The following is a 56,704-nucleotide window of genomic DNA, read 5'->3' on the forward strand; positions in this document are numbered from 1 at the left end:
ATGGGCCCGCGCAAGGCCGCCTCGGCGACGGCGAGCCAGTGGCCCGCCGAGCGGGGCGCGCGGGCCAGCAGGACCGCGCCGCGCGCGAGGGTTTCGTCGGCGAACCGCCGGTAGCGGGCGGCCTGATCCTGGTCGGTGAGCGCGGATGCGGTGAGCAGGGCCTCGGCGAGAACCGAAGTGCCCGAAGGGGTTGCGCCGTCCAGGGGGTCGCGGGGGCGGGTCAGCAGGGTTTCGGCGTCGTCGGCGGTGTCGAACCAGCTGCCCGGGGTATCGGCGTCGGCGAAATGGGTGATGGCCGCGTCGAGTACGCGCCGCGCCTCGGCGAGCCAGTCCCCTCCGGTGGTCTGGTGCAGCGCGAGTAGTCCCAGTGCGAGCCAGGCGTAGTCCTCGAGCACGCCCGCCGCCGTGCCGGGCACGCCGCCCAGCGAGGCACGGCAGACGCGGCCGTCGGTCACGTGGGTGTCCAGCAGGTACCGGGCGCACCGCGCGGCGGCCGCGGTCCACTCCGGATGCCCGTGTGCGGCACCGGCTTCCGCGAGCGCGACGATCGCCATACCGTTCCAGGCGGTGACCACCTTGTCGTCGCGTTCGGGCTGTGGCCGCCGTTCCCGCGCCTCGGACATGGCCGCCCGGATCGTCTCGAACCGCTCATGGTCGACGGGCTCGGGATCGGTGTATCGCGTCAGCACCGAGGTGCCGTGCTCGAATGTCCCCGCAGTCGTGACACCGAAAATCTCTGCGGCCCACGCCCCGTCGAGTGCCCCGAGCACCCCGTTGAGTTCCGCTGGCGTCCAGACGTAGGTGGCCCCCTCGACCCCGGGCTGCCCCGGTTCGAGGTGGGTGTCGGCGTCCAGCGCGGAGGCGAAGCCCCCTTGTTCGGTCCCCAGATCGGTGATCAGGAACTGCACGGTCTCGCGAGTCACCCGCAGTGCCAGCGATTCTCCGCCGCGCTCGCCATCGGGCGTGTCGAGCCCACGCCGGGCCAGGTGCGCGTACACCCGCACCAGTTGCGCGTTGTCGTACAGCATCTTCTCGAAGTGCGGCACCACCCACGCCGCGTCCACCGAATACCGCGCGAATCCCCCGCGCAGCTGGTCGTAGATCCCGCCCCGCGCCATCGACTCACAGGTGAACGAAACGGTCTGCAGCACACCGAGATCCCCGGTCAGCTCATAATGGCGCAGCAACCCCTCCAGCAAGGCCGACGGCGGGAACTTCGGTGCGCCCCCGAATCCCCCGTGCTGCGCGTCGACGTCCTTCGATACCGCCCCGACCGCGTGCCGCACCAAGTCGGCGCTGATCCCCACCCCCGCGTCCGGCAATCCCGCCGTCTGCTGCCGCAGCGCCTCCCCCACCTGCGCCGCCGCCGTGTTCACCTCGTCCCGCCGATTCCGCCACGTCTCCCCCACCGCGGTCAGCACCTGCGCGAACGACGGCATCCCGTGCCGAGGCGTCTTCGGGTAGTACGTCCCGCAATAGAACGGCTCCCCCGTCGGCGTCAGGAAGCACGTCATCGGCCACCCGCCCTGCCCGGTCATGGCCACCGTCGCGTTCATGTACACCGCGTCCAGATCGGGCCGCTCCTCCCGATCCACCTTGACGCACACGAAGTTCTCGTTCATGAGCGCGGCCGTCTCCGCGTCCTCGAACGACTCGTGCGCCATCACATGGCACCAGTGGCAACTGGCGTATCCGATGGACAGCAGAATCGGCACATCCCGCTCGGCCGCCTCCGCCAGCGCCTCCTCTCCCCACTCCTGCCAAGCCACCGGGTTCCCGGCGTGCTGGCGCAGGTAGGGCGACGTGGCACCACCTAATCGGTTCATGTCCGCCAGCCTTCCACACCGGTCACCTTCGATCCAGGCAGTGCGGATCAGGCAGGATTGACTTCTCCCGCACTACAGGCTGTCCGGTCGCAAGGCTGCCCGCCTCACCCGTTACAGGTGAGATCGATACCGCGTCCCTGACGTCAGGGGCCGGACCCACCGACTCCTTCTGCTCGGCCGCATAGGCCAAGATGGGTACATCCGATCCCGGCCCGAAACCTTCGATCAGGCAGGTGCATATGCGATTTCTTCGTACCGAACGACATGACTCCGTTCAGACCATCTGGCTCGACAATCCGCCCTACAACTTCCTCACCGAGGAGGTGATGGGCGAGCTGCTCGATGAGCTCCGCGCGCTGGACGCCGATCCAGAGGTGCGGGCGGTCGTGCTCACCAGCGCGGTCGAGGGCGTTTTCGTCAGCCACTACTCGGTCGCGGAGATCCTGGCGGGGGTGCAAGCCGCCCCGGTCGGTCTCAACCCGCGCACCGCCGTGGCCGCGCTGGTGGCCAGCAGGATCGCCGATTCGGTGCCGGGCGCGGCCGCCGGGCTCGCGCGGGCCGGCGCCGGTGGTGTGGCGAATCTGCGCCGCTACCACGAGGTGTGCGCGATCATGCGGGAGTCGAGCACCGTCTTCGTCGCGGCGGTCAATGGCCGCGCGCTCGGCGGCGGCTGCGAACTGGCGCTGGCCTGTGACATCCGGTTGATGGCCGAGGGGCCGTTCGAAATCGGCCAGCCCGAGATTCTCGTCGGCATCATCCCCGGTGGCGGCGGCACCCAGATGCTGAGCCGGCTCCTCGGCCCCGCTCGCGCGCTGGAACTCTGCCTCGAGGGGGCGCCGATCACGCCGCGGGAAGCCCGGGACATCGGGCTGGTGCACCGGCTCGTGGCGCCGGAGGACCTGCTGTCGGAGGCCCGATCCACCGCGGCCCGACTGGCGAAGCGCTCACCGACGGCCGTCGCCGCCATCAAACACGCTGTCTACGAAGGCGGTTCGACCTCATTGGACAAGGGGCTGCGGATCGAACAGGCGCAATTCCTCACCGCCGCATCGACGCCGTCGGCCCAGCGCGCGATGGCCACCTACCTCGCGGACATCGAGGAGACCATTGCCGCGGGGGGCGATATGTCCGAGTTCGTCGCCACCAAACTCCCCGACTGGGTCGCCGGCACCAAGGCCGACTTCGCCGAATAACTCGACGACCTCAACCTCGTCTGAATCGACCAGCAGGTCAGCTGCCGCAATTCCGGAAGTTCGCGCGGATCCTGCGGGACAATTCCTGGGAAGCCGCGCCCGCGGAATCGCGATCGAGCGCGATCAGATCGGTGAAAGCCGGGGAACCATGCGCGTATTCGAGCACTACGGCACCGTCCGGCTGTCTCTGATCGCTCTCCTGACCGGCTTGGTGATCGCCACCGCGGCCCCGTCGACCGCCGTGCCCGACGATCCGGGCCGAATCGACACCGGTACCTACACCTCGGGTGCGCTGACCTACGCCTACGAGACGTTCATCCCCGGTGACCTGCCCGCGAACCCCGCGCTGGTGGTCATGATCCATGGGTGTAAGACCACCGCCGAGCAGCAGCGTCGCGCCAATCTCCTGGATCCGATCGCCCGCAGCGGCGGGTTCGTGGTCCTCTACGTCGACGGCAGCCCGTTCCATCTGCTGCAACAGCGATGCTGGTCGGGGCTGCTCGCACCCGCCGCCGAAAGCCGGACGTCCGGAGACGCCGCCGCGATCGCGGCCATGACCCGGCTCGCCATCGAGCGCTACCACGTCGATTCCGATCGGGTCTACGCGTTGGGGATGTCCTCCGGGGCCTATGAGACCACGCTGCTGGGCGCGTATTTCCCGGACCTGTTCGCCGCCATCGGCGTGCACTCGGGCGCGGCGTTCGATCATGGCGCGCTCGGCTGCGTGGGCCCTTACCTGCCGACCGTCACCACCGAACACCTTGCGGCACAGGCGTTCTCCGCCGAGGGCCGGTATCGCAGGGTGCTTCCGGTCATCGGATTCCACGGCGACGCCGATACCTCGGTGCCCTACGAATGCGGGCGCGGGGTCATCGAGCAGTGGCGGCAGACCGACAATATGGTGCTCGCCGCACAGGCCGACCCACACGGGATTTCGCCACAGCCGACCGGGCTTGCCGACGGTGTCGCCGACGTACCCGACGGTCGTTCCTACACCGTCGAGTCCTGGCGGCAGCACGAATCGGACTGTCCCACTCTGCGATTGTGGACGATCCACGGCATGGCGCACTACTGGTCGGGCGGTTCGGCCGAACCCGACGCCGCCGAGTTCACCGACGCGCGGGGCCCGAACGCCTCGCGGGCGGCGTGGGAGTTCTTCGCCCGCATCCACCGCACCGACACTGGCTTCCGCTGCGAATGACCTCACCGGATGGGGTCGGATAGCCGAAGCTGCGGCCCGCTACCTCCGGGGACTCAGGAATTCGGTCAAGGCCGCCGCGACCGCGTCCGGATTCTCCAATTGCGGATAGTGCCCGGTGACCGGTGGTTCGTCGAGCACGGTGATCGTCGCGTGCGGCAGGCGCTCGCGCAGCCGGGGCAGCACGTGGCCGCCGCTGACCGGGTCGGCGGGACCCCAGACGAACAGCATCGGCCCGGGATACCGCTCGAGCGCCGTGCGCCAGCGGTCCGCGTGCTCGCGGCGCTCGTCGATGTAGCGCAGCAGCCGATGCTGGACGCGTTTGCCCTCGCCCATGGTGGTGGCCAGCCACATGTCGTGCAGCAGTTCATCGCTCACCGGGCGACCGAGGATCTCCCGCAACGACTTCCGGTACATCCGCTCGCCGGCCAGATGCTGGGCCACGGCGCCGAGCGGACCGTGCAACAGCCGCTGGACGCGGGTGGGCCGGTGCAGGTCCGGATACAGCCCGCCATTGAGGAAGGCGGCCGCGGTGATCCGGTTCGCGTCGCGGTGCAACAGTTCCTGCGCGACCGAGACGCCGTAGTCGTGGGCCACCAGCGCGGTCGACTCGATGCCCAGCCGCTGCCACAGCGCCTCCACGATGGACGCCTGCTCGGTGAGCAGATATTCGTGGCGCGCCGGTTTCGCACTGGCCCCGAATCCGAGCAGGTCGAGTGTGGTGACCCGGCAACCGGATTCGACCAGCCGCGGCACGATCGGGGCCCAATCGTGCGACGAGGTCGGAAAGCCGTGCAGCAGCGTCACCGGACGCCCGTCGACCGGTCCGTCCTGTCGATGGAAGATGTCGTGACCGGTGATTCCACCGGCGATCCATTCCTCGAGTCTGGGGTGCACCGTCCCGGATCCTCCTGATCTCGGCCGCAAACACAGCGATCCCAGTGTGCCCGAAACACCCGCGCCGAGATCACCCAGCCGGCGGCGAACGCCACCCAGCTCCCGCGGTCCGGGGCGCGATGGAAGCCGAATCGATATCGCGAGCCGTCTTCATCCGCGGCTCGATCCATGAAAGTCTCGAATAGCTGGGAGATAGCTATAGGACTGGTGGCAGGGGTTCGCCCGCCCCGGTCTTCCCGCGGAGCACTGTCGATCACCGGGACTCCCGGTGGAACAGGAGGCATGCAGTGAGCACGTCGACCGACCCGAGTCAGTACATTCTCGACCAGCAAGAGCGGGCCGCCGCCGCCCTGCCCTTCGGTGACAACACCGACCAGCAGGACGCGGACCGCGGATTCATCGCCGCGCTCGAACCCGGCGTGGTCACCGATGCCGACGGGAAAGTGGTCTGGGACAACGACTCCTACGGGTTCCTCGACGGGGCGTGCCCGGCGTCGGTGCATCCCAGTCTGTGGCGGCAGTCCGGGCTGAACATCCGGCAGGGCCTGTACCAGGTGACCGAGGGGATCTATCAGATCCGCGGACTCGACCTGTCCAATATGACCCTGATCGAGGGCCGGACGGGCGTGATCGTGATCGACCCGCTCATCTCCGCCGAGACCGCGAAGGCGGGCCTCGACCTGTACCGCGCCCACCGCGGCGACAAGCCGGTGACCGGTTTGATCTACACCCACTCCCATGTCGACCATTTCGGCGGCGCGCTGGGTGTGACCACCCAGGAAGATGTGGACACGGACCGCTGCCCGGTCATCGCCCCCGCCGGATTCCTCGAACACGCGGTGGCCGAGAACGTCTACGCCGGAACCGCGATGGCCCGCCGCGCCGCCTACATGTACGGCGCGGCCCTGCCCCGCGGGCCGCGGGGCCAGGTGGGCGCGGGCCTCGGGCAGACGACCTCGACCGGCACCGTCACGCTGATCGCACCGACGCACGACATCACCGAGACCGGTCAGGAAATGACCGTCGACGGCGTCCGCATCGTCTTCCAGATCACGCCCGGCACCGAGGCGCCGTCGGAGATGAACTTCTACTTCCCCGACCACCGCGCACTGTGCATGGCGGAGAACGCGACTCACACCCTGCACAACCTGCTGACCCTGCGCGGCGCGCTGGTGCGCGACCCGCACGTGTGGTCGCAGTACCTGACCGAGTCGATCAACCTCTTCGGCTACGACTCCGATGTCGTCTTCGCCTCCCACCACTGGCCGACCTGGGACACCGAACGCCTGGTGGAATACCTCGCGCAGCAACGGGACCTGTACGCCTACCTGCACGACCAGACCCTGCGCCGGCTGAACCAGGGCTATGTCGGCAGTGAGATCGCCGAGACCATCGAACTGCCGCCCGCCATCGCCGGGGCCTGGCACTCGCACGGCTACTACGGTTCGGTCAGCCACAATGTGAAGGCCATCTACCAGCGCTACATGGGCTGGTTCGACGGCAATCCGGCGCACCTGTGGGAGCACCCGCCGGTCGAATCCGCCACCCGGCACGTGGAATTCATGGGCGGCGCCGACGAGGTGCTGCGCAAGGCCCGGGTGGCCTTCGACAACGGCGACTACCGCTGGGTGGCGCAGGTGGTCAACTACGTCATCTTCGCCGACCCGTCCAACGAGGCCGCGAAGACCTTGCTGGCCGGCACCTACGACCAGCTGGGCTATGGCGCGGAGAACGCCACCTGGCGCAACTTCTTCCTGATGGGCGCCTACGAGCTGCGCAACGGGAATATCGGCACGCCGACGCAGACCAACTCCGCGACCATCATGGCGGCCCTGAGCATCGACCAGGTCTTCGACGCGTTGTCGCTGCGCCTGGACGGCCCCAAGGCCTGGCATGAAAAGGCGGTCAGCGACTGGGTTTTCACCGATGAGAAACGCACCCACCGCCTCGAACTGCGCAACGGCGTGCTCATCCACTACGACCGCCGCGACGGCGACAAGCTCCCGCCCGCCGAAGTCACCTTCACCCTCACCCGTGCCACCTTGATCGGCGTCCTGCTCGCGGGTCAGGACCTGAGCGCCGCGCTACAGTCCGGCGCCCTCGCCATCGACGGCGACGCCCAGAGCTTCGTCAAACTCACCGCCCTGTTCGACCAGCCCAACCCGGACTTCGCCATCGTCACCCCCGACTAGCGCACGCGTCCCATCCCGGGGTGAGCAGCGCTCTCCCCGGGATGGCGGTGGCGGCTCGCCGAGCATCTCGGCGCGAGCGGAGGGGGCAGCGGCCGTGAGGCCGTAGGGTGGGGTGCGAAGTTGTCGGCCCGGGTCAGTCGGATTCCGGTGACCCGGCGCCACTGGCGGGATGTGTTCCGATGGGCCCTGCACGACAGACCACTGTCCGACACGAGCAGAGCGGGTTCAGCGCGGCACGGGAGGCGGAGCGGGCCGCCGAAGAGGAGCGGAACATCCTGGCCGCTCACACCGTCGCGGGTCACGCGCTCGATGCCGAAGACTGCGCGTTCCTCCTCCGGATGCTCGGTTTGTCCGTGACCGCCGCGGCCGACACGCTAGGATCTGGCGACCCGATACCGGACATAGCACGCTGACAGTACGAAATGCCGAGGACCATGAGCCGCTTTCTTTCCGCCGTCGCAATGGTCTTCGGAGGGGCGGCGCTATTGAGCGGCCTGACCGCGCCGGTCGCCGGGGCGGACGCCGATCCGGCGCGGGCCGAAGGCAAGTCGCTGGTGGTCATGGGCGATTCGAATACCGCGAATGCCACCTGGTCCACGATGCAGCCCCAGCCCACCGGGGTGGCGTGCCCGCATCTGCCCACCTCCTGGCCGACCCAGCTGGCGGACCGGATGGGATTGTCGGCGACCAAGGACGTCGAGGATGTCTCCTGTGTCGGCGCGTACATGTGGCGGCACGGTGAGGACCGGTTCTGGACGGCCCTGACCGAGGCGCGGCAGGCGGCCGCGAACGGCGCGTTCGGCCCGCGGACCAAGGCGGTACTGCTCCAGTTCGGTTTGAACGACGCCTGGGGCGCCGACCACGCGGCCCAGAACGAGCTGGTGCCGTGCCTGCTCGACGTGCTGCGCGGATGCAGCACGGCCGACGCGGCCGTCAACGCCAATCCGCCCGCGCTGCTCACCGGTCAGGACTACGTCGACCACCTGCGCGACATCATCACCTACATCCGCTACTACGCGCCGAACGCGCGCATCGTCCTGGTCGGGTACCAGGAACTGCACACCCCCGGCAGCGACGCGATCTGCATGGGCGTGCTGGGCGTCCCGGTCGGCCTGCCGCACGCGAGCGCGGTCACCGATGTCTTCGACAGCCTCCGCCAGGCCCCGCGCGACGCCGCCGCCGCGCTCGGCGTGGAGTACTTCGATGCCGCCGCGGTCACCGCGGGCCACGGCCTGTGCTCCCCCGACCCGTGGCTGAACGGAATCTTCACCCCGGGCCCCGACTGGTACGGGCAGCCCGGCCACCCGACCGTGCAGGGGGACGCCGCCGTCGCCCAGGGCCTGCACCAGTTCCTCTCCGAACCCGCCCCGGCCCCGGCTCGCTGAGCGGATATCCGGCCGTCCGACGGCCCCGATGACGAAGGCTCCCAGCCGAATACGGAATTCGGGTGGGAGCCGGTTCACGCGTGCGAGCTCCTAGGGCACGACGACGTCGATGTTGGCGGGGATATTGGCGCGGTCGGTGCGGATGGTCAGGTGGACCCGCCCGGCTCCGGTGTTGACCGGGAAGATCGCCGGACGAATGCTGCTCTGCCCCGCGGGGATGAAGCGGGTGACGCTGCCCTGCTGGCCGGTGTCGGCGTTGTTCCAGTCGACGATGGCGTTGACGTCGCAGGCCAGTAGCTGCGGGCCCCACTCACCCACCGGCGAGAAGCCCTGGCTGATGCGCAGGATCACCGAGTGCGAGGCGCCCGGCGCCTCGGAGTACTGGTAGAGCGGGCCGTCGAAAGCCGTACCGCCGGTGGTGAACATGCCCGCGCACACCCCATTGCCGAGGGTGAAGACCGGGCTCGTGTTGAAGCTGCTCTGCGCGCAGGAGCGCGGTTCCACATTCGACCAGCCCAGCTGACAGGGGCTGCCGTCGGAATCGGCGCCGGCCGGTGCGGCGGCGACGGCCACGCCCGCGCCGAGGATGGCAACGGCGGTCAAGCTATTGATCGTTCGTTTCATCATCGGCCAATCCTCACAGCCGACACCGGGTCGATGTCAACCATGTCCGGGGCGTGTCCCCGTTCGATTCTCGCGAAAGTTGCGGAGCCAAGACCGTTTTCGTGCAGGCCATCACCCTTGCCGATACCTATACCCCCAAAGGGTATGAGAAGTGTCACAGTGCTCGGGGCTGTATTCGCATACCCCATGGGGGTACCAATGGACGGGTTGGAACAGCCCGTGGCCGCCCCGGCCCGATACCTCTGTCAGGGAGTGATTCCTATGTCCACCCACACCTCCGCGCCACCCTCGTCGCGGCGCTGGATCGCCTTGGGGCTCATCGCCCTCGCCCAGTTCATCGTCATCATGGACACCTCGATCATCGGCGTCGCACTGCCGGAAATGCAGGACGCGCTGGGGTTCTCGCAGGAGAACCTGTCCTGGGTCTTCAATGCCTACGTGGTCGTCTTCGGCGGCCTGCTGCTGCTCGGCGGCAAGCTGTCCGACATCGTCGGCGCCCGGCGGATCTTCCAGACCGGCTGGGGCGTCCTCGCGGTCGGCTCGCTGGTCGCCGGGCTCGCCGGAAACGCCGCGGTGGAACTGATCGGGCGCGGCGTGCAGGGCGCGGGCGCGGCCCTCATCGCGCCGTCGGCACTGACCCTGCTGATGATGCTGTTCGGCGGCAACCCGGGCGAGCTGACCAAGGCCTTCGCCGTCTACGGCGCCGCCGCGCCCGCGGGCGGCACCGCCGGGGTGTTCCTCGGCGGCCTGATCACCCAATATGCCTCGTGGCCTTGGGTTTTCTACATCAATATCCCGATCGCCCTGGTAGCGCTGCTGGCCGCTCCGGCCCTGGTGCCCGATGGCGCGATGGCCCCGCACGCGTCGGTGGATCTGCTCGGCGCGGCGACCGCGACCCTCGGCCTCGGCGCGGCGGTCTTCGCCGTGGTGCGCGGCGACTGGTCCGCCACCTCCACCTGGGTGGTGCTGGCCGCGGCCGTCGCCCTGCTCGGCGCGTTCATCGCGATCCAGGCCCGCCGCCGCGAACCGCTCATGCCGCTGAGCATCTTCCGCGCACCCGACCTCGGCGCGGCCAACCTCGCCCAGGTGCTGCTGGGCGCGGCGTGGGTGCCGATGTGGTTCTTCCTGAACCTGTATCTGCAGCAGGTGCTGGGCTATTCGGCGTTCCCGTCGGGCGCGGCGCTGCTGCCCATGACCGCGCTGATCATGGTCGGCATGATCGCGATCTCGCCGAAACTGTTCGCCCGCTTCGGCGCTCGCACCATGACGGTCTCGGGCCTGGCCATCCTGGCGGCGGGACTGGCGTGGCTGTCGTTCATCCGGCCCGACGGCAACTTCTGGATCGATGTGCTGCCCGGTTCGCTGGTGGCGGCGCTGGGCATGTCGCTGGCCTTCATTCCCACACTGCAGACGGCCATTTCGGCCGCGCCGCCACAGGAGGGCGGTCTCGCCTCGGGCATCGTGAACACCGGCTACCAGATCGGTTCGGCCCTGGGCCTGGCCGCGGTCACCGCCATCGCGGCGAACGCGGGCGCGGACCGGCTCGGTGACACCGGCGCCCTGACCGACGGCTTCTCGGCCGCGTTCGTCACCGCCGGCATCATCGCCGTCGGCGCGGCGGCGCTCGCCCTGGCGACCTTCCGGTCCCCGGCCCGGCGTGACCAGGAGGTCTCGGCCGCTGCCTGACGTCCGAACAGCCGCGACCGAATCGGCGATGGCTCGGTGGGATTTCTCCCACCGAGCCATTGCCGAATATTTGCTATTTCGAGCGATAGGTTTCGGGTATGAAGCCCGGGGAACTACTGCTGCTCTATGTTCTAGGACTCAACGCCTATGCGCTGCTACTCATCTTCCTGCGATCACGGATCTATCGGGTACCGGTCTACAGGCCCATGCTCTGGAACTTCTTCCTCTCGATCGCGCCATTCGCCATCCTGCTGAGCCTGGTCGTCGTCACCGGGCTGGTCGATGTGGCCACCAACCGCGGGACCGCCGTCGCAGTGGGTGCCATGGGTTTGCTGTTCTGGCTACTCCTGCTCCCGAATTCGAGCTATCTGATCACCGAACTCAATCTGAACCACCGCTGGCCGAACGACCCGGTCCCGCTCTGGTACGACATCGTCGCGGTCCTGTCCTTCGCCCTGGCCGGCGTCGTCAATCTGGTCCTCAGCGTCCTGATCGTCCAAATGGGTTTGGTCATCGCGTTCTTCGGTGACGCGAACGACGGAGCCATGCACTCCGTCGCGGCCCGCATCCTGGTCGTGGTGATCGTTCTCGCCGTCTCGGTGGGCATCTATCTGGGTCGCTACCTGCGAGTGAACAGCTGGGACGTCCAAGCCCCGCGGCGGCTGCGGGCCACGCTGGCCGAGCACTTCGACTCGAAAGCCGCGGTGGGTCGTTTCGCGTTCTTCTGCGTGACCCACACGATCTTCCTGTGCCTGATGTACGGGCTGATGGTGGGGCCGCTCGTCGACTCGATCACGAACGGCTGACCACCGTGATCAGCGACCGTTGGCGCTGAGGCCGACCTCGCCGTTGGGCGACGCGGCCTCCGGGCCGAGCGCCGGCATCAAGGATTCCCGCGCCATGGAGGCGAGAGTCCCGGCCTGCTGGATGATCTCGGCCAGCGCCGAGGTCACCCCCTGCGCCCCGTTGAGCACCGTGAACTGCCCGACGTGCTCGAACGGCTTCGCCGCCGCGGCCACGATCTCCGGCAGGTGCTCGGCGATCTGCTGGGCGATCACCGCCTCCTGGTTCTTGCTCATGGCCTCGGCGCGCTGCTGGATGCCGGCCGCTTCGGCGGCCATCCGGGCGCGCACGGCGTCGGCCTCGGCGAGACCGCGCGCCTTGATCGCGTCCGCCTCGGCCTGACCGGTGAGCCGGGTCGCCTCGGCCTGCGCGGCCGCCCGCGCCTTGATCGACTCGGCCTCGGCGAGCGCCTGCAGCTTCGTCTGCGCCGCAGCGGCTTCCGCGCGCAGCCGGGTCTCCTCGGCGTCGGCCTCGGCCTGGCTGATGCGGGCGTCGCGGGCCGCGGTGGCCAGGGTGGTCTGCTTGTAGGCCTCGGCGTCGGCGGGCTTGCGCACCTCCACCTGCAGCTGCTGTTCCTTCTGCTGCGCCTCGAGCTGCGCGACCTTGGTCGCCACCTCGACCACCGCCTGCCGGGCGGTCGCCTCGGCCAGCGGGCCCTGCTGCTGGGCGTCCTTGGTGGCGCGATCCACCTCGGCCTGATACCCGGCCTTCTTGATCTGGGTGTCGCGCATCGACAGCGCGACCTGCGCCTGCGCCGCCTGCTCCTGCGCGATGGCCTCGCGTTCGGCATTGGCGCGCGCGATGCGGGCGTGCTGCTCCACCTCGGCCTGATGCGGAATGGCCAGGTTGGCGATGTAATTCGATTCGCTGGCGATGGACTGGATCTGGAACGAGTCGATCACCAGGCCGAAGGACTCCATCTCGTGCGCGCAGCGATCCCGCACCAGCTCGGAGAACTTGTCCTGATCACTGATCATGTCCTCCACGGTCATCGACCCCGCGATGGCGCGCAGATGACCGATGAACACGTTCTGCACCTTGGTCTCGAGCTCATCGGTCGGCCGGTCCAGGAACCGCCGCGCGGCATTGGCGATCGAGGTGTAATCGTCGCCGACCTTGTACATGACCACACCGATGAGGTGCAGCCCGATCTTCTGCCGGCTCACGCACGGCACCACGATCTGGGATTCGTGCGCCTCCAGCGAGATTCGGCGCACCTTGGTCAATCCCGGCGCGACCAGGCACCCGCGTCCGGTGACGATCCGGAACCCCATGCTCTCCCCCGACCCGCCCGGCCCCGTTCCGGCCCGGAAGCCCGAGATGATCAGCGCCTCATCGGGTTCGGCGACGCGCCACGCGAGCCGCAGCATTCCGATTCCGGCGAGCAGAACAACGAACACCAACCCGACCAATGCAATGACCAGGATGTCCACGATGCACCTTCATTTCACGGGAACGACTTCGACAGTCCGGCCACCCAGACTGCCGACCACGAGCACCTGAGCGTGCTTGGGAATCGTCGAATCGCTGTCGGCGGCGCGCGCCAGAAACCGTTCGGAACCGGCCCGCACCTCGATCAACACCTCGCCGAGATGGCCCGGGGTGATCGCGGCCGTCACCCGCGCGAACTTGCCGATCACGTCCGCCGCCATCAACCCCACCCCCCGGAACCGCAGCCGTTCGACCCCACAAACGCTAATCCCGCGCCGGACGCCCGGAAATTTCCTTTACGAAAAACTAACGGGTGCAACCGGTCAGCGAGCTCCGATACGCACCCTGCATGATGGGTTCATGCTTCCCACCGACCGTCTCGCTCAGGTAGACCGCCGTCCCGCCGTGATCGACACCCCGCTCGGGATCGTGGGGTTCGCCGTCACGGTCGGGTCGGAGCTGCTGCCCGCCGGTCCGAACACGTTGTGGCGCTTGCCGAACGGGTCGCATCTGCACCGCTGGCGGCACCGGGACGCCACCGTCGACCTGCTGGTCGGGAGCATCGAGATGCCCGCGTGGGACGGCGGCGCGCCGGTCGCGCTGTGGGCCGGGATCTGGCAGGTGAAGGCGCACAGCGCGGTACCGGGGCTGGTCTTCACAGCCGAATTGACCGATCTGCCCGCGGGGACCACCAGCGGCCCGGACACCGGCGAATGCCTCGCGGCGGTGAGCATCGAGAACGACCACTTCATGGTGTGCATCGGCGGCCCGGATTCCGAACTGCTGGCCATGCAGGCCGAGGACGCCCGCCTCATGCCCGGCAGCTGGGCGCACCAGATCCACGCCGACGACCACGACACCGAATACGGTGTCCGCTACCGGGATCCGGCCCGGATCGAATGGCACCTGCCCGGCCTGGCCACCGACGAGGCCGCCCGCCTGTGCGTGGCCACCGCCTGGTGCCCCCGCGACGACGACCGCCCCGCCGCCTGGTTCGCCGTCGACATCCCCCTCGACACCGCCTACCTCCACCTCACCGCCGACCCGGCGGTCTGACCCGGGCCGCGGAACGGCCGTCATGGCGCCAGTCCGGCGCTGTTCCACACCACAGCCGCCGGGAAGTGGCATCCTTGCGGGGTTCCCGCCCGACGACACCGCGCGCACCGAATCAGGAGCCACCATGGCCGGACTCGCCCGCATCCGCCACGTCAAACTGCCGGTCACCGACCTGGCACGCAGCGTCGCCTGGTACACCGACCTGCTGGACCTGCGCCTGGCCGGGGAATTCCGGGAGGAGGGCGAACTGCGCGGCGCGCAACTCATGCACCCCGGTGGATTCGGCGTCGCCCTGCGCGAGCGCGAATACTGCGCCGGGCAACCGGATCTCGCCGGCTTCGACGTCTTCGCCCTGGAAGTGGACTCCGTCGACGACCTGCACGCCTTCGCCGCCCGCGCCGACGAACTCGACTACACCCGCGGCGAGGTCTTCGACCGCGGCGAGCACGGCGCGGTCCTCGACCTCTTCGATCCCGACAACACGGTGGTGCGGCTGCTCGCCAACAATCCCTTCCACGCCGGACGCTTCCTCGGCGTGGACACCGACCGCAAGGGCGGATTCACCCTCTACGACCAGCCGACCCTGGGCTGAGACCGAGCGCCCGGATCAGCCCAGGCGCTTGCGCACGAAGGCCGCGATCTCCTCGGTCGCCGCGGCCGCCTCGGGGGTGTCCCGCATGATCACGTAGACGTGCGGGAGACCCTCCCCCAGCGTCAACGCCACCTCGACGCCCGCCTCCCGCGCCGCGGCCGCGAAACCCTCGGAATCACTGAGCAGCAACTCGGCCGTCCCGGCCTGGATCAGCAGCGGCGGCAATCCGGTCAGATCCCCGAAAAGCGGTGACGCCGAGGGGATCCGGGGATCCGCGCCATCCAGGTAGGCGGCGAAGATCGCGCGCAGCGGGCCCGGCGCGAAAATCGGGTCCTGCCCGTCGCGCTCGGTCATGGAGACCCCGGAACCGCTCATATCCAGCGCGGGCGAGAGCAGCACCGCCGCCGCGGGCAGCTCCGCCCCGGCGTCGCGCAACGACAGCAGCAGCCCCGCGATCAGATTGCCGCCCGACGAATCCCCGGCCAGCACAACCGAACTCGCGGCGAAGCCCTGATCCTCCCGAAGCCAGCGCCACAGCGCGCCGATGTCCTCGACCGGCGCCGGATACCGGTGTTCGGGCGTCAGCCGGTACTCCGGGAACAGCACCCGCGCGCCGGCCGCCCGGCCCAGCCGCGCCGCCAGCTCGCCGTGACTGTCCAGCGAACCCAGCGTGAAACCGCCCCCGTGCACGTACACCAGCACCCGGTCCGGTGCGGTGTGCGGCGCGTCCAGCCAGTACGCGGGTACCCCCGCCGCCGAAACCGCGCTCACCCGAACATCATCGGGAATCGCGTACTTCCGGCCGGCGGGCAGGAACCCGGCCCGGAGTTCTTCCAGGGACGGCGGCGTCGCGGGCCGCGCCGCCCGGCTCTGCTCGAACTGTTCGATGAACTCGCGCATCTCCGGGCTCGGCATCGCGATTTCCCTTTCCATTCCGGCGGTTTCGCTCTCCGGAGCGAAAACGGTGGCAGGACCGGAATTGTTCCGAGGGCCGGGAAAGGAAAACGCCCCCGGTCAGCCGACCGGGGGCGCTCCACATCGTCGATTCAGGCCGTGCCGTTGGTGGCTTCCGGCTTGGACTCGCCGCGCGGGGACGCCTCGTCCTCGGGCGCGGCGATCCCGTGCTCGGTGCCCTCGTCGGCTTCCTGATCCGCCTCCGGGTGCTCCGGGGAGAACTCGGCGGGCAGCTTCTTGATGTGCTTGTTCATGTTCCGGATGAGCAGGATGGTGCCGGCCAGCAGCACCAGCACGATGACCAGGCCCAGCGGGGACGCCTTGCCGAACTCCGGGCCGGTCGGCGAGTTGTTGGTCTGGGCGAGCAGCGTGAGCATCATCGGGCGGCGTCCTCGGTGTCGGCGTCGTCGATGCCCGTGAACAGGTCGGTCTCCGGGATCGCGGTCTTGACGCGGGTCTTGGCCAGCTCGAACTCCTCGGTCGGCCACAGCCGCTGCTGCATCTCCGTCGGCACCGCGAAGAAGGCGCCGTTGGGGTCGATCTGGGTGGCGTGGGCGCGCAGCGCGTCGTCCCGCGCCGGGAAGTATTTGGCGCACTCGACCTGGGTGGTCACCCGGGCCATGATGTCGCCGCGCTCGGCGGCGTACTTGCGCATCCGGTCCATCCACTCCTGCATGGGGAACGGTTCACCGATGCGCTCGTACTCGGCGGCGAAGACCTCCAGGCGGGCCAGGCTGAAGCCGTGGTCGTAGTACAGCTTGAGCGGGGTCCAGGGCTCGCCCGCGTCGGGGAACCGCTCCGGATCGCCGGCGGCCTCGAAGGCCGCGACCGACACCCGGTTGCACATGATGTGGTCCGGGTGCGGGTAGCCGCCCATCTCGTCGTAGGTGGTGATGACGTGCGGACGGAACTCGCGCACCACCCGCACCAGCGCCTCGGCGGCCTCCTCCAGGGGCACCAGCGCGAAGCAGCCCTCGGGCAGCGGCGGCAGCGGATCGCCTTCGGGCAGACCGGAATCCACGAAACCCAGCCAGGTCTGGCGGACGCCCAGCGCCTCCGCGGCGGCGGCCATCTCCTCGCGGCGGACCTCGGTGATGCGGTCCTTGATGCCGGGGGTGTCCATGGCGGGGTTCAGGATGTCGCCGCGTTCCCCGCCGGTGAGGGTGACGACCAGCACCTCGTTGCCTTCGGCGGCATAGCGCGCGGTGGTGGCCGCGCCCTTGCTGGATTCGTCGTCGGGATGGGCGTGCACCGCCATGAGGCGAAGACCACTCACTTCTCGTTCACCTCACCGATCACGTTTTCACCTCGTAGCGTCGCGCTGTATCAACTGGCACGTGCCGAGTCCGGACACAGGCATCGGATATCCATTCCCTATAGTTCCATCCGATCGTTGTTTGTTCCGACCTACCCCCCGGGAGCGTCCCCGACATGAGCGAAAGACCGGCCGACAGGTACGGGATAAAGCCGCGGAAGAACCGCCGCTGGCTGCCCTGGGCCCTCGGACCGATCGTTCTCGTCGGCGGACTCGTGGTCGCCTACCTGGGCTTCCGCACCTACGGACCGCAGGACATCGAACCGGAACGCCTCGGCTACACCGTCGTCGACGACTCCACCGTCACCATCGACTTCAAGGTGACCCGCAAGGACCCCGGCACCGCGGTCGCCTGCATCGTGCGCGCCATGGACGGCGACACCGACGAGGTCGGCCGCCGCGAGATCCTGGTTCCCGGCTCCGACGCCGGCACCGTCCGCATGGACACCACGATCAAGACCGCCCGCCGGGCCGGCGCGGCCAATGTCTACGGCTGCACCGAGCATGTGCCGGCCTATCTGCGCGCCGGGTGAAAAGTCGGGTATGCGACCCGCATTGCCGCTTCTACCTGCGCATTTTCAAATCGTGCTAAAATGACGCGATACACGGTTCCGGCGTTCGGAGCCGTGTTTGCTGCATTGACGGCCGGCGCTGTCGGGACTCTCCCCAGGGATCGCTCTGGCTGTCCACTGCTGCTGTGTGCCCATCTCCGGATGGGTTTCAGCAACGGGCATCAGGGAATCCCGGCTTGCCGGGGACAACTACTAGGGAGTGATCGAGATGACTGAGACCGTGACTTGGCTGACCCCGGAGTCGCACGAGAGGCTCACGAGCGAACTCGGCGCGCTCATCGCCAACCGTCCCGTCATCGCGGCCGAAATCAACGAGCGCCGTGAAGAGGGTGACCTCAAGGAGAACGGCGGTTATCACGCGGCGCGTGAAGAGCAGGGCCAGCAGGAGGCGCGTATCCGCCAGCTGCAGGAGCTGCTGAACAACGCCAAGGTCGGCGTCGCGCCCACCAAGTCCGGCGTCGCCCTGCCCGGCTCGGTCGTCAAGGTCTACTACGACGGCGACGAGTCCGACACCGAGACCTTCCTCATCGCCACCCGCGAAGAGGGCCTCGGTAGCGCCGACCTCGAGACCTACTCCCCCAACTCCCCGTTGGGCGGCGCCCTGATCGACGCCAAGGTCGGCGACACCCGCGAATACACCCTGCCCAACGGCAAGACCATGAAGGTGACCCTGGTCTCCGCGGAGCCGTACCACAGCTGAGCTCCCCCGCCTCCCCGCGACTTCAGCGGGCGGCAGAGAGCCGTTGACAACGAAGCGCCGCACCAAATCTTGGTGCGGCGCTTCTTTTGTGCTGGTGGTCGCTAGGCCAGAGCCTGCTCGATGTCGGAGAGCAGGTCGCTGATGTCCTCGATGCCGACCGAGAGGCGGACCAGGTCGGCCGGGACCTCGAGGGCGGAGCCCGCGGTCGAGGCGTGGGTCATGGCGCCCGGGTGCTCGATCAGCGATTCCACGCCGCCGAGGGACTCGGCCAGGGTGAAGATCTTGGTCTTGGAGCAGAAGTCCAGCGCCGCTTCCTTGCCGCCGTGCACGCGCACCGAGATCATGCCGCCGAAGCGGCGCATCTGCTTCTGCGCCACGGTGTGGCCCGGGTGCTCGGGCAGACCGGGGTAGATGACCTGCGCGATCTTGGGGTGGTTGGCGAGGAATTCGGCGATGGTCTCGGCGTTGTCGCAGTGCCGGTCCATGCGCAGGGCCAGGGTCTTGATGCCGCGCAGGGTGAGGAAGGCGTCGGTCGGGCCGGGGACCGCGCCCGCGCCGTTCTGCAGGAACGCGAACTTGGTGTCCAGCTCCTGGTCGTTGGTGATCAGCGCGCCGCCGACCACGTCGGAGTGACCGCCCAGGTACTTGGTGGTCGAGTGCAGCACGATGTCCGCGCCCAGCAGCAGCGGCTGCTGCAGGTACGGGGAGGCGAAGGTGTTGTCCACGACCAGCTTCGCGCCGCCGGCGTGGGCGACCTCGGCCAGCGCCGCGATGTCACCGACGTTCAGCAGCGGGTTGGTGGGGGTCTCCACCCAGACCAGCTTGGTGTTGGGGCGCATGGCCGCGGCCACCGCGTCCACATCCGAGACCGGCGCGACCGAGTACTCGATGCCCCACTGGGTGAACACCTTGTCGATGAGCCGGAAGGTGCCGCCGTAGGCGTCGTTCGGGATCACCATGTGGTCGCCGGGGCGCAGGTTGGCGCGGATCGCGCAGTCGGTGGCCGCCATGCCCGAGGCGAAAGCCCGCCCGTAGGTGCCGGATTCGAGCGCGGCCAGGTTGGCCTCCAGCGCGGTCCGGGTCGGATTGCCGGTGCGCGCGTACTCGTAGCCGCCGCGCATGCCGCCGACCCCGTCCTGGGCGAAGGTCGAACTCGCGTAGATCGGCACGTTCACCGCACCGGTCTGAGGGTCCGGATCGAACCCGGCGTGCACCGCCCGTGTGGAGAAACCCAGCTGATCGCTCATGCGAACAGCCTAAGGACGCGGCCGGTCCGCCCCGCCCCCGGGTCGGTATCGGCGCGGCGTTGTGGGTGTCGCGCGGGCGGTCCTATCGTGGGCGCATGGTCACCGTAGACGAGCTGTTCGCCATCGACTCCCTGCTCAGTGACGAGGAACGCGCCATCCGGGAGACGGTGCGCGCGTTCGCGGCGGAGCGGTTGCGGCCGCGGGTGACCGAATGGTTCGAGGAGGGGACCTTCCCGGCCCGGGAGCTGGCGCCGGAGCTGGGCAAGCTCGGGCTGCTGGGGATGCACCTGGAGGGTTACGGGTGCGCGGGCACCTCGGCGACGGCGTACGGGCTGGCCTGCCTGGAGCTGGAGGCCGTCGATTCCGGGGTGCGCAGCATGGTGTCGGTGCAGGGGTCGCTGGCCATGACCGCCATCCACAAGTACGGGTCCGAGGAGCAGAAGCTGCGGTGGCTGCCGGAGATGGCGGCCGGGCGGGTGATCGGCTGCTTCGGGCTCACCGAACCCGACTTCGGATCCAATCCGGGCGGTATGCGGACGCGGGCGCGGCGCGACGGGGACGACTGGATCCTCGACGGCTCGAAGATGTGGATCACCAACGGGTCGGTCGCCGATATCGCCATCGTGTGGGCGCAGTCGCGCGAGGGCGAACGGGATGTGATCCGCGGCTTCGTAGTGCCCACGGACACACCGGGATTCAGCGCCCGGGAAATGAAACACAAACTGTCCCTGCGGGCTTCGATCACCGCGGAACTCTCCCTCGACGGCGTCCGGCTGCCCGCCGAGGCCCAGCTGCCCGAGGCGCGGGGCTTGGCGGCGCCGCTGGGCTGCCTGTCGGAGGCGCGGTTCGGGATCATCTTCGGCGCGCTGGGCGCGGCCCGCGACTGCCTCTCCGCCGCGATCGAATACTCACGCACCCGCGAGGTGTTCGACAAGCCCCTCGCCGCCTACCAGCTCACCCAGGCCAAAATCGCCGACATGGCCCTGGAACTCGGCAAGGGCGAACTGCTGGCCGTGCACCTCGGGCGGCTCAAGGACCGGCACCAGATCTCCAACGAGCAGATCAGCGCGGGCAAACTGAACAGCACCCGCGAAGCCATCCGGATCGCGCGCGAATGCCGGACCATCCTGGGCGCGAACGGCATCACCCTCGAGTACCCGGTGCTGCGGCACGCCAACAACCTGGAATCCGTGCTCACCTACGAGGGCACCGCGGAGGTGCACCAGCTGGTGCTGGGCGAGGCGCTGACCGGCTCGAAAGCCTTCCGCTGAGCGGGACCCCGGACGAATGCGTGATATATCACACTCGATCCGCGGGCCGCGGGCGGGTTGCTAGCATCGCCGGGTGTTTGTGCCCGGCTCCGCTCTGCTCGTCGTCTCGGCGCGTAAAACCCTGAATCGACTGCAGCGCACCCACGGAGCCCCCGCCCTGGAAGCCGCGGCTGTCTTCCCCGGCCTCGGCGCGGTCATCGACCAGCACGCCGCCGCCATCCGCGACATCCTCGACCTGGGCGTGGAGAACTCCAGCCTGGTCCCGGCCAGCGTGCTGCTCGCCGGCTACGCCCGCGGCATCCTCGAGGACCTCCGCGAAGCCGAACCCGCCGCCCTCCCCCGCTCCCCGCTGGACTGGCAGGACGCCGACTGGCTCCATCTCCGCCTGGCCGCCGTCTGCTCCCTGGCCCGCGCCTCCTGAACCTCACTACGAGATCAGGGAGCACCCGGTGCGGGGAATCGGACGCGATTCCGCGCTGAGCGCTCCCTGATCCCGGCAGACCCGCCGGCTACATGTCGCCGCGATCCTGGTCGCCGTGCCGCGGTAGCTGGCCGCCACGAGTGGGCCGCTGCGGCGGCATCGGCTGTTCGCCCTGGGGCGCCTGGCCGGATTGCGGTGGCATCTGGCCGCTCTGCGGAGATGGCGTCCGGCCCGATTGCGGTGCAGGCATCTGACCGGGCTGCTGGGTCATCTGGCCGGGCTGCGGCGGCGGCATCGGACCGGACTGTTGCGGCGGCATCTGACCGGGCTGCTGCGGCGGCAGCTGGCCGCCACCCTGTTCATACCCGCCCGGCTGCTGGTACCCCTGCTGTCCGTAACCCATTGCGCCACTGCCGGGTTCGGCCCATTTGCCCGGAGGCATCTGCCCCATGCCCTGCCCCGCCATGGTCGGTTGTTGCGCCATGGCGGCCCGTTGCGCGGCCATGGCCTCCTGGGCCTGACGCTGACGCGCCGCGTCCTCGCGGCCGCGCTGATACGCCTGCGCGTGCCCCTTCACCTCGGGCATCTCGCCCTCGATGGCGTCCAGCCAGCCCGACCAGCGCTGCTGCATGGGCCGGATCAGGCCGCCGCCGACCCCGACGACGAGGATGCCGCCGACGGTGGCCAGGACGGTGATGAGGATCGGCATGGTGACCGAGGTGGCGACGCCGATCTGATCGAGCGCGGCGATGATGCCGATACCCCAGATGAACACGGCCGCAATGCGTCCCAGCATGCGGCCGTAGTCGAGGCCGCTCAGCATGTTCGAGACCATGTCCTGGACGACGCGGGCGATGGCGCCCGCGATGCAGACGATGATGATGCCGACCGCCAGTCGCGGCAGCCAGGCCACGACCGAATTCAGCATGGTGCTCACCGGATTCGGGCCGAAGACGCCGAAGCCGAGTTGCAGGGTGATCAACAGGACCGCGTAGTAGGCCAGCTTGGCGATGATGCCGGTGGCGTCGTAGCGGCCGCGGGCGAGCATCTCCTTGATGCCGCCGCGTTCGACCAGGCGATCGAAGCCGACGCGGTGCAGAATCCGGGTCACCAGCCGGGCCACGAGTTTCGCGACGAACCAGCCGATGAGCAGAATGACCAGGAACCCGACGAATTTGGGCACCCAGGTGGCGATGGAACTCCACGCGTCGGAGAGCCCTCGCCCGATCTGGATATCGATAGCCGAACTCGAGGTGTGCATGACCCCGTCCCTTCGCTATCTGTTCCGGCCGGGTGCCGGAACTGCTCCACGGGGCCGTTATACGCCGAGTCGATCGTCGGATCCGGCCGTTTGCGAAAGTGTTGCCCAATCGGATCGGATACCCACTCGAATACGACGAATGGCCCGCCCCTCATCGGGCGGGCCATCGTATTTCGTCGAATCGCCGGAGCGGCGGATCAGTACGCGCTGTTGACGTTGTCCATCGAGCCGTAGCGGTGGGCCGCGTAGTTGCAGGCGGCCACGATGTTGGCGACCGGGTCCCAGACGTCGAACGGGGTGCCCTCGACGTGGTAGGCGGCGAAGGTCGGGTCGATCACCTGCAGCAGGCCCTTGGACGGGATGCCCATGGCGGCGTTCGAGTCGTACAGGTTGATCGCCTGCGGGTTGCCGCTGGACTCCCGGATGATGTTGCGGAAGATGCCGTCGTAGCTGCCCGGAATGCCGCGCTGAGCCATGATGTCCAGCGCCTGGTGGATCCAGCCGTCCAGGTTGTCGGCGTAGACCGGCGGCGCGGGGGCCGGGGCCGGAGCCGGCTCGGGGGCGGGCGCCGGGGCGACCTCGGGCAGCGGAGCCGGCATGGGGGCCGGAGCCGGGGCGGCAGCCTGGTGTTCGCCGACCGACGCGAACTTGACGTTCGCGGCGGGCGCGGTGGCGGCGGCCAGGGTCTGCTTCAGCGCGGTCGGCTCGACATCGCCGTTGGCGGCGCCGGCGGCGGTGAAGATGGAGCCGAACACGCCGAGGGCGAGAGCGGCGGCACCGGCCGTGCGTGCGGTGGCAACTACCTTGTTACGTTTGGCAGGGTCACTGAGAGCAGACATAACATTCTTGGGCATGGCGAATTTGGATTCCTGTTCGGTTTCGGGCTCGCGGGCCTGAAATGGCAGCGCTTGGTCACGCGGGCGTCTGCCGACGCCCACCTGCACACTGCGGGCTGTTGTGGATGCTGTTGTGAAACCCGTTACGGGTCAATGGAATTGGCGCCCTACCTAGAGGGCGACAGCGAGGGCGACGGCCTCCCGGCCGAGGGCCTCAGCGCACCGATGTGGTGATCACGTTCCGCATGTGTGTTCACATCTCCTTGCGCCATCCAGACTTGCGGTCTGTTTCCGACAAGGTCACAGCTTGATTGCGCATAGTGAACACAGTCTGAATCAAAGGTTAACAGCGGGTGAACCAGCCCCGGGTGCACGTCTGGGACCTGCATCAATACAAGCGCTGACCTGGTGATTCAATTGAAACCACCAAGTGTTTCAGATCACAGAACAATTTAGCCCGAAGATCGCGATATACCGAGATTTGGCATATTTCGCGGCGTTTCACCGGCGTTTCGGATGCCTTTGGTAACAGCGCAGCAAATCACAATAGTTATCTCAAATCACACACGTCACATTTGTCACGGCCTATAAAGACTCGGCAACGACGCATCGGGCGACCCGGACGTCTTCGCTGGGCGCTGGGACCGCTCCTGGGCCGCCCGAGGTGGCCGCACCGGCCCGCCGGCGCTCGTCACCGCCCCGACGCGGTGTGGGACGTGCTGGGGCCCGGACAGCACACCGCCCGCCGGAACCACACGGGTTCCGGCGGGCGGTGGGACTTCGGGACGAACTAGACCAGACCGTCGGTGCTCAGGAAGCCGAGCAGGTCGTGGCGGGTGATGACGCCGACCGGCTTGCCGTCCTCGACCACCATCAGCGCGTCGGTGCTCTCCAGCAGCTTGGTCGCGGCCGAGACCAGCTCGCCCGCGCCGATCAGCGGGAAGGCCGGGCTCATGTGCATGGAGACCGGGTCGGTGAGCTTGGCGCGGCCCTCGAACACCGCCGAGAGCAGATCGCGCTCGGTGACCGAGCCCGCGACCTCGCCGGCCATCACCGGCGGCTCCGCGCCGACGACCGGCATCTGGGAGACGCCGTACTCGCGCAGGATCTCGATGGCGTCGCGCAGGGTCTCCTGCGGGTGGGTGTGCACCAGGTCCGGCAGCTCACCGGACTTGCCGCGCAGCACGTCGCCCACGTGCACCTCGCCGCCGGTGGTGCCGTCCAGGCGCGAGCGCAGGAAGCCGTAGGAGCTCATCCACTGGTCGTTGAAGATCTTCGACAGGTAGCCGCGGCCGCCGTCCGGCAGCAGCACGACCACCACGGCGTCCGGATCGCGCTCGGCGACCTTGAGCGCCGCGACCACGGCCATACCGCAGGAGCCGCCGACCAGCAGGCCCTCCTCGCGGGCCAGGCGGCGGGTCATCTCGAAGGAGTCGGCGTCGGAGACGGCGATGATCTCGTCCGGGATGGCCGGGTCGTAGGCGGTCGGCCAGAAGTCCTCGCCGACGCCCTCGACCAGGTACGGGCGGCCGGTGCCGCCGGAGTAGACCGAGCCCTCCGGGTCCGCGCCGATGATCTTGACCTGGCCGCCGGAGACCTCCTTGAGGTACCGGCCGGTGCCGGTGATGGTGCCGCCGGTGCCGACGCCCGCCACGAAGTGGGTGATCTTGCCCTCGGTGTCGCGCCAGATCTCGGGACCGGTGGTCTCGTAGTGCGATTCCGGGCCGCCCGGGTTGGAGTACTGGTCCGGCTTCCACGCGCCCGGGATCTCGCGGACGAGACGGTCGGAGACGTTGTAGTAGCTGTCCGGGTCCTCCGGCGCGACCGCGGTCGGGCAGACCACGACCTCGGCGCCGTAGGCGCGCAGCACGTTGCGCTTGTCCTCGCTGACCTTGTCCGGGCAGACGAACACGGTCTTGTAGCCGCGCTGCTGCGCGACCAGGGCCAGGCCCACACCGGTATTGCCGGAGGTCGGTTCGACGATCGTGCCGCCGGGCTTCAGCAGCCCGGCCTTCTCGGCGGCCTCGATCATCTTGACGGCGATGCGGTCCTTCGAGCTGCCACCCGGGTTGAGGTACTCGACCTTCGCCGCCACCAGTCCCGAGTTCGGCCCCACCACGGAGTTCAACCGGACGAGCGGGGTGTTTCCGATCAGATCGACGACATGGTTAGCGATGCGCATACCCATCATCGTTGCAGAAAGGAGATACGCGCCTTCGCGCACGTCGGCGATATCACGCTTGCCGGAAATTACCATCGGCCCATGAGGATGCCGACGAGCTTGCCCGCCGCCTCCCTGCTGACCGCTCTCGGCGGCGCGACCATGATCGTCTGCGCCGCTCCCGCCGACGCCGGAACCATCGAGTTTCCGCAGGTCCCGAGCATGTACCACGATGCGATGCTGTGCGGCGGCACGATCCGATCCTGGGCCGACACCAGCCCGCAGTGGCCCGGCCGGGCGATCTTGAACGTGCAGGCGCTGCCGGTCGCCGGGTTCGATCCGGGCGAGTTCTCCTTCGCGCCGATGTGTGAGACCACCGCCACCGTCGCCTGGCGCAATATGAACACCGGCGCCGCGGGCGAATATCGAGTTCCCGTCCTCGCCGGCTTCTACGGCAGCGAGCACTACGCGTTGTTCCAGGACACCGGGCCCGGGCGCATCGAGGTCACGGTCTACACCGACATGGCAAACATCCCCTCCCACAGCAGTTTCGACGTCCCATCCTGATCTTTCCGGCCTCGAGAGCCGCGCGAGTGCGATTTCCCACAGACCAGTAAGTGGGATACGGGCATACCGGATGTAGGACCCCCACCACACCCGTCGTAAATTCGAAGAGGATCACCCCAGCAAAAAAGGAGTCCTCATGGCTGAGGCCGTCATCGTTTCGTACGCCCGCTCGCCGATCGGCCGCGCCGGCAAGGGTTCTCTGGTGAGCATGCGACCGGACGATCTGGCCGCGCAGATGGTGCAGGCCGCCCTGGACAAGGTTCCGGGCCTGGACGTGAGCGATGTCAACGACCTGCTGCTGGGCTGCGGCCAGCCCGCCGGTTACGCCGGTTTCAACATCGCGCGCTCGGTCGCCGTGCAGCTCGGCTACGACGCCCTGCCGGGCGTCACCGTCAACCGCTACTGCTCCTCCTCGCTGATGACCACCCGCATGGCGTTCCACGCCATCAAGGCGGGCGAGGGCGACGTGTTCATCTCGGCCGGTGTCGAGACCGTCTCCAACTTCCCGAAGGGCACCGCGGACGGCTGGCCGGACAGCCACAACCCGCGCTTCGCCGACGCCGAGGCCCGCACCGTGGCGACCAAGGCCTCCAACGCCACCTGGACCGACCCGCGCGCCGAGGGCCTGCTCCCGGACGTGTACATCGCCATGGGTGAGACCGCCGAGAACGTCGCGACCTACACCGGCATCTCCCGCGAGGACCAGGACCACTGGGGCGTGCGTTCGCAGAACCGCGCCGAGGAGGCCATCAAGTCCGGCTTCTTCGAGCGGGAGATCACCCCGGTCACCCTGCCCGACGGCACCATCGTCACCACCGACGACGGCCCGCGCGCCGGCACCTCCTACGAGAAGATCTCGCAGCTGAAGCCGGTCTTCCGCGAGAACGGCACCGTCACCGCCGGTAACGCCTGCCCGCTGAACGACGGTGCGGCCGCGCTGGTCGTCATGTCCGACGAGAAGGCCAAGGCCCTGGGCCTGACCCCGCTGGCCCGCATCGTGGCCACCGGCGTCTCCGGCCTGTCCCCCGAGATCATGGGCCTGGGCCCGATCGAGGCGGTGCGCAACACCCTGAAGAACGCGAACATGACCATCAACGACCTCGACCTGTACGAGATCAACGAGGCCTTCGCCGTTCAGGTGCTGGGTTCGGCCCGCGAGCTGGGCATGGACGAGGACAAGCTGAACGTGTCCGGTGGCGCGATCGCCCTGGGCCACCCGTTCGGTATGACCGGCGCCCGCATCACCGCGACCCTCATCAACAACCTGCAGACCCACGACAAGCAGTTCGGTCTGGAGACCATGTGTGTCGGTGGCGGCCAGGGCATGGCGATGATCATCGAGCGCCTGAGCTGATACCTCGGCACTGACGCGGGCCGCTCGACCTCACGGTCGGGCGGCCCGTTTCGTTATTACCTGGCGGGTAATCGACTTCGTTCCCGGCGGGCGGAAACATCAAGGGCAGCACAGCAATCCGATCGAGGAGCCCGAAATGCCCGGTTACGCCATCGCCAATCTGTGGGACGTCGACATCAACGCCGAGATCGTGGAGTACCTCGAGCGCATCGACTCCACGCTGGAACCGTTCGGCGGCAGGTTCATCGTGCACGGCGGCACCCAGCGGGTCATCGAGGGCCCGGCGAGCGCGATCGCCATCGTCATCGAATTCCCCGACCACCAGGCCGTTCTCGACTGGTACGAGTCGGCCGCCTATCAAGCGATCCTGCCGCTGCGGGTGCGGAACTGTTCCAGCATCGCGATTCTCGCCGACGACTGCGGCGCGGATCACGTCGCCACCGACGTGCTGGAGGAGGTGGTGAGCAACGACTGATTCTGTTCTCAGGCTTGGCTACACAGCGGTGGGCGGGCACCGGATTCCCGATGCCCGCCCACTCGCGTATTCAGCTGTGTGTCAGCCCTTCCGGACTAGCGATCCTGGAAGTAGCTCAGCAGGCGCAGGATCTCGAGGTAGAGCCAGACCAGGGTGACGGTCAGGCCGAACGCCACGCCCCAGGCCGCCTTCTCCGGAGCCTGGGCCCGGATCAGCTGGTCGGCGGCGTCGAAGTCCAGCAGGAAGCTGAAGGCCGCGACACCGATGACCACGAGGCTGAAGACGATGGCCAGCGGGCCGCCGTCACGCAGGCCGAAGCCGCCCGCGGTGAAGAACCCGGCGACCAGGTTACCGAGCATGAGCACCAGGATGCCGATCATGGCGCCGACGATCATGCGGGTGAAGCGCGGGGTGACGCGGATCGCGCCGGTCTTGTAGACCACGAGCATGCCGAAGAACACGCCGAAGGTGCCGAGCACGGCCTGCGCGATCAGGCCCGAGCCGCCGACGCCGCCGATCTCCACATTGGTGAACAGGAACGAGAACGAGCCCAGCAGCAGGCCTTCCAGCGCCGCGTAGCTCAGCACCAGGGCCGGGTTGTCCTGCTTGCGACCGAAGGTCATGATCATGGCGAGCGCGAAGCCGCCGAGACCGCCGACCAGCAGGAACAGCATGGCGAGGCCGTGGTTGGCCGAGGTGAGCGCGTAGGACAGGATCGCCGTCAGGGTGACCACGCCGAGGGTGATGCCGGTCTTCTGGACGACATCGTCGATGGTCATCGGACGGGTGGTGGGCACGGCCGGCTGGTAGGGCTGCTGGTACCCGCCCGGGTACTGCGGCGGCTGCTGGCCGTAGGGGTTGCTGGGGAACTGTCCGGCTCCAGGGGCCGAGCCGAAGCCGGCATAGCCGCCCTGCTGGGGCTGCATGTTCCGGAAAACCGGGTTGGAAGTGGAGCGCGTCACCGTGCGTCCCTTTCTGGAGTCGCGGCTCACGTCGTTCGTGGCCCTTGAAGCTACTCGTCCAACGTGTGGTGGGGGCCCGGAGTTCCCGAACCCCACCAGAGCGGACCAATCGGACTTTACCTCAGCTTTACTGAAGGATCAGTTCAGTTGACCCATCACACGAGTCGCGATCAGCTCCAGGTGGTCCAGATCCGACAGGTCCAGCGTCTGCAGGTAGACCCGGCGGGTCCCGGCGATCTCCGCGTAACGGCCCAGCTTGTCGACCACCTCGTCCGGGCTGCCCGCCAGGCCGTTGGCCCGCAGCTCGTCCACCTCGCGCCCGATGGCGGACGCGCGCCGCGCCACCTCGGCGTCGCTCGCGCCGACACAGGCGACCAGGGCGTTGGAGAAGGTGATGTCCGCGGGATCGCGGCCGATGTCCTTGGCCGCCATGCGGACCCGATCGAACTGCTCGGCGCTGGCCTCGGCGGACTGGAACGGCGCATTGAACTCGGTCGCGTACCGCGCGGCCAGGCGCGGGGTGCGCTTGGCGCCCATGCCGCCGATGATGACCGGAATGCGTTCCTGCGCGGGCTTGGGCAGCGCCGGGGAATCGGTGAGCGTGTAGTGCTCGCCCGCGAAGGAGAAGGTCTCCCCCACCGGCGTCGACCACAGGCCGGTGACGATGGCCAGCTGCTCCTCGAAGCGCGGGAACTTCGCGGCCGGGAACGGGATGCCGTACGCGGCGTGCTCGGCCTCGAACCAGCCCGCGCCGAAACCGAATTCGACACGGCCGCCGGACATGGCGTCGACCTGAGCCACCTCGATGGCCAGCACGCCCGGGTGCCGGAAGGTCGCCGAGGTGACCAGGGTGCCGAGCCGGATGCGGCTGGTCTCGCGGGCCAGCCCGGCCAGGGTGATCCAGGCGTCGGTGGGGCCGGGCAGGCCGTCCGCGTCGCCCATCTTCAGGTAGTGGTCGGAGCGGAAGAAGGCGTCGTAGCCGAGGTCCTCGGCGGCCTTGGCGACCGTGCGCAGGGTGTCGTAGGACGCGCCCTGCTGGGGTTCGGTGAAGATTCGAAGATCGATTCGTCCCATGACCCTATTGTTCGGCGTCGCGCAGACCACACACCGACCGGGTCACAGTGAACTTGCGATTGCGGCCCATCACATCGGTTCTGCCGACCATGCGCTCCATGACGCTGCGGTAGTTCAGGTGCGTGTTGTAGACGGTCCACAGTTCGCCGCCGGGACGCAGCACGCGGCCGGTCTGCTGGAACATCTTGATGGCCGAACCGGTGTGCACGGCCGCGCCGATGTGGAACGGCGGATTGCACAGCACCAGGTCGGCGCTGTTGTCGGGAGCGCTGGACATGGCGTCGTCGCGCAGCACGGTGACCCGGTCGGCCACCTCGTTGGCGGCGACGGTGGCGCGGGTGGAGGCGATGGCGGCGGCGGACTGGTCGGTCGCGGTGACCCGGATGCCGGGGCGGGCCTTGGCCAGGGCGACCGCGAGAATGCCGGTGCCGCAACCCAGGTCGATGGCGTCTCGGGCGTCGGGCTTCATCCGGCGCAGGTGGTCGAGCAGGAAGCGGGTGCCGATGTCCAGGCGCGGGCCGGAGAAGGCCGCACCGTGGGCGACCACCTCCAGGTTCTGCTCGTCGAGGCGGTTGTGCACCGGAAAGCGGGGCTCGCCAACGGGTTTGGGCTCGGCGGCGAGCAGGATGCGGGACTTCTGGCGGCCGCGGCTGGCCCGCACCGAGCCGAAGGATTCGGCCAGCACCTCGTTCATGGCCGGGGTCAGGTACTTGTCGCGGCCGCCGGCGAACACCTCCACCTCGGGCAGCGCGAAACGCGCGATGGCGTCGGCGGTCTCGGCCAGGCCGGCCAGGGCGCGCGGCAGCCGCCACAGCACCACGCGCACATCGGAGAGGAGGTCCGGACCCAATTCCTCGGTCGAATAGCGATCGGACAGTCCGACAATTCGGGCATTGTTGGCGAGCGCCGATTCGCCGGTCAGCAAATCCTGATGCACGCGCACGCCGCGTAGGTCGTGCGCGGCGATCGCGCCGAGGGTCAACGCGCCGTAGCCGTCGTCGATCACCGCCACCCGCCGGTCACCCGCGGCGGCCAGCGAATCGGCGGCGACATCCAGCATGAGCCGGTCAGCGGCATCGACCGCGTACAGGTTCACCGCTTCGACATCCGGATACCGCCGCAGTCGGCGCAATACGTCCTCGACCTCAACCACACCTACAGTGTGCTAGATCATTGCCGGGCTATTCCATTCGGCACCGTCGGTGACCCTTTTCCGAAATAGAATGACCTGCGCGCAATTCTGCGACACGCAAAATTCGTGTCGGTCCCGTTCCGGATGCGGGTCGATCCCGTTCACGCCGAATGGATTTCCGCCACGCTCCCCTCACCCCGGGGCATGAACGCGGCCGCCGCGATCATCACCGCCGCCATCACGGCCACGCCCACGAAGACCAGGTGCACCGCGGGCGCGAGATCGGCCGCGGCCGGATGGTCGGCGTTCCCCAGGCGCGCGTTGACCACCGCGCCGAACACGGCCACGCCGACCGCGCTGCCCAGCGAGCGGGCGAACATATTGGTGGCGGTCACCACGCCGCGCTCGGACCATTCGCTCTGGGACTGCGCCGCGATCAGGGTCGGAGTGGCGACCAGGCCCATGCCCATCCCGACGATGAAGCAGCCGATCGCCACCTGGGCCAGGCTCGAACCCGCGCCGACCAGCAGCAGCGACGCCGCACCGACGGTGGCGAGCACGGTGCCGATCAGAGCCGTCGACCGGAAACCTATGCGCAGGTATACCTTCCCGGCTTGGGAGGCGGCCAGCGGCCAGCCCAGGGTGAGCGCGCCGACGGTCAGTCCGGCGATCATCGCGCCGCTGCCCAGCACGCCTTGGGCGAAGGTCGGCACGTACGAGGTGAGCCCGAGCAGGATCGCGCCGACCAGCAGCGAGACCAGGCTGCTGGCCACCACCACGCGACGGGTGAAAACCCACAGCGGCAGAATCGGATTCGCGGCTCGCCGCTCCACCAGGGCGAAGGCGATCAGAGTCGCCACGCCGCCGCCGAAGAGCGCCAGGCCGGCTGCCGAATCCCAGGCCCAGGCCTGCCCGCCCTCGAGCAGCGCCAGGATCAGCGCGCCCGCGCCGACGGTCAGCAGCCCGGCGCCGAGATAGTCGATCCGATGACTCTGCCGCGGAGCGCTTTCGGTGAACTTGCGCAGGATCATCCAGCCGGCCAGCGCGGCCAGCGGCAGATTGACCAGGAAGATCCACCGCCAGCTGATGTATTCGGAGAACACCCCGCCCAGCAGCGGACCCACCACCGACGAGGTCGCCCACACGCTGGCCAGGTACGCCTGCACCTTGGCCCGCTCCTGCACGGTGTAGACATCTCCGGCGATGGTCATCGCGATCGGGCTGACCGCGCCCGCCCCGATGCCCTGCACCGCCCGGAACACGATCAGCCCGAGCATGCTGGTGGCGAGCCCGCACAGCAGCGACCCGAGCGCGAACACCCCGATCCCGAACAGCATCACCGGTTTCCGCCCCACCATGTCGGCGAGCTTGCCGTAGATCGGGACGGTCACCGCCTGTGCCAGCAGATAGATGCTGAACAGCCATGGGAACTGCGCGAATCCGCCGAGCTGGTCGGTGATGGTGAGCACCGCGGTCGCGATCACCGTGGAGTCCAGCGCCACCAAGGAGGTCGACAACATGAGCGCCGCGAGAATCGGCCCGCGCTCCGACCGCAATCCGACCGACGACTTCACATCCGTAGCCGTCACCGGCGACCCCTTCTCCACAACCCGACTCACCACTGAGTCGAACGTATCGCCCGGGCCGCTATTCCCGCGGGGTCAGAACGGTTGGAGGCTGCCCCACGACCATCCGGCGCTGCCCGAGCCGAGCTGGCCCGCCAGTCCGCACGGGGAGGTCGCGGGCGGTGTGGCCGGCGTGCTGCCCGCGGGTGCGGCTTGGACGTCGACGGCGACCGTCATCGTCTGCCCGGCGTACTCGACGGACAGGACGTGATGTCCGGCCGTCCGCGGGACCCACTTGATGGCGGCGACCGGCTGCATCTCGCTGTCGCCGACGTGCGACGATTTCGTGCCCGTGACGCACTGGCCGTTGTCGTAGAAACTCACCCAACTGTCCTGGGCGCTCAAGCTTGCGGAGACCGCGTACGCGGTTCCGGTGTAATAGGTGTCGGCACTGCTGATGTGAACCGCCACGATTCCGGCCGATGCGGTGGGCGCGCCCGCCGTGACCACGGCCATCGCGGCGGCGAATCCCGCCGTACCCCAGCCGATTCGGCGGCCTCGATATGCACTGGGAGAACCCACGGTGGGAACCTTTCTCTTCGACGGCTCTCCGTTCCCACCGCGAATCCTGATCTGAAGCACAGGCATTTACACGCCCCTGTTTCTGGTGTCTCCAGCCGGTCGCCCAGCTGGGCTAGAGAGTGGCCGCCAGATCCCGCAGGACGGGCAGGCTGACCGAGCCCGCGCCGAGGACTTTGTCGTGGAAAGCCTTGATGTCGAAGGCGGTTCCCAGGCGCTCGGCGACCTGCGCGCGCTGGCGGCGGATCTCGAGCTGGCCGACCTTGTAGGCCACCGCCTGACCGGGCATGGCGATGTAACGGTCGATCTCGACGCGGATCTCCTCGACGCCGACGGGGGCGTTGGCGACCATGAAGTCGATGGCTTGTTGCCGGGTCCAGCCCTTGGCGTGCAGACCGGTGTCCACCACCAGGCGGCAGGAGCGCCAGGAGTCCGCGGCCAGCATGCCGATCCGGGCGAGGTCGTCGGGGTAGAGGCCCATTTCGTCGGCGAGGCGCTCGGTGTAGAGCGCCCAGCCTTCGACGAAGGCGGTGTTGGAGAACGACATTCGCTGGAAGGGCGGGAGATGGTCGAGTTCGTTGGCGATGGTGAGCTGGAGGTGGTGGCCCGGAATGGCCTCGTGGTAGGCGACGGCCGCGGTCTCGTAGCGGTTGCGGGTGCCGGGTTCGCGCAGGTTGACGTAGTACGCGCCGGGGCGGGAGCCGTCGGCGGCCGGCGGGAAGTAGTAGGCCGCGGGCGCGTCGGCGGCCAGGAAGTCGGGAACGGGCAGGATGTCGCAGGATTGGCGGGGCAGGCGGCCGAACCAGCGGGGCATCTCGGCCTCGGCGGCGGCCAGGCAGGCGCGGGCGTCGGACATGATGTCCGCGGCGTCGGTGTAGCGCAGCGCCGTGTCCTCGCGCAGCCGGGCGAAGATGACGGACTGCTCGGTGAGACCGAATGCGCGCCCGCCGATCTCCTCGTATTCGGCCCGCAGCCCGGCCAATTCGTCCAGGCCCAGCTGGTGGATCTCGTCCGCGCCCAGGTCGGGCAGCGTGGTGTGCCGCTGCAGCAGGCGGCGGTAGATGTCGGCGCCGTCGTCGCCGAGCCAGCACAGGCCGGGCCGCTCGTCCGGGCGGGCGACGGGCCGGAGCTCGGTGTCGAGCGCCTCCCGGTAGGCGGCGAAGGCGGGCCGGATGACATCCCGCGCGACCTCGGCCAGCTCGGCGCGCCAAGCGCTTTCGCCATCCCAGCCGGCCGGACCCGCGAGGGTGACGAAGGGATCATCGGCCAGATCCGCGGACAGGTACCCGTCGAGCTGGTTGAGCGAACGCTCGATGGTGATGTGCGCGGGCGTGCGCCCCGCCGCGAGCCCGGCCCGGAACCGCTCCACCGCCTGCGCCATCAGCGTGCCGAACTGCCGGTAGCGCAGCACCAGATCACGCGCGTTCTCCGGCGCGGGCGCGTTCACCTGCGGAGCCATGGTCAGCATGGCCGAGTGCACCCCGGTCATCTGATCCGAGGCCAGCTCGATCGGCCGCCACTCCAGATATGAGACCGCCGAGGCCAATTCGGTCCGCAGCAGACTCCGCGTGGTGCGGTCCTCCTCGCTCAACCCCGCCGCGTCGAGCGCGTCCACCTCGGCCAGCAGCCCCCGCCAGGTGCCGAGCAACCGCTGCTCCGCCCCCGCCGACAAGTCCTCGATCCGATCGTCGAATCGCCTGTCCCCCAAGAGGGTCGCCTCACTGGGCGCGGACTCCAGCATGGCGTCCCAGTACCGGTCGGCGAGTGCGATGAGCTCCTTGTGCGCGTCCATGCCGACCATCATGCCCGCGCCCGCCCCCGCGGCGGGGTCGCCGCGAAACTTCGCACCCCTCAGCGGCGGGGCGGCACCGGGATGCGCATCAGGTCCTCGGCCACCACGATCTCGCCGTCGAAATGGGCTCGGGCGTCGGCCAGGTGCTGGTCGAGGGTGCGGTAGCGCTGGGAGTAGTGGGTGAGGACGAGGGTGCGGACGCCGGCACGGGCGGCGACCCGGGCGGCTTGGCCCGCCGTGAGGTGGCCGTACTCGACGGCGAGCTTCTCGTCGGCGTCGACGAAGGTCGCCTCGATGACCAGCATGTCGACGCCCTGGGCCAGATCGTGGACGCCGTCGCAGAGGCGGGTGTCCATGATGAAGGCGAAGCTCTGCCCCGGGCGGGCCTCGCTCACCTCGTCGAGAGTGACGGTGCGGCCACCGATCTCGACTTCGCCGCGCCGCTGCAGTTCGCCCACGACCGGACCCGACAGACCCAGTTCGCGCAGCCGCTCGGGAATGAAGCGCAGGCTGTCCGGCTCGTCGAGGCGGTATCCGAACGCCTCCACCGGATGCGAGAGCCGCGCGGCTCGCAGCGTGAAATCGGCTCCCGGCGGGGGTAGTTCGCCATTGTCGGTGATCGGGTGCGGGTGCAGTTCGACCTGGCGGTTGTGCGCCGAGGAGTCGACCAGCCGCTCGTAGAAGACCTCACCCGAGGCCGGGAAGTAGACGTCCACCGGGTGCAGCGCCCCGTCGAGGCTGATGCGGCCGAGCACTCCGGGCAATCCGAAGCAGTGGTCACCGTGGAAGTGGGTCACGCAGATGCGGGTGATGCCGCTGGCGGCCACGCCCGCGAAGCTCATCTGCCGCTGGGTGCCCTCCCCCGGGTCGAACAGCAGCCCCTCTCGGTCCCAGCGCAGCAGGTAGCCGTTGTGATTGCGCTGTTTGGTCGGTACTTGGCTGGCCGTTCCGAGAATGACCAGTTCGCGCTGTGACACGGCCGCCAGGCTACCGGCCGGCCCGCGGTTCCTCGCGGCGGCGAGTCCGGCGCGTCCCGGTGGACATACCGACAGGGGGTATGACTGAGGTGGGTAGTATGTCCGGGTGGTCGAGCAACGGTCCCCCGGCACCCGGTTCATCCGGGCCTTCGGGCTGCTCGCACTGCTGGCCGGATTGGTGGCCATGCATGCCCTCGTGTTCGGCATGAGCCACGACGGCATGGGCCATCACTCGGGTCCCGCCACCAGCGCACCGGCGGCCATGGCCACCAGCGCACCGGCCGCGATGGCCGACGCGCCGATTTCCCCGCACGACGCGCTGCTGGAAGCCGCCTCGATCGCCGTGCCGACGGCCATGGACCAGTTCATGTCCATGCCCGGCTGCGGCGGTGACTGCGGCAATGGTCACGCCGGTATGCACGGCTGCCTGTTCGTCCTGGCGGCCTTGCTGCTCGGCCTCGGGCCGGCGCTGCTGGCCTGGGTCGGTCTCGGCCGCCGCGACACTCTCCTCCCGCCCCCGCGCCACCCGCGCGGTTTCCCCGCCCGTCCACCTCCGTGGACGGTTCTCTCCCTGGCCGACCTGGCGATTCTGCGGATCTGATGGGCCCGCCGCGCCGCGTTACCTCGCGCGGACGCGGACTTCGGCCTGCCCGGATCCGGATCACTCACCAAACCCCAAGGAGTTCAACCATGTTCAGCACCCGTCTCAAGTTCGCCCTGATCGCCGCCACCGCCGCCACCGCGCTCGTCGCGGCTGGCTGTAGCAGCAATGACAATGAGGGCTCGAAGGCCACCACCACGACCGCGGCCATGGATCACGGGACCATGCCCGGCATGGGTCACGGCACGTCCACCACCTCGGCGCAGGCGGCGACGCGCAGCGACTTCAATGACGCGGACGTGACCTTCCTGCAGATGATGTACCCGCATCACGCGCAGGCGGTGGAGATGGCGAAGCTGGTGCCGACCCGTTCGCAGAACCAGGAGCTGCTCACCCTGGCCAAGGCGGTGGAGGCGGCGCAGACCCCGGAGATGCAGCAGATCACCACGCTGCTGCGGAGTTTCGGCAAGCCGGCCCCGTCCGCGGACATGGGCGGCCACGCCGGCACGGACGGCATGATGACCAAGGATCAGATGGCCAAGCTGGAGAGCCTGTCCGGCCCCGAGTTCGACAAGCTGTGGATGCGGATGATGATCGAGCACCACCAGGGCGCGATCACCATGGCGAACACCGAACTGGCGCAGGGCTCCAACGCCGACTCCAAGGCGATGGCGCAGGCCATCGTCGCCGCCCAGCAGCAGGAGATCGATCAGATGAACAAGATGCTGGCCCAGGGCTAGTCCTCGAAACACGAACGGGTGCGCCGGTTTTCCGGCGCACCCGTCGCGTGTCTGGTGCGGTCAGCTGCCGATCACGGCGTTCATGATCGTCCCGGCGCTGGTGGCGGTCGCGCCGCCGATCATGGCCCCGGCCACCATCTTCGGTGATTCGAGCCCGCCGCCGCTCCACTTCTCCCAGGCGAACCGGCCGCCGCCGTAGGTGATGGCGGTGACGCCGGACAGCATGGTGAACCAGGTGAAGTAGCGGACCAGCTTCATCAGCTTGTCCGCCACCGGCGGCGTCTCCGGGGTGGGGTTGCCGATCTGCGCGACAACCGAGGTGTAAGCGTCATGCACGGCGAGGAGCATGCTCACGATCGGTTCCTCTCGGGATGCTGAAGCGGTGCTGATGGGCGGAACTTGTGGCACAACTCTCACTATTCGAGAGCAATTGAACCGCATTCCGGGAGGTGAATCCGTGACGACACACCACCAGCACCGAACCTGAGCACCCGATCAGCTACCGGTTTTCACATCCTGGCCGTTCATCAGGGAGTGCCGGCGCCCGTAGGCGAAGTACACGACCATGCCGATCGCCATCCAGATGACGAACCGCAGCCAGGTCTCCACCGACAGGTTGAACATCAGCCACGCGCAGGCCAGCACCGACAGGATCGGGATGAGCGGCACCAGCGGCACCCGGAATCCGCGCGGCAGGTCGGGGCGGGTGCGGCGCAGCACGACCACGCCGATCGACACCAGCACGAAGGCGAACAGCGTGCCGATATTGACCATTTCCTCGAGCGTGCCGAAGTCCACGAACCCGGCCAGCACGGCGCAGATGACACCGACGATGGCGGTGATCCGGACCGGGGTGCCCTTGGAGCCGGTGTGGGCGAGCTTGCGCGGCATCAGACCGTCGCGCGACATCGCGAACAGCACCCGGGTCTGCCCCAGGAACAACACCATGACGACGGTGGTCAGACCGGCCAGCGCGCCGATGGAGATGATGTTCTTGGCCCAGGTGACGCCGTGGATGGCGAAAGCCGTTGCGAGCGTGGCGTCGCCGCCCTGCAGGTCCTTGTAGGACACCATGCCGGTGAGCACCAGCGAGACGGCCACGTACAGCACGGTCACGATGGCCAGCGAGCCCAGGATGCCGCGCGGCACATTGCGGGCGGGGTCCTTGGTCTCCTCGGCGGCGGTGGCGACCACGTCGAAACCGATGAAGGCGAAGAACACGATGGAGGCCGCGGCGAGCAGGCCGTACCAGCCGTAGTGGCTGTTGCCGCCGCCGGTGACCAGCTGGAACAGGGTCTGGTGTACCGCTTTCGCGCCGCCGGTGTCGGCGTTGGGGACCGATTCGGGGATGAACGGTTTCAGGTTGGAGGCCTTGAAGTAGGTCGCGCCGACCACGACCACCAGGGCGATGACGGCCAGTTTGATGGCGACCGCGACCGCGGACACCCGCGAGGACAGTTTGGTGCCCATGGCCAGCAGCACGCCGAGGACGGCGATCAACAGCACCGCGCCCCAGTCGAACTTGACCGATCCGATATGCCAGATGGGCTGGGTGTTGAGGACCGTGCCCAGGTATTGCGACCAGCCCTTGGCCACGACCGAGGTGCCGAGGGCGAATTCCAGGATCAGGTCCCAGCCGATGATCCAGGCGATGAGCTCGCCGAAGGTGGCGTAGGAGAAGGTGTACGCGCTGCCCGCGACCGGCACGGTCGAGGCGAATTCGGCGTAGCAGAGCGCGGCCAGGCCGCAGGCCACGGCGGCGAACACGAAGGCCAGCGAGACGGCGGGCCCGGCCATGTTGCCCGCGGTACGCGCGGTGAGGGTGAAGATGCCCGCGCCGACCACGACCGCGACGCCGAAGACCGTGAGGTCCCACGAGGTCAGATCCTTGCGGAGCTTGGCGTCCGGATCGTCGGTGTCGCGGATCGACTGTTCGACCGACTTGGTCCGGAACAATCCGCTGCCACGCGGGGCAGCGGGACCGGCGGTGTCTCGCGGGGAGTCCGATAACGCCACTATCTCTCCTAAATCTGGCTTCTCGGCAACAAAATAGTTCTCACCGATCGGTCACCGGCGGACTTCCGGCCGGTGCGCCGTCGCTGGTGGCCGGAGTTATCGGCATCACACGAAACCGTAGCATCGGCTGGTACGTACCAGTTCAGCAACTGGCTGGACAACGACAAGATCCCTGCGTGCCGTCATCGCGCCACGCCGAGGACCGTCGGGTCGGATTACTGTTTCGGTATGGGTGTCGGGGGCCAGGACACGGGTGGTGATCCCGAGGCGCTGGATCGGGTGCTGGCCGGCGCCCGCGGGGTCCGGGTCCGCGAGATGCCGGGCGACGCGCCGACCCTGCTCGAGGAGCGCGACCCGGTTGCCGTGCGAGCGCTGCGGGAGGCGCTGCGCGTCACCGACCTGCCCGGCTTCGTATGCATGTGCTGGGGCGATGTGGTGCTCGACTTCTTCGACGCCGACGAACGCCCCCTCACCGCCGTGACCCTGCATCACGGCTACTCGATTCGCTGGTCCGGATGGCCGCGGGACGCGCGGCTCGCGGACGGGGTCCGCTCACTGGAATGGCTGGCGGTGCGCGGCGTCGCGGTACCGCTGCGCGAATTCCGCGCGGCCGAGCAGCGCCAGGCCGAGAGCGACCGCACCGCACGCCGCTGGGTGGCCGGTATTCCCGAACCCCTCATCCCCTTCGCCGGACTCTTCCTGGATACCTCCACCACCGGCGGCGGTCTGACCGGACCTCAGGTGGAGGAGGCCCGCGCCCTGCTCCTGAAGGCGTACCCGGATCCCGTCGATCGAATCCTGCGGCTGTGCGCATGGTTCGCCGGTGGCACCGGGAAGTATTCGGGATACCCTGCGCACGAACGGATTCCGGCGCAGCTCCTACTGTTGGAGGACCGCGCAGATTTCGCGCGGGCGGTGGAGCTGGCCGACGACCAGGCCACCGCGGGCGCGGTCCGCTACCTGCTGAGCTGGGATACCCGTCAGTGCTTGGCCCACCTGCTGTCCGCGCTGTCCCCGGGCGGTCGCCGCAAGATTCTGGCGCACGCCCGGGACGCGGAATCCCGCCGCTGGCTACAGCGTCGCATCGCGGGATTGCGGTAGCTCAGCCGACCGGGGCCGGACGCAGCAGCTCCTCGCCGCAGAAGCGCCGGACCACGTCCTCATCGCTGAATTCGGACTTGGGAACACCCTTTTCGTTGTCGACGCCGCAGGTGCTGTTGCCGTCCTTGTCGTAGGTCCGGATGATCTCGGCGACGAACACCAGTTTCGATCCGACGAACTGCTGGAATTCGATGTACTTGGCGGCGGCGCCGCCCTTGGCCTCTCCCGCGATGTAGCCGCTCGCCGTGCGATCGACGCCGATCCCGAAAACCTTGCCGGCTTCGACGAATTCGGGCGTGGCGGCCTTGGGCCGGAAGACGACGTAGTTCGAGTTGCCGACGATCGCGGTGGATATCGGCACGATCAGCTCGTCGCGGCCGTCGACGTCCAGGTCGGCCAGATACGGTTCGGAGGGCACCTCGGTGTCCTGGACGGACAAGGTCTGCAGGGACTTTCCGTCGCTCCCCGTGACATCGATGCTCGTCCGGGCGCCTGCGCCGGAACTCGCCCGGTGCCGCACGACGAACGAGAGCCCCGCGCTGTCGCGAGAGGTCAATCGGCAGTCCGGCAGCACATCGTGCGCGCCCGCGCCCGCGCCGCGGATATCACCGCATCTCGGCAGGGCCGCCGCGTCCACCGTTGCGGTCGGACCCGGTTTGGTGGTCGTCTTCGTCGCGACCGGTGTCGAAGTCGACGCCGGAGCCTGTGGATCCGCGGTGGTGTCGTCGGGCCCGCAGGCGGTGAGCAGTACGCATGTCGTGATGGCCAGCATCGGCCAGAGCCTCCCCATGCTCAGGAGATTAGCCTGGAATCCACGGTCGAGTTTCCCGAGAGCAGGCCGCAGGCGTCGCACGCCATCAATGGCGAGTACCCCCGACGAGATCGCGGCGCGGGTGGCGCAGTTCCTCGGCGAGATCGAGCCCGCCGCGGGCTGATTCGCCGGCTACGGCACCAGGACGGCGCGGCCCCGGATATGCCCGGCGTCCAGCCGCCGCAGCGCTTCCGGGCCGTCGTTGAGGTCGAAGCGCTCGACCTCCATGTGGATCTTGCCCGCCTGCGCGAGGGCCACGCAGGCGTGCAGGTCGCCGCGGGTGCCACCGAGCGATTTGCGCACGGTGGCGCCCCACGGCCAGCCGGGACCGCCCGCGGGTCCGGCGGTGATCTCCGGTGCGCCGCCACCGATTCCGACCATGCGATAGGCGCCGTTGGGGGCGACGGTCTCGCAGGCCAGCTTGGCGGTCGAGTCGACGCCGACGAAGTCGAACACCGCGTCCGCGCCGCGCCCGTCGGTGAGGTCGAGGATCTGCTTGGCGGTGTCATCGCTCGAAAGGAAGCCGATGTCGGCGCCGCAGTCGCGGGCCAGGTCCAGCTTCTCCTGGGCCTGGTCGACCGCGATCACCCGGACGCCCGAGATGGCCCGCAGGATCTGCACGCCGACGTGGCCGAGCCCGCCGATGCCGATGGCGAGGACGGTGCCGCCGGGCCGCAGGGCTTCGCGGGCGCCGCGGATGGCGTGGTACGCGGTGAGGGCGGCGTCGGCGACGGGGGCCGCCTGCACGAAGTCGAGGTCACCGATGGGTACGAAGGCGCTGGCCGGGATCCGCATGTATTCGGCCATACCGCCGTCGAGGACCAGGCCCGGGGTGGGCGGCATGGCGACGCGGCCGGCGGCGAGGCAGACGTTCTCGTTGCCGCTCACGCATTCCCGGCAGACGCCGCAGGTCCAGAACAGGTAGACCAGGCCGCGTTCGCCGATCTCGCGACCGTTGACGTCGGAGCCGATGGCCTCGATGGTGCCCGCGACCTCGTGGCCGATGGTGAGCGGGTCCTCGCGCAGCTGGATGGGGAAGTTGACCAGGGTCAGATCCGAATGGCACACCCCGGCCGCGCCGACCTTGATCAGCAGGTCGGTGGGTCCGATGTCCGGTACCGGGATGTCGTTGATCTGCACCTTTTCCGGGCCGGTCCACTGGAGTGCGCGCATCGTGCTTCCTTGCCTAGATGTTGTGACCTGGCGCACACGGTAGCATTCGCTTTACACCGCGTCTAGCGAATGACGGAATGTCTACCGATAACCGCCAAACCCTTCCCGACCCGGAAGACACGTGTCTAGGCTGCCGTCCCATGAACTCACCGCGGATCGCCATCGTGGGCGCCGGAATCTCCGGCATCTGCGTGGCCGTGGCCCTGCGACGCGCCGGATTCACCGACTTCACCATCTTCGAGAAGGCCCGGGACTACGGCGGGACCTGGCGCGACAACAGCTATCCGGGCCTGGTGTGCGATGTGCCGTCGCGGTACTACCAGTTCCGGTTCGCCATGAATCCCGCATGGACGCAGCTGTATTCGGCCGGGCCGGAGATCAAGGACTACCTGGTCGGGGTGGCGCGCGAGCACGGCCTGCACCGCAACACCCGCTTCGGCGCCGAGGTGACCGGCGCGGTGTTCGACGGCGACGGCTGGCAGGTCACCACTGCCGACGGAGCCACGGAACGCTTCGACTTCGTGCTGTGCGCGACCGGTTTCCTGCATCACCCGACCTGGCCCGACATCCCCGGACTGGACGAGTTCGACGGTCCGGTCATGCATTCGTCGCGCTGGCGGCACGAGGTCGAGCCGCGCGGCAAGCGGGTCGGCGTCATCGGCACCGGATCCACCGGCACCCAGCTGGTGGGCGCGCTGGCCGGCGTGGCCTCGGAAGTCGTGCTGTTCCAGCGCACTCCGCAATGGATCCTGCCGACCGTGAACCGCCCGTACACGAAGGTGTCCAAGCGCCTGTACCAGCTGGTGCCCGCCCTGGGCATGGTCCCCTACTGGTTCAATCGTGGTGCGTTCGCGGTGTTCTCGCGGGGCCTGGTGCGTCCCGGGCGGGTGCGCAAGCTGATCCAGTGGGTGGTGGAACGCAATCTGCGCACGGTCGAGGATCCCGAACTGCGCCGCAAGCTGACCCCCGACTACCAGGCCATGTGCAAGCGGCTGGTGGTGTCCGACCGCTTCTACAAGGCGGTGCAGCGGCCCGATGTCAGGTTGGTGACCGAGCGCATCGACAGCGTCGAGGCGCGCGGCGTGGTCACCGCCGGCGGGCGCCTGCACGAGCTCGACATCCTGGTGCTGGCAACGGGATTCGACTCGCACGCCTTCATGCGACCGATGGCGATCACCGGCGCCCACGGCCGCACCCTGGACCAGGCGTGGGCGGCTGGTCCGCGCGCCTTCGAGGGTGTCATGATGCCGGACTTCCCCAACCTGTTCATGCTGGTGGGCCCGCACAGCCCCTTCGCCAACCATCCGCTGACGGCGGTCGCCGAGGCGCAGTCCGCACGCATCGTGGGCTGGCTACGCCGCTGGCGCGCAGGCGAATTCACGACCGTCGAACCGACCCACGCCGCCACCGACCGCTACAACGCGCGGATGCGCGCCGCCGCCCCGAGCACGGTGTGGACCACCGGCTGCACCAGCTGGTACCTGGGCAAGGACGGGCTGCCGGAACTGTGGCCGTGGACGCCGGGCCGGTACGAGAAACTGATCCGTAGTACGCCTGATCCGGTGGACTACCATCTGAGGCACAGTGTTACGAGCGGGAAGTGAGATCGTGGAGAAGGCAGTGTGGCGCTTCGTTTCCCGCTTGATCGGCCACTGGATGTTCGGCCCGGCCCCGGATTGGACCCGGGTCCGCGCCCGGGTCGGCGCGAGCACCGCGTTCGCCCGCGCACCGCGCGGTGTCACCGTCGAGGCCGGTCGGCTCGGCGGTGTACCCGTCGAAACCCTCACGCCGCGTGCGGCTCCCGTCGACGCGGCGGTGCTGTATCTGCACGGCAGCGGCTATGTGATCGGCAACTCGAGCATGGTCCGGCCCCTGACCGGCGCGCTGGCGGCGGCCATGGGCACGACGGTCCACTCCCTCGACTACCGCCTGGCGCCCGAGCACCCGTACCCCGCGCCCATCGAGGACACGGTGGCCGCCTATCGAGCGCTGCTCGCACAGGGCATTCCGGCCGAACGTATTGCGGTGGTGGGTGATTCGGCCGGTGGCGGGCTGGCGCTGGATCTGGCGACGCGGTTGCGCGACGAGGATCAGCCGCAGCCCGCGATCCTGGGACTGATCTGCCCGGTGCTGGATCTGTCCGCGAGTTCTTCAGCGTTCCACTGCGATCCGAGCCGGGAGCCGCTGCTGAATCCGCCGCTGATGGCGCAGTTCATGGACGCGTACCTGCCCGGTGTTCCCGAGCAGGAGCGGCGCGCTCGTTCCCCGCTGTATCGGGACATCACCGGTCTGGCGCCGATCGTGATGCATTCGTCGGGGGACGATCTGCTCGCCGGAGACGCGCGGGAGTTCGCCGCGCTGGCCGCGAAAGTCGGCGCGCCCCTGCGGCATCGCGAGTTTCCACATCTCTGGCACGTCTTCCATGTGCTGCCGATGCGGATAGCGCGCGAGGCGGTGGACGATCTCGCGACCATGCTGGCGGACCGTCTCTTCGGCCATCACCTCGGCCACCGGACGGGCCGCTGACCAGAGCCGAAGGCAGGCTCAGGCGAAGGCGCGGCTGACCACCGGCACCACGAACTCCTCGAGCATGGCGCGTTCCTCCGCCTCGTCGCGGCCGGGTGCGGCGAGGAAGGAGACGATGATGCGGGTGAGCCAGCGGGCCAGGCGGCTGCGTTCGGGATCGGTGAGCGCGGTGGGGGTGAACAGCCCCGCCGCGATGGATTCGATGACGTCGGAATCCTGGCTGATACGTCCGGCGGCGCCGGATTCGCCGGGCCGGAACCAGGCGATGAGCAGCGGCTCGGCGCGGACGGCGCGGATCGAGCCGAGCATGGCGGCCACCACCTTCTCGGCCGGGTCCTCGATCGTGGCGACCTGCTCGAATACGCCCGCGGCGATGCGGCGGGTGGCGCGGTGCACGAAGGCGAGGCGCACGGCCTGGCGGTTGTCGAAGTAGCGGTAGAGGGTCGCGCGGGAGCAGCCGGCCGCCTTGGCGATATCGCCCATGCCGACGGCGGCGACGCCGCGCTCGGCGAACAGGCGCGCGGCCGCGTCGAGAATGCGCTCGGCGGCCAGGTCGGCCCGTCCGTCGGCCAGCCAGTCTCGGCTCATGCGATGTCCTTTCACGCCCGATCTGAGACCCCGCGGCGGAGTCCCCTCGATGGTCGCGGGTCCGGCGGCGACGCTGCCGCCGGGCCCGCTCACTCACACTCTGCCCGCGCGTCGCGCGGACGGTGCGGCCGGGCCGACACCGTGCGGGCGAACCCGCACTCCGCTGGGTGCCGGCCCGGAGTTCTGGATCGGCTCAGGCCGCCGCGCGGAACGGCACCGAGATCGGCCAGCGCACGTAGTTGCCGTGCGCCCACTGCACCGCGTCGAGATCGACGGTGAAGTCGGGGCAGCGCGACAGCAGTTCCTCCAGCGCGACCCGGGCGACCATGCGTGCGGCGGCCGCGCCCAGGCAGTGGTGGTGGCCGTGGCTGAAGGTCATGATCCGCTTGGGGTTGCGGCGCACGTCGAGTTCGCCCGCGGTGGGGCCGAATTCGCGTTCGTCGCGGTTGGCGGACCCGTAGCACAGCAGGACGCGCCGCCCCTCGGGGATGGTGACGCCGTGCAGTTCGATATCGCGGGTGGCGGTGCGGGCCAGGCCCTGTACCGGGGAGGTCATGCGCAGGAATTCCTCGACCGCGTCGGTGATGAGCGCCGGGTTCTCCACCAGCAGGCGACGCTGCTCGGGGTAGGCGGTGAGCAGTTGCACCGCGCCGCCGAGGTTTCCGGTGGTGGTGTCGTTGCCGCCGGTGATCATGGTGAAGGCGAAGCCGAGCATGGCCAGCAGGCCCTCGTTGTCGCCCTCCGCCCCGAGCCCGGAGGCCAGCAGGTGCGAGATGGTGTCGTCGCCGGGTTCCTTGCGGCGGCGGTCGATGAGTTCGCTGAAGTAGCCGACCATCTCCCCGACCGCGGTGAAGGCGTTCTGGTCGCCGGCGGCAAGTCCGGCCCCCGCGACGGCGCCGCCGACGATGTTCTCGGTCCAGTCGTCGAAGCGGTCCCGATCCTGTTCCGGCACACCGAGGTAGTGCGCCACCACCATGGTGGGCAGCGGCTTGAACAGTTCCTTGACGATGTCGCCGCCGCCGGCCGCGCGCAGCCGCTCGATGCGCTCGACGACGAAGGCGCGCACCTCGGGTTCCACCGAATTCACCTGGCGGGGCGTGAATCCCGGGGAGACGCGGCGGCGGAAGTCGGTGTGGTCGGGCGGGTCCATGAACACGAACGGCTTGGCGGCGCCGAAGCCGGCGGCGACCAGGTCCACGTAGTCGACGGTCAGCCCGGAGGCCGAGGAGTAGTTCTCCGGTTCCCGGGCGGCCGCGTACACGTCGGCGTGCCGGGTCAGGACGTAGAAGTCGTCGGATTCGCGGCCTTCGGGGACGACCCGGTGGACCGGATCGTGGTCGCGCAGTTGGGAATACATGGGATACGGATCGCGCCAGGTTTCCCCGGATCGCAATTCGAATCGCACCGCATGAGACGCCGTTGAACTCATGAACCGACGGTAAGACAAAACACACACTATGTCTAGAATCTGTTGCAAAGTTGCGCCGATGTACCACGCGGGCGGATCGGTTCTAGAGCACGCGGAAGCGCACCGGATGCGCGAGCGGGCGACCCGCGTCATCGAGATGATGCAGCAGGTAGGAGCCGGTGGGCAGCGGTCCCAGCCGCGGGCCGGGGTCGATCGCGGCCACCTGCCGCACGCCCGCCAGGGCAGCGTTTCCGGCGTCCGGCGCCGCCTGCTCGGTGACGCCGAGGACCACCTCGTCCCGGGTCACCCCGTTCCCCAACGCGAGACCGCGCAGCACCGGCGTCGCGGGGACGGCGGTGGTGAATCCACCGGGGTCGGCGTAGACGGCGAGCCGATGCCCGGCCACCGCCTCGGCCAGACCGTAGCTCACGACGAGATCGCGGCCCGGCTCGTACAGGGACCGGTCCAGCAGCAACCGGGTGCGGGGCGCGGCATCGTCGGCGGTCTTCCCGGCCGCGCCGTTCTCCACGAATCCACGTGCGCGGCACAGGAATCCAGCGTCGGTGGACGCGGACACCGACAGGTCGTACCAGCCCGCGCCTTCGGACTCGCTCTCGCACCGCATGTCCCGGCGTTCGGTAGCCCCGGCGGCGAGGTCGATGGTCCACGGCCCGTCACCGCGGTACGCGTTCGAGACCAGTCGCACCGAAACAGGTTTCGTCCCAGGGTTTTCGAAGGTCCACGCCAGTGTGCGCCACCCCGGGCCGCCCGCGGCGGTCGCGGTGACCCGCAGCCCGCCGCACGGTCCGCCGAGGTCTCCGGCGAATCGCCGCTGGAAGCCGTCGGGGCCGTAGAGGGTGTAGTCGTAATGGCCGTTCACCGCCGGTAGCTCGTGCGTGACCGAGCCGCCGCCGGTGAGATCGAAGCGGGTCGGCGTGTGATCCGTGGCGAAGGCGTTGGGGTACACCAGGCAGTGCGCGGCCGCGGTCCCGTCATTGTCGATGGTCAGCGTGATCGCGTCATCGGGTCCGGGCGCGCAGCGCGCCCGCAATCGATACGGCAGCGGCACCCGCGACCGGCTGCCGCTCTGTTGTTTCGGCATCCGCTGCACGAACGGAAGCGGCTGCGCCACACCGGACATCGGCTGCTCGGCGCGGGGCGAGGCGTTCGGCAGGATGAGGGTGCGCCGGGATCCGAAGTCGAACAGTGCGGACAGGTCGCCGCACATCTGCCGCCGCCACGGGCTGATATTCGGTTCGGCCACGCCGGTGACGCGTTCCAGGAACTTCAGAACCGAGGTGTGGTCGAACAATTCGGAGCAGACGGCCTGCTTGCTCCACGGCGACACCACGATCGCGGGTGTCCGCGCGCCCAGGCCGACATTGTGGCGGCCGAAGTACTCGCCCAGGGTGCCCGGCGGTGGGGTCGGGGCCGGGATGTGATCGAAATACCCGTCGTTCTCGTCGTAGTTGAGGATGAAGACGGTCTTGTTCCACACGTCCGGATGTTCCGCGAGCGCCTCCAGCACGCCGTGCACCAGGGCTTGGCCATTGCGCGGGCCCATCACCGGATGCTCGCAGTCGACGTAGGGCGCGACGATCCAGGACACCGTGGGCAGTCTCCCGGTGGCCACGTCGGTGCGGAAGGATTCCACCAGAGTGCCGGTGCGCGACCGCAACAGCCCGCGCTCGACCAGGGCCCGCTGCCCGGCCGACAGTTCGTCCATCCCCCGTTTCAGGGCGGAGGTGTAGGCGGGTTCCAGGCTCGGATCCTTCTCCAGGTCGGCGTAGTAGCGGAAGAAGTTCTCGAAGGCGACGCCGCGGCCGCCGTTGGTGTACTTCAGCGCGGTGCGCGCGGCCTCGCGGAACGGCAGGAAGAAGTCGAGCGCGTTGTCGGTGTAGTTGTCCCATTCCTGGTAGACGCGCCAGCCGATGCCGCGGTCCTGGAGTCGTTCGGCGTAGGTGGTCCAGGGCAGGCCGAAGATGATGTCGTTGACGTAGCGCCCGGCGTCGGGACCGAGCAGGGCGTCGTAGAGGAACAGATCGCCGGTGCGCGGCCCGACCAGTCCGGCCAGCGCGGCGGCCACCGGCGGCGGGAGCGCGCCGGTCAGGCCGTGCACCAGGCCCAGGACCGCGTCCACGATGCCGGTCACCGGCAGGCTGCGCATCCAGCGCAGTTTCAGATCGTCGGAGAACAGCGAGACCTGCAGGTTCTCCGCGTAATTGTCCAGGGCGAGCGGGTTTTCCACGGTGCCGGTGAACAGGTACATGCGGTTGGGGTCGGTGGGCCCGTTCACCGAGCAGTGGTAGCTGTCGCACAACGTGAACGCCTCGGCGAGCTGGTAGTAGAAGCCCAGGCTGTCGCGGTCGTAGCCGACCATGGTGCCCTCGCCCTTGGCCTTGATCCAGCCGTCGTTGCGGCCGGCGGCGAAAGCCTCGTGGCCGGTGCGGGTTCCGTGATCGGTGCCGTCGATGTTCTGCAGCGTGGTGGTGTACGGCAGGACGACGCGGCCGCCGTCGGGCTGGTGGAAGACCGAGCGGCCGGTGGACAGTTGCAGCGCGTTCAGGTCGGCGTAACCGCGGACGCCGGGCATGGACCCGAAGTAGTGGTCGAAGGAGCGGTTCTCCTGCATCAGGATCACCACGTGCTCGATGCGGTCCCAGCCGCCGGGCGGGGCGGGTTCGGCCCAGGCCTGGGCCAGGCTCGGCGGGAGCATCGACATGGCTCCGGCCGCACCACCGGCGTGCGCGGCGTGCTTCAGAAAACGCCTCCGATCCATGGCATCCCCTAATGAGCATCGGAACGGCTATCTCGAGGATCGCCGACCGACCTTGGGGATTCGTGGCGGTGAGGGGGCTCACCGGTGAAGGGTCAGTTAATTCAACCGGTGCTGTCATCGGTGCGGACCAGCACGAAGACCAGTTCCGTGTCGCCGATGCGCAACACCGCTCCGTCGGACAATAGCCCGCTGTCCACGATGCGCGCGCCATTGACATACACACCGTTGGAGGAGTGCAGGTCCTTGATCACCCAGGTGTGACCGTTGTCGATGAGCAGGGCGTGGTGGCGGCTGACCCGGCCGTCGGCGAGCGCGATGTCGTTGTCGGACAGGCGGCCGATGCGGGTGGCGGAGCCGACCACCGGGTGGACGTGCCCGGACCGGTCACGCAGCAGCGCCTGCGGTTCGTGCCAGCTCCGGTCCACGATGGTGGTGGCTCGGGTGGCCGAGGCGGCGGCGACCTGGCGCACGCTGATCGGATCCTGGCGCAGGATCCGCGATTCCAGTTCCCGGATGCGGTGGCCGGGATCGATGCCGAGTTCCTCGGCGAGGATGCCGCGCAGGCGACGGGCGGCCTCCAGCGCGTCGGATTGGCGGCCGATCATGTAGAGCGCGGTGATCAGCTGCTCCCACAGGGATTCCCGCAGCGGGTGGTCGCGCACCAGCAGATTCAGTTCGGAGACCACGCCCTCGGCGCGACCCTGCGCGATATCGGCCTCGGCGCGGGCCTCGATGACGCCGATCCGCTCGTCGTCGAGGGCGACCGCGTAGGCGTCGGCGAAGCCGAGCCCGCGCAGATCCGACAGCACCGGGCCGCGCCACTGCGCGAGCGCGTCGGAGAGGGCTTCGGTGGCGGCGGCGAAGCGTCCGGCGGCCAGCGCGCGCAGGCCGTTCTCGCGGCGGGTGCGGAAGCGGAAGACGTCGCAGGCGGAGTCCTCGACCACGATGCGGTAGCCGGTGCCCATGTGCTGCAGCATGTTCCGGGCGTCGATGCCGCCGTCGCGCAGCGGCTTGCGCAGGTTGGAGACGATGGCGTGCAGGCTGACCCGGACGTCGGGCGGCGGATTGTCCTCCCAGACGGCGCTGGCCAGCGCATCCACCGAAACCGGCCGGTTGGCGTTGATGACCAGATAGGCCAGCACCGCCCGCTGCTTGGGCCCGCCCAGCTGCTGCGCCACCCCGTCGATGGTCAGCTGCACCGGACCGAGCACGCCCACCCGCGCCCGCACCCCATCCATCGCCGACCTCCCGCCGGACCCCATTTCTCGCCCGTCACTGTAACTGCGCACGGCCGCCCCCGCCCTTCGCATCCGCCGAATTCGTCTCACCGAACTGGTCGGTCCCGGACGCGATTTCGTTCCATCGACCGGGTACTGAAAGCATGCACCGGTGCGGGCGGCTGACGGGAAGGTGCCCGCACCGGTGCCTGCGAGCGAGCAGGGCGCGCGGGTCAGGGCTCGAGGTTGTACACCTCCACCGAGCCGACCATCGTCACCGGGTAGTTGGCTTTCACCCACGCGGTGATCTCCGCGCCGGTGGATCCGTTGGATTCCGAGCCCTGCCCTCCCTGCTGCTGGCCTCCCTGCTGCTGGCCACCGGGCTGTTGGCCGTTCTGATCCTGGCGAGGCTGATGTCCCCCACCGGTATGGGTGCCGCCGCCCGGCTGGGAGTTGTTCGGCTGCCCCTGGTTCGAGTTGCCACCGGGCTCGGACTCGTTGCCCTGGCGGGGGCGGATCAGGAGGTACCCGATCTGGTGGTCGGCGACGTACTGCTGGAACTGGGCCAGCGTCGGCGACGGGTCGCGGCCGCTGAAACCGCCGATCGCGAGTAGGGCCTTGCCGGTGGTCAATTCGAGGGTGCTGACATCCTGCGCGCCGATCGCGGCGGCCGCCCAGCGGGCATCGCTGCCCTCGACGAGCGAGGCGATCTGCGGATCGGCCACCCCGCCGCGCTGTCCACCGCCGTATTGGCCTGGGCCACCGGCATTCTGGCCCGGGCCGCCACCGCGCTGACCACGGGCCGGACCCGCGATCGGGCTACCGCCCTGGTGCACGCCGGCCACCGTCTCGAGGGTGTAGGCGGTGGGTCCGAGCAGCCCGGCCAGCAGCGCGAACACACCGATCGCGAGCGTGAACCGCGGCAGTTTCGGGGCGATCAGCAGCGTGGCCGCCGTGACCACCGCCAGGGCCACCAGGGTCCAGCGCAGCCAGGGCAGCCATTCGGGTGTGCGGTGCAGGAGCACGAACGACCAGACGCCGGTCGCGAGGGCCATCACCGCGAGAGTGACGCGAGCCGCGAGATGCGTTCGGCGCTGCCACAATTGGGTCGCGCCGATACCGAGTACGGCGGCCAGCGCGGGAACCAATTCCATCGAGTAGTAGGAGTGGAAGCTGCGGCTCATATAGCTCAGCACGATGCCGGTGACCAGCAGCCAGCCGCCCCACAGCAGCAGACCCGCGCGGACGCGATCGGTGCGGGGCTGCCGGCGGGTCAGCCACAACCCGGCGATCAGCGCGATCAGCGCGGCGGGCAGCAGCCAGGAGAACTCGGTGGCCAGTTCACCCGAGAACAGCCGGGTGATGCCGGGCTGCGAACCGAATCCGCCGAAGCCGCCGCGCATCTGGGACGGATCCGGATGCGCGCCCGGGGTCGGCAGGGCGGAAGGATTCGGCACGGCCGATGGTGTCGGTACAGCCGACGGCATGGTGCGCGGTCCACCGCCGCCGCCGTTGTGGTTGCCCAGGATCCGGCCGAGCCCGTTGTAGTCGACGGCCAGTTCCCACAGGCTGTTGCTGGTGGATCCGCCGATGAAGGGCCGTGAGCTCGCGGGCCACAGTTCGACCAGCGCCACGTACCAGCCCGCGGACAGCACCAGCGCCACGCCCGCGGACGCCAATCGCGTGATGCGCGAGAGCCATCCGCCCGCACCGGCCACCAGCACCGCCAGCGCCAGGCCGGGCAGGATCAGGAACGCCTGCATCATCTTGGCGAGGAAGCCGAACCCCATGAGCACGCCCGCGCCGACCAGCCAGCCGGTGCCGCTGGACCAGAAGCGTTGTCCCGCCGCGTCGATGGACCGCACCGTGCAGTACGCGGCGGCCACCAGCAGCAGCACCATGAGGGCGTCGGGATTGTTGAAGCGGAACATCATGGCCGCCACCGGGGTGACCGCCAGCGCCGCGCCCGCGATCAGCCCGGCGGCCGGTCCGGCCCAGCGCCGCACCGCGGCGATCAGCAAGGCGACCGACGCGACTCCCATCAGCGCCTGCGGCACGAACATGGACCAGGCGTTGAAGCCGAAGAGCCTGCCGGACAAGGCCATCACCCACAGTGCGGCGGGCGGCTTGTCGACGGTGATGGAGTTCTGCGGGTCCAGCGAGGCGAACAGCAGCGCCTTCCAGCTCTGGGTCCCCGACTGCACGGCCGCGGCGTAATACCCGTTGCCCCAGCCCGCGCCGCCGAGTCCCCACAGGTAGACGACGGCCGTGGCGATCAGCAGCGCGGCGGTGGCCGGTAGTTCCCAGCGCGGCCGCCCACTGGCCGGGGACACGTCACCGTCCTTGGGTACGGCCGCATCGTCCGCAACACCGGTGATGGTCGACATGCCACCCGCTTTCTGCTGTTCCAGCCCGATTTCTCTGTCGTCGCGGAGCCTAGGCCGCGGGATTTGACCACAGCTTCGAGTCGGCTGGGAGTTCCCTGTGAGGGCCTGAACTGCGAGAAAAGGGGACGGAAAAGCCGGAAGGGCACCCGCTGTGGCGGGTGCCCTTTCCAGGTATCCGGTGGTGCTTTTCAGTCGCGGAGTGCCTCGAGAATGCTGGGGGCCTCGAGGATCAGACCGTGGGGAGGGTGAAAGCGGCCGTGCGGACCTTGTCGCCGTGCTTGAAGTCCAGGAACAGGCGGTAGGTGCCGCGGCCCGGGACGGCGGTGTGGAAGGTGACGTCCGGGCCGGGCGCGGTGACGCCGTCGCCGGGCTCGCCGTTCGGGTGCACGTGGACGTAGGCCAGGTCCCCGGCGCGCAGGATCACCAGGTGGCCGTAGGCGGCCAGGTAGGGCTGCAGGTCGGTGACCGGCTCGCCGTCCTTGCGCACCGTGAGGGTGAGCAGGCGGCCCTCCCCCGCGACCAGGTCACCGTCCAGGGTGACCTGGTAGCCGTCGACGGCGAAGGTGCGATCCGGGTGCGGCGCGGTGCCGGGCCGGTAGTCACCGGCGATGGCGAAATCCGCTCCCAGCGTGATGGTCCGGCCCAGGGCGCGTGGCGCGATATCGGTGAAGGCGCGGTAGGCGCCCGCCTCGGGGAGGTTCAGGCGGACCGTCCAGGTGCCGTCGGCCTGCCGTTCGGGGTGCACGTGCCAAAAGCCGGTGAGCTCGCGCTGCACGACGATCAGGTGCAGTTCCTTGTCGTGGATGGCGTCGAACTCGGTGACGGGCGCGCCGTCGGGGCCCAGGATGCGGAAGCGGAACTCGGTTTCGCCTGCGGCGACGACCTTTTCGGCGAGGTCGAGGGTGTAGCCGTCCTGGGTGACCTGGAGGCCGCCCGGTACTCCGGCGTCGTGGCCGGCGTGCGCGTGGCCGGCGTGCGCGGCGTGGTCGCCGTGTCCGGTGTGGGCGTTGTGCTCAGCGTGTTCGGCGTGCGCAGTGTGGTCGACATGGGCGGCGTGCGCGCCGTGCCCCTCGTGTCCGGCATGGGCGCCCTGTGCGTTGTGAGCCGCGTGATCGGTGTGTCCGGCAGGCTCGCCGTGGGTCGCGTGGTTGTGGTGTCCGGTGTGGGCCTGGGTGGTCATTTTCTCGTCCCTCTCAACTACTTTCGCTGCCTTACGGAAGATCAAGTTAATACCCCCTGGGGGTATCCGCAAGAGATGCTGATGTGAACTGGGTCACCAGACGTCCAGGGTGGAGCTTGACCTCAACAGTGGTTCAGGTATCAGGATTCGCGGTGGGCCGCACCGCGGCCCGTGACCCGCGACCACGGCGCGCCCAGTACACCCCGCGTCGTGGCCGCGGGGTCCGGTGAGGCATGTCGCGGTGCCGCTCGGCCGCTCCCCGGCCGGGGCGGCGTAGGGTCGATAGCGATCGTTCAGCTATCCCGCAGCCGCACCGCGTGATTCGCCGGTGGGAGAGGACGTAGCCATGCCGACCGGGGAAACCGTGATCGTCGCCGTGGACGAATCGGCCGGTTCCGCCGTGGCCTGGGCCGCGCACACCGCCGCCCTGCACCACGCGCCCCTGCACCTGCTGCGGGTCCTCGAGATCACCCCCGACGCCGGCCTCGGCCTGGGCACCGCGCTCACCTCCGAGGACTACGAACGCCTGGAGGAGCACGGCAACTGGCTGCTGGACACCGCCGCCCAGGCGGCCGCCGCAGCTTCCCCCGGCCTCACCGTCACCACCGAACTGACCACCGGCGCGGTCGTCCCGACGCTACTCGAGCGCACCCACGGCGCCCGCATGCTGGTCGGCGGCGCCCGCGGCGGCGGCACCCTGCGCCGCGCCCTGCTGGGCTCGGTCAGCTCGGTGCTGGCCCGCCGCGCCCACTGCCCCTTCGTGGTGGTCCGCGACGGCGTCCCGCTACCCGTGGATCTGCCGACCCGCCCGATCCTGGTCGGCGTGGACGGCACCAAGATCAGTGAGCCCGCCATCCACGCCGCCCTGGAAGAAGCCTCCGTGCGCGGTGTCGCGGTGATCGCCCTGCACGCCGAGGGCGCCTCCGACGACCCCGAAATGGACGCCCTCGACGACTACGTCCTCGCCGAATCCCTCGCGGGCTGGCAGGAGCGCTACCCCTCGGTCCGCATCGACCGCGAAACCACCCACGACACCCCCGAACGCTCCCTCCTCGACCTCTCCTCCGGCACCCAGCTCCTGGTGGTAGGCACCCGCGGCCGAGGCGGCTTCACCAGCAAGGTCTTCGGCTCCACCAGCCAGTCCCTGCTCCTCTCCGTCCAAACCCCCATCATGATCGCCCCCACCCCCTAGCCCTCCTCCTGGTGACCCCACACCCCCACCCGAATACCTGCTACCCGTACGGACGTACGGCTCGGTAGTCTGACCCAGACGCCCCCGTAGCCCAATTGGCAGAGGCAGCGGACTTAAAATCCGCCAAGTGACGGTTCGAGCCCGTCCGGGGGCACTACGAAACCGCTGGCAGCGCGCAACTTTCAGCGCCTACGGCACGCGCCCGTTCGAACTCGGTCCGCAATTCACCCGCAGCGGCGAGCTCGACCGAGTCATCCGCCACACCACCAGGCAGGTTCCGGGAGCATTCCGATGAGGGTGAACGGCCCCGAACGAGAAGGGTCGATGTTTTCGAATCCCTCCGGGCACAACAATTTTCGATGAAGCGTGGCGTCGATGAGGGCCTCAGTAAGTTGCGAGTCCTCCGCCCTTGGCGTTCAGCATGGTTTCGTGAGTCAGCCGATCGCTGGGACGGAGCAGCAGGGGCATGGACCCGGTGTGCCACACAACGGACTGCACGACCTGCCGGTCTTTGAGGAAGACGTAGTAGCCGAAAGGCGCCGGATACTCGGAATCGGTACGGGGCGGTAGCCCCTTCCAGCAGGTGCCCACTGGGGTTTGCGCGGTGTTGTTCATCCAGTCATCGTCGTAGGCTTCGGCCGCCTCGATCATCGTGTCCCAGCCATCGGACCAACCTGCCGCGTGAGTGATCTCGCCGAGACTGACGGGTTGATGCCCTCGACCTGCGGTTTCGAGTGCCGCAGTCAGCGCCTTGCTCGAGCCGAGCGGCTCCGGCTCCCGGTCGAGGCGGATTTCGGATTGACAGGTTTTCGCAGCGGGCTTTGCCGGTTTGGCAGCACATCCGGCC

Annotated in this window: 51 protein-coding genes and 1 tRNA gene (1 of these 52 cut by a window edge); 22 read left to right on the forward strand and 30 right to left on the reverse strand. The window is 69.0% G+C overall.

What is annotated here, in order from left to right:
* A partial coding sequence (locus ACWELJ_RS02055) for a thioredoxin domain-containing protein (RefSeq protein ID WP_452364323.1) occupies window positions 1-1,826 on the reverse strand: 1,826 nt, incomplete at its 3' end.
* 239 nt (window positions 1,827-2,065) lie between these two features.
* Here ACWELJ_RS02055 and ACWELJ_RS02060 point away from each other — a divergent pair.
* Both ACWELJ_RS02060 and ACWELJ_RS02065 read left to right on the forward strand, forming a co-directional pair.
* The gene (locus tag ACWELJ_RS02060; RefSeq protein WP_452364324.1) at window positions 2,066-3,019 is read left to right on the forward strand and encodes an enoyl-CoA hydratase/isomerase family protein; all 954 of its coding nucleotides are present in this window, start codon (window positions 2,066-2,068) and stop codon (window positions 3,017-3,019) included.
* 148 nt (window positions 3,020-3,167) lie between these two features.
* Entirely contained in the window at window positions 3,168-4,220 is a 1,053-nt protein-coding gene (locus tag ACWELJ_RS02065; RefSeq protein WP_452364325.1) for an extracellular catalytic domain type 1 short-chain-length polyhydroxyalkanoate depolymerase, read from the forward strand.
* Between the two features lie 39 nt (window positions 4,221-4,259).
* Here the strand turns inward: ACWELJ_RS02065 and ACWELJ_RS02070 are convergent, their stop codons facing one another.
* Window positions 4,260-5,114 (reverse strand): alpha/beta fold hydrolase, encoded by an 855-nt coding sequence (locus tag ACWELJ_RS02070; RefSeq protein ID WP_452364326.1) that lies wholly within the window; start codon window positions 5,112-5,114, stop codon window positions 4,260-4,262.
* A 287-nt stretch (window positions 5,115-5,401) separates the two neighbouring features.
* Here ACWELJ_RS02070 and ACWELJ_RS02075 point away from each other — a divergent pair, with 287 nt between their 5' ends.
* Together ACWELJ_RS02075 and ACWELJ_RS02080 are read left to right on the forward strand one after the other, a co-directional pair.
* A complete protein-coding gene (locus tag ACWELJ_RS02075) occupies window positions 5,402-7,306 on the forward strand; it encodes an alkyl/aryl-sulfatase (RefSeq protein ID WP_452364327.1) in 1,905 nt (634 codons plus the stop codon).
* 485 nt (window positions 7,307-7,791) lie between these two features.
* The gene (locus ACWELJ_RS02080) at window positions 7,792-8,691 is read left to right on the forward strand and encodes an SGNH/GDSL hydrolase family protein (protein ID WP_452364328.1); all 900 of its coding nucleotides are present in this window, start codon (window positions 7,792-7,794) and stop codon (window positions 8,689-8,691) included.
* A 90-nt stretch (window positions 8,692-8,781) separates the two neighbouring features.
* On the opposite strand, the gene ACWELJ_RS02085 is transcribed toward ACWELJ_RS02080, so the two are convergent.
* The gene (locus ACWELJ_RS02085; protein WP_452364329.1) at window positions 8,782-9,318 is read right to left on the reverse strand and encodes a hypothetical protein; all 537 of its coding nucleotides are present in this window, start codon (window positions 9,316-9,318) and stop codon (window positions 8,782-8,784) included.
* A gap of 258 nt (window positions 9,319-9,576) precedes the next feature.
* On the opposite strand from ACWELJ_RS02085, the gene ACWELJ_RS02090 reads away from it, so the two are divergent.
* On the forward strand, window positions 9,577-11,001 hold the full coding sequence (locus ACWELJ_RS02090) for an MFS transporter (protein WP_452364330.1): 1,425 nt from the start codon (window positions 9,577-9,579) through the stop codon (window positions 10,999-11,001).
* A gap of 98 nt (window positions 11,002-11,099) precedes the next feature.
* Window positions 11,100-11,807 (forward strand): DUF1361 domain-containing protein, encoded by a 708-nt coding sequence (locus tag ACWELJ_RS02095; RefSeq protein ID WP_452364331.1) that lies wholly within the window; start codon window positions 11,100-11,102, stop codon window positions 11,805-11,807.
* Window positions 11,808-11,816: 9 nt separating this feature from the next.
* On the opposite strand, the gene ACWELJ_RS02100 is transcribed toward ACWELJ_RS02095, so the two are convergent.
* Both ACWELJ_RS02100 and ACWELJ_RS02105 read right to left on the reverse strand, forming a co-directional pair.
* Window positions 11,817-13,277: a flotillin family protein gene (locus tag ACWELJ_RS02100; protein WP_452364332.1), complete on the reverse strand. Its 1,461-nt coding sequence runs from the start codon at window positions 13,275-13,277 to the stop codon at window positions 11,817-11,819.
* A 9-nt stretch (window positions 13,278-13,286) separates the two neighbouring features.
* Window positions 13,287-13,496 (reverse strand): hypothetical protein, encoded by a 210-nt coding sequence (locus tag ACWELJ_RS02105; RefSeq protein ID WP_452364333.1) that lies wholly within the window; start codon window positions 13,494-13,496, stop codon window positions 13,287-13,289.
* Window positions 13,497-13,635: 139 nt separating this feature from the next.
* On the opposite strand from ACWELJ_RS02105, the gene ACWELJ_RS02110 reads away from it, so the two are divergent.
* Together ACWELJ_RS02110 and ACWELJ_RS02115 are read left to right on the forward strand one after the other, a co-directional pair.
* Complete coding sequence (locus ACWELJ_RS02110) at window positions 13,636-14,331, forward strand: hypothetical protein (RefSeq protein WP_452364334.1); 696 nt, start codon at window positions 13,636-13,638, stop codon at window positions 14,329-14,331.
* 124 nt (window positions 14,332-14,455) lie between these two features.
* Window positions 14,456-14,923: a VOC family protein gene (locus ACWELJ_RS02115; RefSeq protein ID WP_452364335.1), complete on the forward strand. Its 468-nt coding sequence runs from the start codon at window positions 14,456-14,458 to the stop codon at window positions 14,921-14,923.
* 15 nt (window positions 14,924-14,938) lie between these two features.
* Here the strand turns inward: ACWELJ_RS02115 and ACWELJ_RS02120 are convergent, their stop codons facing one another.
* The 3 genes from ACWELJ_RS02120 to mca form a co-directional block, all read right to left on the reverse strand.
* Entirely contained in the window at window positions 14,939-15,838 is a 900-nt protein-coding gene (locus tag ACWELJ_RS02120) for an alpha/beta hydrolase (RefSeq protein WP_452364336.1), read from the reverse strand.
* A gap of 131 nt (window positions 15,839-15,969) precedes the next feature.
* On the reverse strand, window positions 15,970-16,254 hold the full coding sequence (locus ACWELJ_RS02125) for a hypothetical protein (protein ID WP_452364427.1): 285 nt from the start codon (window positions 16,252-16,254) through the stop codon (window positions 15,970-15,972).
* On the reverse strand, window positions 16,254-17,135 hold the full coding sequence (gene mca / locus ACWELJ_RS02130; protein ID WP_452364428.1) for a mycothiol conjugate amidase Mca: 882 nt from the start codon (window positions 17,133-17,135) through the stop codon (window positions 16,254-16,256). Before mca ends, ACWELJ_RS02125 begins: the two co-directional genes overlap by 1 nt.
* 173 nt (window positions 17,136-17,308) lie before the next feature.
* Here mca and ACWELJ_RS02135 point away from each other — a divergent pair, with 173 nt between their 5' ends.
* Together ACWELJ_RS02135 and greA are read left to right on the forward strand one after the other, a co-directional pair.
* Entirely contained in the window at window positions 17,309-17,725 is a 417-nt protein-coding gene (locus ACWELJ_RS02135) for a DUF4307 domain-containing protein (RefSeq protein WP_379093321.1), read from the forward strand.
* 247 nt (window positions 17,726-17,972) lie between these two features.
* The gene (gene greA / locus ACWELJ_RS02140) at window positions 17,973-18,464 is read left to right on the forward strand and encodes a transcription elongation factor GreA (RefSeq protein WP_357280179.1); all 492 of its coding nucleotides are present in this window, start codon (window positions 17,973-17,975) and stop codon (window positions 18,462-18,464) included.
* Window positions 18,465-18,565: 101 nt separating this feature from the next.
* On the opposite strand, the gene ACWELJ_RS02145 is transcribed toward greA, so the two are convergent.
* Window positions 18,566-19,711, reverse strand: coding sequence for a cystathionine gamma-synthase (locus ACWELJ_RS02145; RefSeq protein WP_452364337.1), 1,146 nt, complete (start codon window positions 19,709-19,711; stop codon window positions 18,566-18,568).
* A 95-nt stretch (window positions 19,712-19,806) separates the two neighbouring features.
* Here ACWELJ_RS02145 and ACWELJ_RS02150 point away from each other — a divergent pair, with 95 nt between their 5' ends.
* Together ACWELJ_RS02150 and ACWELJ_RS02155 are read left to right on the forward strand one after the other, a co-directional pair.
* Window positions 19,807-20,982: an acyl-CoA dehydrogenase family protein gene (locus tag ACWELJ_RS02150; protein ID WP_452364338.1), complete on the forward strand. Its 1,176-nt coding sequence runs from the start codon at window positions 19,807-19,809 to the stop codon at window positions 20,980-20,982.
* A 73-nt stretch (window positions 20,983-21,055) separates the two neighbouring features.
* On the forward strand, window positions 21,056-21,403 hold the full coding sequence (locus ACWELJ_RS02155) for a DUF6401 family natural product biosynthesis protein (protein WP_452364339.1): 348 nt from the start codon (window positions 21,056-21,058) through the stop codon (window positions 21,401-21,403).
* An 88-nt stretch (window positions 21,404-21,491) separates the two neighbouring features.
* On the opposite strand, the gene ACWELJ_RS02160 is transcribed toward ACWELJ_RS02155, so the two are convergent.
* From ACWELJ_RS02160 to ACWELJ_RS02170, 3 genes are all read right to left on the reverse strand, one after another.
* Complete coding sequence (locus tag ACWELJ_RS02160) at window positions 21,492-22,664, reverse strand: mechanosensitive ion channel family protein (protein WP_452364340.1); 1,173 nt, start codon at window positions 22,662-22,664, stop codon at window positions 21,492-21,494.
* A 197-nt stretch (window positions 22,665-22,861) separates the two neighbouring features.
* Entirely contained in the window at window positions 22,862-23,503 is a 642-nt protein-coding gene (locus tag ACWELJ_RS02165) for a transglycosylase SLT domain-containing protein (RefSeq protein ID WP_452364341.1), read from the reverse strand.
* Window positions 23,504-24,290: 787 nt separating this feature from the next.
* Window positions 24,291-25,682 (reverse strand): cystathionine beta-synthase, encoded by a 1,392-nt coding sequence (locus tag ACWELJ_RS02170; protein ID WP_452364342.1) that lies wholly within the window; start codon window positions 25,680-25,682, stop codon window positions 24,291-24,293.
* An 81-nt stretch (window positions 25,683-25,763) separates the two neighbouring features.
* Here ACWELJ_RS02170 and ACWELJ_RS02175 point away from each other — a divergent pair, with 81 nt between their 5' ends.
* The 3 genes from ACWELJ_RS02175 to ACWELJ_RS02185 all read left to right on the forward strand — a co-directional run bounded on the left by ACWELJ_RS02175 (window position 25,764) and on the right by ACWELJ_RS02185 (window position 28,057).
* Window positions 25,764-26,228, forward strand: a complete 465-nt coding sequence (locus ACWELJ_RS02175) for a hypothetical protein (protein ID WP_452364343.1) — start codon at window positions 25,764-25,766, stop codon at window positions 26,226-26,228.
* 136 nt (window positions 26,229-26,364) lie between these two features.
* Complete coding sequence (locus ACWELJ_RS02180; protein ID WP_452364344.1) at window positions 26,365-27,582, forward strand: acetyl-CoA C-acetyltransferase; 1,218 nt, start codon at window positions 26,365-26,367, stop codon at window positions 27,580-27,582.
* 136 nt (window positions 27,583-27,718) lie between these two features.
* Window positions 27,719-28,057, forward strand: coding sequence for a DUF1330 domain-containing protein (locus tag ACWELJ_RS02185; protein ID WP_452364345.1), 339 nt, complete (start codon window positions 27,719-27,721; stop codon window positions 28,055-28,057).
* A 95-nt stretch (window positions 28,058-28,152) separates the two neighbouring features.
* On the opposite strand, the gene ACWELJ_RS02190 is transcribed toward ACWELJ_RS02185, so the two are convergent.
* From ACWELJ_RS02190 to ACWELJ_RS02220, 7 genes are all read right to left on the reverse strand, one after another.
* Window positions 28,153-28,983, reverse strand: coding sequence for a Bax inhibitor-1/YccA family protein (locus ACWELJ_RS02190; RefSeq protein ID WP_452364429.1), 831 nt, complete (start codon window positions 28,981-28,983; stop codon window positions 28,153-28,155).
* Between the two features lie 174 nt (window positions 28,984-29,157).
* The gene (locus tag ACWELJ_RS02195; protein ID WP_452364430.1) at window positions 29,158-30,084 is read right to left on the reverse strand and encodes an LLM class F420-dependent oxidoreductase; all 927 of its coding nucleotides are present in this window, start codon (window positions 30,082-30,084) and stop codon (window positions 29,158-29,160) included.
* A gap of 13 nt (window positions 30,085-30,097) precedes the next feature.
* Complete coding sequence (locus ACWELJ_RS02200) at window positions 30,098-31,246, reverse strand: class I SAM-dependent methyltransferase (RefSeq protein WP_452364346.1); 1,149 nt, start codon at window positions 31,244-31,246, stop codon at window positions 30,098-30,100.
* 140 nt (window positions 31,247-31,386) lie between these two features.
* A complete protein-coding gene (locus tag ACWELJ_RS02205; protein WP_452364347.1) occupies window positions 31,387-32,814 on the reverse strand; it encodes an MDR family MFS transporter in 1,428 nt (475 codons plus the stop codon).
* Between the two features lie 72 nt (window positions 32,815-32,886).
* A complete protein-coding gene (locus tag ACWELJ_RS02210) occupies window positions 32,887-33,372 on the reverse strand; it encodes a hypothetical protein (protein ID WP_452364348.1) in 486 nt (161 codons plus the stop codon).
* A gap of 112 nt (window positions 33,373-33,484) precedes the next feature.
* Window positions 33,485-35,161, reverse strand: coding sequence for a DUF885 domain-containing protein (locus tag ACWELJ_RS02215; protein ID WP_452364349.1), 1,677 nt, complete (start codon window positions 35,159-35,161; stop codon window positions 33,485-33,487).
* 59 nt (window positions 35,162-35,220) lie between these two features.
* Complete coding sequence (locus tag ACWELJ_RS02220) at window positions 35,221-36,138, reverse strand: ribonuclease Z (protein ID WP_452364350.1); 918 nt, start codon at window positions 36,136-36,138, stop codon at window positions 35,221-35,223.
* A 106-nt stretch (window positions 36,139-36,244) separates the two neighbouring features.
* On the opposite strand from ACWELJ_RS02220, the gene ACWELJ_RS02225 reads away from it, so the two are divergent.
* Window positions 36,245-36,739: a hypothetical protein gene (locus ACWELJ_RS02225; protein WP_452364351.1), complete on the forward strand. Its 495-nt coding sequence runs from the start codon at window positions 36,245-36,247 to the stop codon at window positions 36,737-36,739.
* Window positions 36,740-36,828: 89 nt separating this feature from the next.
* Window positions 36,829-37,479, forward strand: a complete 651-nt coding sequence (locus ACWELJ_RS02230) for a DUF305 domain-containing protein (protein WP_452364352.1) — start codon at window positions 36,829-36,831, stop codon at window positions 37,477-37,479.
* Window positions 37,480-37,539: 60 nt separating this feature from the next.
* Here the strand turns inward: ACWELJ_RS02230 and ACWELJ_RS02235 are convergent, their stop codons facing one another.
* Window positions 37,540-37,827, reverse strand: coding sequence for a hypothetical protein (locus ACWELJ_RS02235; RefSeq protein WP_357092367.1), 288 nt, complete (start codon window positions 37,825-37,827; stop codon window positions 37,540-37,542).
* A 147-nt stretch (window positions 37,828-37,974) separates the two neighbouring features.
* The gene (locus ACWELJ_RS02240) at window positions 37,975-39,495 is read right to left on the reverse strand and encodes an APC family permease (RefSeq protein ID WP_452364353.1); all 1,521 of its coding nucleotides are present in this window, start codon (window positions 39,493-39,495) and stop codon (window positions 37,975-37,977) included.
* A 228-nt stretch (window positions 39,496-39,723) separates the two neighbouring features.
* On the opposite strand from ACWELJ_RS02240, the gene ACWELJ_RS02245 reads away from it, so the two are divergent.
* Window positions 39,724-40,596: a hypothetical protein gene (locus ACWELJ_RS02245; RefSeq protein WP_452364354.1), complete on the forward strand. Its 873-nt coding sequence runs from the start codon at window positions 39,724-39,726 to the stop codon at window positions 40,594-40,596.
* A gap of 1 nt (window position 40,597) precedes the next feature.
* On the opposite strand, the gene ACWELJ_RS02250 is transcribed toward ACWELJ_RS02245, so the two are convergent.
* Window positions 40,598-41,386 (reverse strand): hypothetical protein, encoded by a 789-nt coding sequence (locus ACWELJ_RS02250; RefSeq protein WP_452364355.1) that lies wholly within the window; start codon window positions 41,384-41,386, stop codon window positions 40,598-40,600.
* A 153-nt stretch (window positions 41,387-41,539) separates the two neighbouring features.
* Complete coding sequence (locus tag ACWELJ_RS02255; RefSeq protein ID WP_452364356.1) at window positions 41,540-42,580, reverse strand: NAD(P)-dependent alcohol dehydrogenase; 1,041 nt, start codon at window positions 42,578-42,580, stop codon at window positions 41,540-41,542.
* Between the two features lie 140 nt (window positions 42,581-42,720).
* Here ACWELJ_RS02255 and ACWELJ_RS02260 point away from each other — a divergent pair, with 140 nt between their 5' ends.
* Together ACWELJ_RS02260 and ACWELJ_RS02265 are read left to right on the forward strand one after the other, a co-directional pair.
* Window positions 42,721-44,184, forward strand: a complete 1,464-nt coding sequence (locus ACWELJ_RS02260; RefSeq protein ID WP_452364357.1) for a flavin-containing monooxygenase — start codon at window positions 42,721-42,723, stop codon at window positions 44,182-44,184.
* Between the two features lie 4 nt (window positions 44,185-44,188).
* Window positions 44,189-45,106 carry an alpha/beta hydrolase gene (locus tag ACWELJ_RS02265; protein WP_452364358.1) on the forward strand — a complete coding sequence of 306 codons (918 nt, stop codon included), beginning with the start codon at window positions 44,189-44,191 and terminating at the stop codon, window positions 45,104-45,106.
* A gap of 18 nt (window positions 45,107-45,124) precedes the next feature.
* Here ACWELJ_RS02265 and ACWELJ_RS02270 read toward each other — a convergent pair whose 3' ends face one another.
* From ACWELJ_RS02270 to ACWELJ_RS02295, 6 genes are all read right to left on the reverse strand, one after another.
* Entirely contained in the window at window positions 45,125-45,694 is a 570-nt protein-coding gene (locus ACWELJ_RS02270; RefSeq protein ID WP_452364359.1) for a TetR/AcrR family transcriptional regulator, read from the reverse strand.
* A gap of 193 nt (window positions 45,695-45,887) precedes the next feature.
* Window positions 45,888-47,123, reverse strand: a complete 1,236-nt coding sequence (locus ACWELJ_RS02275) for a cytochrome P450 (protein ID WP_452364360.1) — start codon at window positions 47,121-47,123, stop codon at window positions 45,888-45,890.
* Between the two features lie 82 nt (window positions 47,124-47,205).
* Window positions 47,206-49,881, reverse strand: a complete 2,676-nt coding sequence (locus tag ACWELJ_RS02280; RefSeq protein WP_452364361.1) for an alkaline phosphatase family protein — start codon at window positions 49,879-49,881, stop codon at window positions 47,206-47,208.
* A 101-nt stretch (window positions 49,882-49,982) separates the two neighbouring features.
* The gene (locus ACWELJ_RS02285) at window positions 49,983-51,119 is read right to left on the reverse strand and encodes a BTAD domain-containing putative transcriptional regulator (protein ID WP_452364362.1); all 1,137 of its coding nucleotides are present in this window, start codon (window positions 51,117-51,119) and stop codon (window positions 49,983-49,985) included.
* 212 nt (window positions 51,120-51,331) lie between these two features.
* Window positions 51,332-53,485 (reverse strand): ArnT family glycosyltransferase, encoded by a 2,154-nt coding sequence (locus ACWELJ_RS02290; protein WP_452364363.1) that lies wholly within the window; start codon window positions 53,483-53,485, stop codon window positions 51,332-51,334.
* Window positions 53,486-53,714: 229 nt separating this feature from the next.
* Window positions 53,715-54,665: a hypothetical protein gene (locus ACWELJ_RS02295; protein WP_452364364.1), complete on the reverse strand. Its 951-nt coding sequence runs from the start codon at window positions 54,663-54,665 to the stop codon at window positions 53,715-53,717.
* 346 nt (window positions 54,666-55,011) lie between these two features.
* On the opposite strand from ACWELJ_RS02295, the gene ACWELJ_RS02300 reads away from it, so the two are divergent.
* Window positions 55,012-55,857, forward strand: coding sequence for a universal stress protein (locus ACWELJ_RS02300; RefSeq protein WP_452364365.1), 846 nt, complete (start codon window positions 55,012-55,014; stop codon window positions 55,855-55,857).
* A gap of 80 nt (window positions 55,858-55,937) precedes the next feature.
* Window positions 55,938-56,011 (forward strand) — tRNA-Leu (locus tag ACWELJ_RS02305).
* 230 nt (window positions 56,012-56,241) lie between these two features.
* Here ACWELJ_RS02305 and ACWELJ_RS02310 read toward each other — a convergent pair.
* Window positions 56,242-56,704: the 3' portion of a hypothetical protein gene (locus ACWELJ_RS02310; protein ID WP_452364366.1), read on the reverse strand. Its footprint extends 35 nt past the window's final position; only the last 463 of its 498 coding nucleotides appear in the window; the start codon falls outside the window, past its right edge; it ends in the stop codon at window positions 56,242-56,244.

The sequence above is a fragment of the Nocardia sp. NPDC004582 genome, from assembly GCF_053602115.1.

Excerpts from the sequence above, each read along its gene's own strand:
- ACWELJ_RS02235 (WP_357092367.1), bottom strand. The coding sequence starts at position 37,827 with ATGCTCCTCGCCGTGCATGACGCTTACACCTCGGTTGTCGCGCAGATC.
- ACWELJ_RS02275 (WP_452364360.1), bottom strand. The coding sequence starts at position 47,123 with ATGAGTTCAACGGCGTCTCATGCGGTGCGATTCGAATTGCGATCCGGG.
- ACWELJ_RS02185 (WP_452364345.1), top strand. The coding sequence starts at position 27,719 with ATGCCCGGTTACGCCATCGCCAATCTGTGGGACGTCGACATCAACGCC.
- ACWELJ_RS02255 (WP_452364356.1), bottom strand. The coding sequence starts at position 42,580 with ATGCGCGCACTCCAGTGGACCGGCCCGGAAAAGGTGCAGATCAACGAC.
- ACWELJ_RS02230 (WP_452364352.1), top strand. The coding sequence starts at position 36,829 with ATGTTCAGCACCCGTCTCAAGTTCGCCCTGATCGCCGCCACCGCCGCC.
- ACWELJ_RS02290 (WP_452364363.1), bottom strand. The coding sequence starts at position 53,485 with ATGTCGACCATCACCGGTGTTGCGGACGATGCGGCCGTACCCAAGGAC.
- ACWELJ_RS02095 (WP_452364331.1), top strand. The coding sequence starts at position 11,100 with ATGAAGCCCGGGGAACTACTGCTGCTCTATGTTCTAGGACTCAACGCC.
- ACWELJ_RS02170 (WP_452364342.1), bottom strand. The coding sequence starts at position 25,682 with ATGCGCATCGCTAACCATGTCGTCGATCTGATCGGAAACACCCCGCTC.
- ACWELJ_RS02175 (WP_452364343.1), top strand. The coding sequence starts at position 25,764 with ATGAGGATGCCGACGAGCTTGCCCGCCGCCTCCCTGCTGACCGCTCTC.
- ACWELJ_RS02145 (WP_452364337.1), bottom strand. The coding sequence starts at position 19,711 with ATGAGCGATCAGCTGGGTTTCTCCACACGGGCGGTGCACGCCGGGTTC.
- ACWELJ_RS02260 (WP_452364357.1), top strand. The coding sequence starts at position 42,721 with ATGAACTCACCGCGGATCGCCATCGTGGGCGCCGGAATCTCCGGCATC.
- ACWELJ_RS02190 (WP_452364429.1), bottom strand. The coding sequence starts at position 28,983 with ATGCAGCCCCAGCAGGGCGGCTATGCCGGCTTCGGCTCGGCCCCTGGA.
- ACWELJ_RS02085 (WP_452364329.1), bottom strand. The coding sequence starts at position 9,318 with ATGATGAAACGAACGATCAATAGCTTGACCGCCGTTGCCATCCTCGGC.
- ACWELJ_RS02280 (WP_452364361.1), bottom strand. The coding sequence starts at position 49,881 with ATGGATCGGAGGCGTTTTCTGAAGCACGCCGCGCACGCCGGTGGTGCG.
- ACWELJ_RS02295 (WP_452364364.1), bottom strand. The coding sequence starts at position 54,665 with ATGACCACCCAGGCCCACACCGGACACCACAACCACGCGACCCACGGC.
- greA (WP_357280179.1), top strand. The coding sequence starts at position 17,973 with ATGACTGAGACCGTGACTTGGCTGACCCCGGAGTCGCACGAGAGGCTC.
- ACWELJ_RS02215 (WP_452364349.1), bottom strand. The coding sequence starts at position 35,161 with ATGGACGCGCACAAGGAGCTCATCGCACTCGCCGACCGGTACTGGGAC.
- ACWELJ_RS02150 (WP_452364338.1), top strand. The coding sequence starts at position 19,807 with ATGGTCACCGTAGACGAGCTGTTCGCCATCGACTCCCTGCTCAGTGAC.
- ACWELJ_RS02300 (WP_452364365.1), top strand. The coding sequence starts at position 55,012 with ATGCCGACCGGGGAAACCGTGATCGTCGCCGTGGACGAATCGGCCGGT.
- ACWELJ_RS02285 (WP_452364362.1), bottom strand. The coding sequence starts at position 51,119 with ATGGATGGGGTGCGGGCGCGGGTGGGCGTGCTCGGTCCGGTGCAGCTG.
- ACWELJ_RS02180 (WP_452364344.1), top strand. The coding sequence starts at position 26,365 with ATGGCTGAGGCCGTCATCGTTTCGTACGCCCGCTCGCCGATCGGCCGC.
- ACWELJ_RS02160 (WP_452364340.1), bottom strand. The coding sequence starts at position 22,664 with ATGCACACCTCGAGTTCGGCTATCGATATCCAGATCGGGCGAGGGCTC.
- ACWELJ_RS02060 (WP_452364324.1), top strand. The coding sequence starts at position 2,066 with ATGCGATTTCTTCGTACCGAACGACATGACTCCGTTCAGACCATCTGG.
- ACWELJ_RS02270 (WP_452364359.1), bottom strand. The coding sequence starts at position 45,694 with ATGAGCCGAGACTGGCTGGCCGACGGACGGGCCGACCTGGCCGCCGAG.
- ACWELJ_RS02165 (WP_452364341.1), bottom strand. The coding sequence starts at position 23,503 with ATGTCTGCTCTCAGTGACCCTGCCAAACGTAACAAGGTAGTTGCCACC.
- ACWELJ_RS02135 (WP_379093321.1), top strand. The coding sequence starts at position 17,309 with ATGAGCGAAAGACCGGCCGACAGGTACGGGATAAAGCCGCGGAAGAAC.
- ACWELJ_RS02250 (WP_452364355.1), bottom strand. The coding sequence starts at position 41,386 with ATGGGGAGGCTCTGGCCGATGCTGGCCATCACGACATGCGTACTGCTC.
- mca (WP_452364428.1), bottom strand. The coding sequence starts at position 17,135 with ATGGCGGTGCACGCCCATCCCGACGACGAATCCAGCAAGGGCGCGGCC.
- ACWELJ_RS02125 (WP_452364427.1), bottom strand. The coding sequence starts at position 16,254 with ATGCTCACGCTGCTCGCCCAGACCAACAACTCGCCGACCGGCCCGGAG.
- ACWELJ_RS02245 (WP_452364354.1), top strand. The coding sequence starts at position 39,724 with ATGGGTGTCGGGGGCCAGGACACGGGTGGTGATCCCGAGGCGCTGGAT.
- ACWELJ_RS02115 (WP_452364335.1), top strand. The coding sequence starts at position 14,456 with ATGGCCGGACTCGCCCGCATCCGCCACGTCAAACTGCCGGTCACCGAC.
- ACWELJ_RS02105 (WP_452364333.1), bottom strand. The coding sequence starts at position 13,496 with ATGGCGGCGGACGTGATCGGCAAGTTCGCGCGGGTGACGGCCGCGATC.
- ACWELJ_RS02110 (WP_452364334.1), top strand. The coding sequence starts at position 13,636 with ATGCTTCCCACCGACCGTCTCGCTCAGGTAGACCGCCGTCCCGCCGTG.
- ACWELJ_RS02120 (WP_452364336.1), bottom strand. The coding sequence starts at position 15,838 with ATGCCGAGCCCGGAGATGCGCGAGTTCATCGAACAGTTCGAGCAGAGC.
- ACWELJ_RS02090 (WP_452364330.1), top strand. The coding sequence starts at position 9,577 with ATGTCCACCCACACCTCCGCGCCACCCTCGTCGCGGCGCTGGATCGCC.
- ACWELJ_RS02065 (WP_452364325.1), top strand. The coding sequence starts at position 3,168 with ATGCGCGTATTCGAGCACTACGGCACCGTCCGGCTGTCTCTGATCGCT.